This window comes from Pseudomonas sp. PA-6-3C, from assembly GCF_021605825.1.
Classification (GTDB): domain Bacteria; phylum Pseudomonadota; class Gammaproteobacteria; order Pseudomonadales; family Pseudomonadaceae; genus Aquipseudomonas; species Aquipseudomonas edaphica.
Map to the genome: position 1 here is coordinate 1 of NZ_WKDV01000044.1, position 55,609 is coordinate 55,609.

Annotated in this window: 57 protein-coding genes and 1 tRNA gene (1 of these 58 cut by a window edge); 18 read left to right on the forward strand and 40 right to left on the reverse strand. The window is 60.5% G+C overall.

What is annotated here, in order from left to right; all coding sequences use genetic code 11:
• Positions 1-102 precede the first annotated feature (102 nt).
• The 6 genes from GIW48_RS24210 to tusD form a co-directional block, all read right to left on the reverse strand.
• A complete protein-coding gene (locus GIW48_RS24210) occupies positions 103-1,098 on the reverse strand; it encodes a glutathione S-transferase family protein (RefSeq protein ID WP_170040218.1) in 996 nt (331 codons plus the stop codon).
• Positions 1,099-1,186: 88 nt separating this feature from the next.
• The gene (locus GIW48_RS24215) at positions 1,187-2,188 is read right to left on the reverse strand and encodes a glycosyl transferase family protein (protein ID WP_170040216.1); all 1,002 of its coding nucleotides are present in this window, start codon (positions 2,186-2,188) and stop codon (positions 1,187-1,189) included.
• Positions 2,185-2,520: a TusE/DsrC/DsvC family sulfur relay protein gene (locus tag GIW48_RS24220; RefSeq protein ID WP_170040214.1), complete on the reverse strand. Its 336-nt coding sequence runs from the start codon at positions 2,518-2,520 to the stop codon at positions 2,185-2,187. Before GIW48_RS24220 ends, GIW48_RS24215 begins: the two co-directional genes overlap by 4 nt.
• Positions 2,517-2,795 (reverse strand): sulfurtransferase complex subunit TusB, encoded by a 279-nt coding sequence (gene tusB / locus GIW48_RS24225; RefSeq protein ID WP_065931003.1) that lies wholly within the window; start codon positions 2,793-2,795, stop codon positions 2,517-2,519. Before tusB ends, GIW48_RS24220 begins: the two co-directional genes overlap by 4 nt.
• On the reverse strand, positions 2,795-3,145 hold the full coding sequence (gene tusC / locus GIW48_RS24230) for a sulfurtransferase complex subunit TusC (RefSeq protein ID WP_099548021.1): 351 nt from the start codon (positions 3,143-3,145) through the stop codon (positions 2,795-2,797). The genes tusB and tusC overlap by 1 nt, the downstream gene beginning before the upstream one ends.
• 1 nt (position 3,146) lies before the next feature.
• Positions 3,147-3,539 (reverse strand): sulfurtransferase complex subunit TusD, encoded by a 393-nt coding sequence (gene tusD, locus GIW48_RS24235; protein WP_138453903.1) that lies wholly within the window; start codon positions 3,537-3,539, stop codon positions 3,147-3,149.
• A 157-nt stretch (positions 3,540-3,696) separates the two neighbouring features.
• Between tusD and GIW48_RS24240 the strand changes: the two genes are divergently transcribed.
• Positions 3,697-4,872, forward strand: a complete 1,176-nt coding sequence (locus GIW48_RS24240) for a CaiB/BaiF CoA transferase family protein (protein WP_170040212.1) — start codon at positions 3,697-3,699, stop codon at positions 4,870-4,872.
• 211 nt (positions 4,873-5,083) lie between these two features.
• Here GIW48_RS24240 and GIW48_RS24245 read toward each other — a convergent pair whose 3' ends face one another.
• The gene (locus tag GIW48_RS24245) at positions 5,084-5,578 is read right to left on the reverse strand and encodes a SprT family zinc-dependent metalloprotease (protein ID WP_138450916.1); all 495 of its coding nucleotides are present in this window, start codon (positions 5,576-5,578) and stop codon (positions 5,084-5,086) included.
• A gap of 127 nt (positions 5,579-5,705) precedes the next feature.
• On the reverse strand, positions 5,706-6,308 hold the full coding sequence (locus GIW48_RS24250; protein WP_099548019.1) for a Yip1 family protein: 603 nt from the start codon (positions 6,306-6,308) through the stop codon (positions 5,706-5,708).
• Positions 6,309-6,696: 388 nt separating this feature from the next.
• On the opposite strand from GIW48_RS24250, the gene ttcA reads away from it, so the two are divergent.
• Complete coding sequence (gene ttcA, locus GIW48_RS24255; protein ID WP_017136579.1) at positions 6,697-7,521, forward strand: tRNA 2-thiocytidine(32) synthetase TtcA; 825 nt, start codon at positions 6,697-6,699, stop codon at positions 7,519-7,521.
• 67 nt (positions 7,522-7,588) lie between these two features.
• Positions 7,589-8,260, forward strand: a complete 672-nt coding sequence (locus GIW48_RS24260; protein WP_017136578.1) for a DNA-3-methyladenine glycosylase I — start codon at positions 7,589-7,591, stop codon at positions 8,258-8,260.
• A gap of 124 nt (positions 8,261-8,384) precedes the next feature.
• Here GIW48_RS24260 and GIW48_RS24265 read toward each other — a convergent pair whose 3' ends face one another.
• Genes GIW48_RS24265 through arsC form a run of 3 tightly spaced genes read right to left on the reverse strand, consistent with a single transcriptional unit; the run spans position 8,385 to position 9,740 of the window.
• A complete protein-coding gene (locus GIW48_RS24265) occupies positions 8,385-8,792 on the reverse strand; it encodes a DUF2069 domain-containing protein (RefSeq protein ID WP_099548016.1) in 408 nt (135 codons plus the stop codon).
• The gene (gene wrbA, locus GIW48_RS24270) at positions 8,776-9,390 is read right to left on the reverse strand and encodes an NAD(P)H:quinone oxidoreductase (protein WP_017136576.1); all 615 of its coding nucleotides are present in this window, start codon (positions 9,388-9,390) and stop codon (positions 8,776-8,778) included. Before wrbA ends, GIW48_RS24265 begins: the two co-directional genes overlap by 17 nt.
• Complete coding sequence (gene arsC / locus GIW48_RS24275; protein ID WP_017136575.1) at positions 9,387-9,740, reverse strand: arsenate reductase (glutaredoxin); 354 nt, start codon at positions 9,738-9,740, stop codon at positions 9,387-9,389. Before arsC ends, wrbA begins: the two co-directional genes overlap by 4 nt.
• Positions 9,741-9,856: 116 nt before the next feature.
• Between arsC and GIW48_RS24280 the strand changes: the two genes are divergently transcribed.
• On the forward strand, positions 9,857-10,318 hold the full coding sequence (locus tag GIW48_RS24280) for a TlpA family protein disulfide reductase (protein WP_017136574.1): 462 nt from the start codon (positions 9,857-9,859) through the stop codon (positions 10,316-10,318).
• A 115-nt stretch (positions 10,319-10,433) separates the two neighbouring features.
• On the opposite strand, the gene GIW48_RS24285 is transcribed toward GIW48_RS24280, so the two are convergent.
• From GIW48_RS24285 to GIW48_RS24300, 4 genes are all read right to left on the reverse strand, one after another.
• The gene (locus GIW48_RS24285) at positions 10,434-10,835 is read right to left on the reverse strand and encodes an META domain-containing protein (protein WP_017136573.1); all 402 of its coding nucleotides are present in this window, start codon (positions 10,833-10,835) and stop codon (positions 10,434-10,436) included.
• Positions 10,832-11,272 carry a hypothetical protein gene (locus tag GIW48_RS24290; RefSeq protein WP_017136572.1) on the reverse strand — a complete coding sequence of 147 codons (441 nt, stop codon included), beginning with the start codon at positions 11,270-11,272 and terminating at the stop codon, positions 10,832-10,834. The genes GIW48_RS24285 and GIW48_RS24290 overlap by 4 nt, the downstream gene beginning before the upstream one ends.
• Before the next feature lie 71 nt (positions 11,273-11,343).
• Complete coding sequence (locus GIW48_RS24295) at positions 11,344-12,333, reverse strand: 2-hydroxyacid dehydrogenase (protein WP_236460983.1); 990 nt, start codon at positions 12,331-12,333, stop codon at positions 11,344-11,346.
• 225 nt (positions 12,334-12,558) lie between these two features.
• On the reverse strand, positions 12,559-15,312 hold the full coding sequence (locus GIW48_RS24300) for a response regulator (RefSeq protein ID WP_236460986.1): 2,754 nt from the start codon (positions 15,310-15,312) through the stop codon (positions 12,559-12,561).
• A 231-nt stretch (positions 15,313-15,543) separates the two neighbouring features.
• Here GIW48_RS24300 and GIW48_RS24305 point away from each other — a divergent pair, with 231 nt between their 5' ends.
• Both GIW48_RS24305 and GIW48_RS24310 read left to right on the forward strand, forming a co-directional pair.
• The gene (locus GIW48_RS24305; protein WP_236460988.1) at positions 15,544-16,269 is read left to right on the forward strand and encodes a response regulator transcription factor; all 726 of its coding nucleotides are present in this window, start codon (positions 15,544-15,546) and stop codon (positions 16,267-16,269) included.
• Entirely contained in the window at positions 16,256-17,614 is a 1,359-nt protein-coding gene (locus GIW48_RS24310) for a sensor histidine kinase (RefSeq protein ID WP_236460997.1), read from the forward strand. The genes GIW48_RS24305 and GIW48_RS24310 overlap by 14 nt, the downstream gene beginning before the upstream one ends.
• Before the next feature lie 3 nt (positions 17,615-17,617).
• Here the strand turns inward: GIW48_RS24310 and GIW48_RS24315 are convergent, their stop codons facing one another.
• Entirely contained in the window at positions 17,618-18,133 is a 516-nt protein-coding gene (locus GIW48_RS24315) for a DUF2062 domain-containing protein (protein ID WP_017136567.1), read from the reverse strand.
• Between the two features lie 134 nt (positions 18,134-18,267).
• Here GIW48_RS24315 and GIW48_RS24320 point away from each other — a divergent pair, with 134 nt between their 5' ends.
• From GIW48_RS24320 to murB, 8 genes are all read left to right on the forward strand, one after another.
• On the forward strand, positions 18,268-20,493 hold the full coding sequence (locus GIW48_RS24320; protein WP_236460989.1) for a DNA internalization-related competence protein ComEC/Rec2: 2,226 nt from the start codon (positions 18,268-18,270) through the stop codon (positions 20,491-20,493).
• Positions 20,494-20,602: 109 nt separating this feature from the next.
• Positions 20,603-21,238 (forward strand): MotA/TolQ/ExbB proton channel family protein, encoded by a 636-nt coding sequence (locus tag GIW48_RS24325; protein ID WP_016969293.1) that lies wholly within the window; start codon positions 20,603-20,605, stop codon positions 21,236-21,238.
• Positions 21,235-21,663 carry an ExbD/TolR family protein gene (locus tag GIW48_RS24330; RefSeq protein ID WP_017136564.1) on the forward strand — a complete coding sequence of 143 codons (429 nt, stop codon included), beginning with the start codon at positions 21,235-21,237 and terminating at the stop codon, positions 21,661-21,663. The genes GIW48_RS24325 and GIW48_RS24330 overlap by 4 nt, the downstream gene beginning before the upstream one ends.
• Entirely contained in the window at positions 21,663-22,673 is a 1,011-nt protein-coding gene (gene lpxK / locus GIW48_RS24335) for a tetraacyldisaccharide 4'-kinase (RefSeq protein WP_099548010.1), read from the forward strand. The genes GIW48_RS24330 and lpxK overlap by 1 nt, the downstream gene beginning before the upstream one ends.
• Before the next feature lie 23 nt (positions 22,674-22,696).
• Complete coding sequence (locus GIW48_RS24340) at positions 22,697-22,882, forward strand: Trm112 family protein (protein WP_003174668.1); 186 nt, start codon at positions 22,697-22,699, stop codon at positions 22,880-22,882.
• Positions 22,879-23,643 (forward strand): 3-deoxy-manno-octulosonate cytidylyltransferase, encoded by a 765-nt coding sequence (gene kdsB / locus GIW48_RS24345; RefSeq protein ID WP_017136562.1) that lies wholly within the window; start codon positions 22,879-22,881, stop codon positions 23,641-23,643. The genes GIW48_RS24340 and kdsB overlap by 4 nt, the downstream gene beginning before the upstream one ends.
• A complete protein-coding gene (locus GIW48_RS24350; protein WP_017136561.1) occupies positions 23,643-24,107 on the forward strand; it encodes a low molecular weight protein-tyrosine-phosphatase in 465 nt (154 codons plus the stop codon). The genes kdsB and GIW48_RS24350 overlap by 1 nt, the downstream gene beginning before the upstream one ends.
• Positions 24,104-25,123: a UDP-N-acetylmuramate dehydrogenase gene (murB, locus tag GIW48_RS24355; protein ID WP_017136560.1), complete on the forward strand. Its 1,020-nt coding sequence runs from the start codon at positions 24,104-24,106 to the stop codon at positions 25,121-25,123. Before GIW48_RS24350 ends, murB begins: the two co-directional genes overlap by 4 nt.
• Positions 25,124-25,195: 72 nt before the next feature.
• On the opposite strand, the gene GIW48_RS24360 is transcribed toward murB, so the two are convergent.
• Positions 25,196-25,867 (reverse strand): Bax inhibitor-1/YccA family protein, encoded by a 672-nt coding sequence (locus GIW48_RS24360; protein ID WP_058419884.1) that lies wholly within the window; start codon positions 25,865-25,867, stop codon positions 25,196-25,198.
• Positions 25,868-26,019: 152 nt separating this feature from the next.
• Here GIW48_RS24360 and GIW48_RS24365 point away from each other — a divergent pair.
• Positions 26,020-26,110, forward strand: a tRNA-Ser gene (locus GIW48_RS24365).
• Between the two features lie 437 nt (positions 26,111-26,547).
• Here the strand turns inward: GIW48_RS24365 and GIW48_RS24375 are convergent.
• From GIW48_RS24375 to GIW48_RS24390, 4 genes are all read right to left on the reverse strand, one after another.
• The gene (locus tag GIW48_RS24375; RefSeq protein ID WP_017136558.1) at positions 26,548-27,108 is read right to left on the reverse strand and encodes a fasciclin domain-containing protein; all 561 of its coding nucleotides are present in this window, start codon (positions 27,106-27,108) and stop codon (positions 26,548-26,550) included.
• A gap of 991 nt (positions 27,109-28,099) precedes the next feature.
• The gene (locus tag GIW48_RS24380) at positions 28,100-28,510 is read right to left on the reverse strand and encodes a VOC family protein (protein ID WP_099547932.1); all 411 of its coding nucleotides are present in this window, start codon (positions 28,508-28,510) and stop codon (positions 28,100-28,102) included.
• A 217-nt stretch (positions 28,511-28,727) separates the two neighbouring features.
• Complete coding sequence (locus GIW48_RS24385) at positions 28,728-29,054, reverse strand: DUF2388 domain-containing protein (protein ID WP_169988288.1); 327 nt, start codon at positions 29,052-29,054, stop codon at positions 28,728-28,730.
• A gap of 110 nt (positions 29,055-29,164) precedes the next feature.
• Complete coding sequence (locus GIW48_RS24390) at positions 29,165-29,596, reverse strand: hypothetical protein (RefSeq protein WP_099547930.1); 432 nt, start codon at positions 29,594-29,596, stop codon at positions 29,165-29,167.
• Between the two features lie 228 nt (positions 29,597-29,824).
• On the opposite strand from GIW48_RS24390, the gene GIW48_RS24395 reads away from it, so the two are divergent.
• A complete protein-coding gene (locus GIW48_RS24395) occupies positions 29,825-30,247 on the forward strand; it encodes an RDD family protein (RefSeq protein WP_017136552.1) in 423 nt (140 codons plus the stop codon).
• A 678-nt stretch (positions 30,248-30,925) separates the two neighbouring features.
• Here GIW48_RS24395 and GIW48_RS24400 read toward each other — a convergent pair.
• From GIW48_RS24400 to GIW48_RS24410, 3 genes are all read right to left on the reverse strand, one after another.
• Complete coding sequence (locus tag GIW48_RS24400) at positions 30,926-32,371, reverse strand: serralysin family metalloprotease (protein ID WP_170040196.1); 1,446 nt, start codon at positions 32,369-32,371, stop codon at positions 30,926-30,928.
• A gap of 248 nt (positions 32,372-32,619) precedes the next feature.
• The gene (locus GIW48_RS24405; protein WP_017136551.1) at positions 32,620-32,985 is read right to left on the reverse strand and encodes a hypothetical protein; all 366 of its coding nucleotides are present in this window, start codon (positions 32,983-32,985) and stop codon (positions 32,620-32,622) included.
• Between the two features lie 178 nt (positions 32,986-33,163).
• Positions 33,164-33,544 carry a DUF1090 family protein gene (locus tag GIW48_RS24410; RefSeq protein WP_169988296.1) on the reverse strand — a complete coding sequence of 127 codons (381 nt, stop codon included), beginning with the start codon at positions 33,542-33,544 and terminating at the stop codon, positions 33,164-33,166.
• A 403-nt stretch (positions 33,545-33,947) separates the two neighbouring features.
• Between GIW48_RS24410 and GIW48_RS24415 the strand changes: the two genes are divergently transcribed.
• Complete coding sequence (locus GIW48_RS24415) at positions 33,948-34,244, forward strand: putative quinol monooxygenase (protein ID WP_026013657.1); 297 nt, start codon at positions 33,948-33,950, stop codon at positions 34,242-34,244.
• Positions 34,245-34,504: 260 nt separating this feature from the next.
• Here GIW48_RS24415 and GIW48_RS24420 read toward each other — a convergent pair whose 3' ends face one another.
• From GIW48_RS24420 to GIW48_RS24485, 14 genes are all read right to left on the reverse strand, one after another.
• A complete protein-coding gene (locus GIW48_RS24420) occupies positions 34,505-35,554 on the reverse strand; it encodes a hypothetical protein (RefSeq protein WP_026013656.1) in 1,050 nt (349 codons plus the stop codon).
• An 11-nt stretch (positions 35,555-35,565) separates the two neighbouring features.
• On the reverse strand, positions 35,566-37,374 hold the full coding sequence (locus GIW48_RS24425; protein WP_177035052.1) for a hypothetical protein: 1,809 nt from the start codon (positions 37,372-37,374) through the stop codon (positions 35,566-35,568).
• 3 nt (positions 37,375-37,377) lie between these two features.
• On the reverse strand, positions 37,378-38,664 hold the full coding sequence (locus GIW48_RS24430) for a hypothetical protein (RefSeq protein WP_236460990.1): 1,287 nt from the start codon (positions 38,662-38,664) through the stop codon (positions 37,378-37,380).
• Between the two features lie 11 nt (positions 38,665-38,675).
• The gene (locus tag GIW48_RS24435) at positions 38,676-39,599 is read right to left on the reverse strand and encodes a hypothetical protein (protein ID WP_236460991.1); all 924 of its coding nucleotides are present in this window, start codon (positions 39,597-39,599) and stop codon (positions 38,676-38,678) included.
• Positions 39,600-39,658: 59 nt separating this feature from the next.
• Positions 39,659-42,022, reverse strand: a complete 2,364-nt coding sequence (locus GIW48_RS24440) for a hypothetical protein (RefSeq protein ID WP_099547922.1) — start codon at positions 42,020-42,022, stop codon at positions 39,659-39,661.
• A gap of 10 nt (positions 42,023-42,032) precedes the next feature.
• Positions 42,033-43,172 carry a hypothetical protein gene (locus GIW48_RS24445; protein ID WP_236447810.1) on the reverse strand — a complete coding sequence of 380 codons (1,140 nt, stop codon included), beginning with the start codon at positions 43,170-43,172 and terminating at the stop codon, positions 42,033-42,035.
• Positions 43,151-44,587 (reverse strand): alkaline phosphatase family protein, encoded by a 1,437-nt coding sequence (locus GIW48_RS24450; protein WP_236460999.1) that lies wholly within the window; start codon positions 44,585-44,587, stop codon positions 43,151-43,153. The genes GIW48_RS24445 and GIW48_RS24450 overlap by 22 nt, the downstream gene beginning before the upstream one ends.
• Positions 44,577-45,797, reverse strand: a complete 1,221-nt coding sequence (eboE, locus tag GIW48_RS24455; RefSeq protein WP_236460992.1) for a metabolite traffic protein EboE — start codon at positions 45,795-45,797, stop codon at positions 44,577-44,579. Before eboE ends, GIW48_RS24450 begins: the two co-directional genes overlap by 11 nt.
• Entirely contained in the window at positions 45,794-46,678 is an 885-nt protein-coding gene (locus tag GIW48_RS24460; RefSeq protein WP_170040186.1) for a TatD family hydrolase, read from the reverse strand. Before GIW48_RS24460 ends, eboE begins: the two co-directional genes overlap by 4 nt.
• A gap of 32 nt (positions 46,679-46,710) precedes the next feature.
• Entirely contained in the window at positions 46,711-47,394 is a 684-nt protein-coding gene (locus GIW48_RS24465) for an EboA domain-containing protein (protein ID WP_236460993.1), read from the reverse strand.
• Positions 47,391-48,260: a UbiA family prenyltransferase gene (locus tag GIW48_RS24470; RefSeq protein WP_169988391.1), complete on the reverse strand. Its 870-nt coding sequence runs from the start codon at positions 48,258-48,260 to the stop codon at positions 47,391-47,393. Before GIW48_RS24470 ends, GIW48_RS24465 begins: the two co-directional genes overlap by 4 nt.
• A gap of 5 nt (positions 48,261-48,265) precedes the next feature.
• Entirely contained in the window at positions 48,266-50,131 is a 1,866-nt protein-coding gene (locus tag GIW48_RS24475; protein WP_236460994.1) for a 3-dehydroquinate synthase, read from the reverse strand.
• 526 nt (positions 50,132-50,657) lie between these two features.
• Positions 50,658-50,966 (reverse strand): DUF6124 family protein, encoded by a 309-nt coding sequence (locus GIW48_RS24480; RefSeq protein WP_056861838.1) that lies wholly within the window; start codon positions 50,964-50,966, stop codon positions 50,658-50,660.
• Positions 50,967-51,470: 504 nt separating this feature from the next.
• Complete coding sequence (locus GIW48_RS24485; RefSeq protein ID WP_017136534.1) at positions 51,471-52,409, reverse strand: LysR family transcriptional regulator; 939 nt, start codon at positions 52,407-52,409, stop codon at positions 51,471-51,473.
• A 109-nt stretch (positions 52,410-52,518) separates the two neighbouring features.
• On the opposite strand from GIW48_RS24485, the gene GIW48_RS24490 reads away from it, so the two are divergent.
• Positions 52,519-54,018, forward strand: coding sequence for a CoA-acylating methylmalonate-semialdehyde dehydrogenase (locus GIW48_RS24490; protein WP_017136533.1), 1,500 nt, complete (start codon positions 52,519-52,521; stop codon positions 54,016-54,018).
• Between the two features lie 64 nt (positions 54,019-54,082).
• On the opposite strand, the gene GIW48_RS24495 is transcribed toward GIW48_RS24490, so the two are convergent.
• Both GIW48_RS24495 and xylG read right to left on the reverse strand, forming a co-directional pair.
• A complete protein-coding gene (locus tag GIW48_RS24495; protein ID WP_236460995.1) occupies positions 54,083-55,219 on the reverse strand; it encodes a sugar ABC transporter permease in 1,137 nt (378 codons plus the stop codon).
• Positions 55,220-55,609 carry the final stretch of a D-xylose ABC transporter ATP-binding protein gene (gene xylG / locus GIW48_RS24500; protein ID WP_177034490.1) on the reverse strand. 1,155 nt of this gene lie beyond the right edge of the window, so the window shows 390 of its 1,545 coding nt (coding positions 1,156-1,545); its start codon lies beyond the right edge, outside the window — the gene reads right to left on this strand; it ends in the stop codon at positions 55,220-55,222.

Below are 55,609 nucleotides of genomic sequence, written 5' to 3' on the forward strand. Positions count from 1 at the left end.
GCCCTAAAACCAAACACCGCGTTTTGCCTGGCAGAACGCGGTGTTTTTATTGGGGCCGCTTCGCAGCCCAACGGGAGCAAGCTCCCTCGCCACAAGGTGTTTTCAGTTCCAGACACCTTTACCGCTCAACCGCACCCGATCATGCTCGGCATCAAACCTCTGCAACGGCCCCTTCGGCACAATCCCGGTCGGGTTGATGGTCCGATGGCTCGCATAGTAATGCCCCTTGATATGCGCAAAATCCACCGTCTCGGCCACGCCTGGCCATTGATACAGCTCCCTTAGCCAGTTCGACAAGTTCGGATAATCGGCAATCCGCCGCAGGTTGCATTTGAAGTGGCTGTAATACACCGCATCAAAGCGAATCAGCGTGGTGAACAGCCGCACATCGGCTTCGGTCAGGTATTCACCGGCCAGGTAGCGCTGCTCAGCCAAGTGCTGTTCCAGGCAGTCCAGCTCGGTAAACACATCATCAAATGCGCTTTCATACGCCTGCTGCGAGGTGGCAAACCCTGCGCGGTATACGCCATTGTTCACCGCGGGGTAGATGCGCTCGTTCAACGTATCGATCGTCGAACGCAGGGCTTCGGGGTAGAAATCCAGAGTATTGCCGGTCAGTCCGTTAAACGCGCTGTTGAACATGCGGATGATCTCCGCTGATTCATTGCTGACGATGCGCTTGAGCTTCTTGTCCCACAGCACTGGCACGGTGACACGCCCGGTGTAATCGGCGGTGTCTGCGGTGTAGCGCTGGTGCATGAAGTCGAAGCCGTCGAGCTTATCGCCCGTCGAGCCGTGAGCCTTGTCGAAGGTCCAGCCATTTTCCAGCATCAGCCAACTGACCACAGACACGTCGATCAAGCTTTCCAAACCCTTGAGTTGGCGCAGGATCAGCGTGCGATGGGCCCACGGGCAGGCCAGTGAAACATACAGGTGATAGCGATCAGCCTCGGCTTTGAAACCACCGTCGCCGCTGGGGCCGGGCTCGCCATCGGCTGTCACCCAATTGCGCCGTTGCGCTTGCTCGCGCTGGAACGCGCCGTCTGCGCTACTTTCGTACCACTGGTCTTTCCAGTGTCCTTCGATCAGCAAACCCATGACTGGCTCCTTGGCTAATAAGCGTTGGAGCCCAGTCTAAAGGGATGAGTTCGAACTAAAAGCGCAAAGACCGGGCGGGAATCATCGATTAAATCGATTTGTCCCGCGCATCCCAGTATTGCTGGGCCAATTCGAACGCCTGTTCCCGAGCGTGGCCGAGGCCGCGCAGGGCCAGGGCCATGGTTGCGATCAGCGCGAGTTGCGGGTAACTGTCCTCGACATCACCGCGCCACAAGGCTTTTAAATGCTCGGGTTCCAGGCTGGCCGGTTTGACGTGCCGCTGGGCGGAGAGGGCGGGCCACTCTTCGTCCCAGCTCTGGCCACCGGTGGTGCCATACAAATGGCTGAGGGTGTCCGGGTTGATCTCGACTTCGCCGCCATCTCCCTTCACCACAATCACATTATCGCCCAGCAGGCCGCTGGCATCGCGGTGTACGCCCTGGTAACCGGGGTGGAAAATACTTTGCAGGCCGCAACGTGCATTCAGCGGGTTGAGCAGGCGCGCCAGGGAATGAATCGGTGAGCGCAGGCCCAAGGTGTTACGCAAATCGATCATGCGTTGCAGTTGTGGCGCCCAGTCACCCAGCGGGATAAACGCCAGGTTGCCTTGCTCGAACGCCGTCTCGACCTGTTGCCAATTGCGACACAGCGGGATTTGCAGGCCTTGCAACAATTGCTCGGTGTACAAGCGGCCCGCCGTATGGGCACCACCGCCGTGCATCAGAATGCGCACCCCGTTTTGCGCCAGGCACTTGGCCGCCAACAGATACCACGGCAGATGACGTTTTTTACCGGCGTAGGTCGGCCAATCGACATCCACATTCAGCGCCGGCGCCTTCAGGCGCTCGCGCACGGCTTCGGTGAAACCGGCGAGCTCTTCCGGGCTTTCTTCCTTATGGCGCAGCAGCATCAGGAAGGCGCCGAGCTGGGCGTCTTCGACTTTTTCGTCGAGCAACATGCCCATGGCTTCGCGGGCTTCCTCACGGGTGAGGTTGCGCGCGCCGCGCTTGCCTTTGCCCAGGATGCGCACGAACTGCGCAAACGGGTGCTCGGCGGGGGTTTCAAGGGTCAGCGGGGCAAAGTCGGTCATAAGCAATTCGTCGGCCTGGGCAGGCCCGCCAGCTTGGCGGCAAGTTTGGCGGGGGTGCCATTGAAGAGTTTGTTGAGGTGCAGGCTGTTGCCCTTGTCCGTGCCGAGCTTTAAAGCGGTGTACTTGATCAGCGGGCGTGTGGCCGGGGACAGCTGAAATTCTGCGTAAAACCCGCGCAGCAGTTCGAAGATTTCCCAATGTTCGGCGGTCAATTCCAGGGGTTCAGCGGCGGCCAGGGCATTGGCCACGTCGATGGACCAGTCATCCAGGTTGACGAGGTAGCCGTCCTTGTCCAGTTCCAGCGTGCGTTCGCCTACGGTCAGGGTGTTCATAACCAGGTGTTGACCTTGTCGTAGTCGATCGACAGCTGCACAAAACCTGGGTAGTCGACGCTGTCGGCCCAGTCCGGCAGGGGCAGGTTGCGTGCCTGCATGTCTTCGGCCAGGACAAAGACCTTCACGCCCCGGGTTTGCAGGGCTGCGTTGTGCAGGCCGTAAGCGCCATCGCCACACAGCAGGATGGCGTCCTCGGCGCCGCACACGCGCAGGCAACTGGCCAGGCGGCTATCGGTAAACGGGGAGTGAGATACCACATGCAAAGTCGACATCAGAGGGTCATCACCTGGTCATAACGGTCAATCAATTCGGCGATCGCGGCGCTGTCCAGCGCCTGCGCGCTGGCAGGTGTTGCGAGGCTGCGTTCGGCAAGGCTGTGGCTGCAAGCAAACACCTCATCAATGCCGAACAGGCCCAACGCCTGCAGGTTGGCGCTGAGGTCTTTTTGCTGCACGGCCTTGGCATCCTGATGGGTTGCCAGCTGGAACACGCCATCGTCCATAAACAGCAGGCCGATCGGCAGGTCAAAAGCGCCACCGGCCAATACGATATCCAGCGCCTCGCGCGCACTTGGCCCGGACCACGGTGCCTGGCGGCTGATCACCAATAAAGACTTGGCCATCTCACGGCCCTCCAAAACAGATCAGGCGGTCGGCAGCCTGGATGGCGTCATGCAACTGCCCCAGGCCCGACAACGCCCACGGCGCGTCGAGGTTCACCGCGCTGCGTTGATAACGCGTGGCTTCCTCAGTATTGAGTACGCCACGGCGCAAGGCGGCGGCGATGCACACCACGCCGTCGAGCTGATGCAGGCTGACAAACTCACGCCACTTGCGGGCAATGTCCTGCTCATCCTGGGGCGCAACGATGTTATTGGCAGCGCTGTACACGCCGTCCTGATAAAAAAACAGCCGCACAATCTCATGCCCACCGGCAAGCGCTGCCTGGGCGAACAGCAAGGCGCGGCGCGAGGAGGGCGCATGGGCGGCGGAAAATACTGCAATCGCAAACTTCATGGAACACTCTGCAAGCAAACCTGAGCCAATGATAAAGCCGCCGCCGCGAAAAAGCCCGCCGTGATCAAAACGGTCACTGTCGCTGATCGTTCTGACGATTGCCGCCAGGCGCAAGGCTGCCTAGGCTGTGGGCAGTCGCTACCCAAATGGAGTCTTTATGTCAGGTCCCTTGGCGTCCCTCAAAGTGCTGGATTTTTCCACCTTGCTGCCTGGCCCGTTCGCGTCCTTGTTGCTGGCGGACATGGGTGCCGAGGTGCTGCGTATTGAATCGCCCACGCGTATGGACCTGTTACGCGTGCTGCCGCCCCATGACCAGGGCACCTCGGCGAGCCACGCATACCTCAATCGCAACAAGCGCAGCCTGGCACTGGACCTCAAGCAGGCCGAGGCGCTGCAGATCGTGCGTGAGCTGGTCAAGGACTATGACATTGTCCTTGAGCAATTCCGGCCTGGGGTAATGGAGCGTCTGGGCCTGGGTTATGAGGCGCTGAAGGCGCTCAACCCCCGGCTGATTTATGTGTCGATCACCGGCTACGGTCAAACCGGGCCTTATAAAGACCGCGCCGGGCACGATATCAACTACCTCGCGTTGGCTGGCGTGGCCAGTTACACCGGCCGCCAGGACAGCGGGCCGTTGCCGCTGGGCGTGCAATTGGCGGATGTCGGCGGTGGTTCGTTGCACGCTGTGGTGGGGTTGCTCGCCGCCGTTATTGCCCGCCAGCACAGTGGCGTCGGCCAATACCTGGATGTGAGCATGACCGACTGCTCGTTCAGCCTGAATGCCATGGCCGGTGCGGGCTACCTGGCCTGTGGGGTCGAGCCGGATTGGGAGAGCCATGTGCTCAACGGCGGCAGCTTCTACGATTACTACCGCACGCGTGATGGGCGCTGGATGTCGGTGGGTAGCCTGGAGCCGGCGTTTATGCGGCGATTGTGCGAAACGTTGGGAAGGCCGGAGCTGGCCATGCAAAGCTTGAAACCCGAGCAGCAAAAAGCCCTGAAGCTGGCGTTACAGGTCGAGTTTGAGAAGCGCAGCTTTGACGAGCTGTGTGAGTTGTTCGCCGGGGTGGATGCGTGTGTCGAACCGGTGCTGAGCCTGAGTGAAGCGCTGGCACATCCCCAGTTGCAGACGCGGGAGTTGGTCAGCCAAGTGCCACGGGGTGATGGCTCGACCCAGGCGCAACTGGCTTGCCCGTTGAAGTTTTCCGAGGGGTTGCCGCAGCCTCGGCATATTGGCGTGGCGGTGGGGGCGCACAGTGATGAAGTGCTGGCTGGGTTGGGGTTTAGTGCTCAGCGGATAGACGAGTTGCGGCGGGCCAAGGTTGTTGGGTGACTGATCGGGCCTCATCGCAGTATAGGTATCTACACAACCAATTAGAAGTCTGTCGCAAGTGGGCTGTTGTGGCAAGCCTGCTCGCCACACGAGAAATTGGATGCCTTTAAAAGTTGTGTAGATACCTATGCTCATCGCAGGCAAGCCAGCTCCCACATTTGACTGTGTTCACGAATCAAAAGTGGGAGCTGGCTTGCCTGCGATGAGGCCCTTACTCCACCCGAGTTTCCCCGGTGAATACCAAGGTGTGCCGACACCGCCTGCACAAATACCGCCGCCCCTGATTCACCAGCCCATGCCGCTGGGCCGAAAACGGGAAATCGCTGTCGGCACACGGGCAACGGTAGATATACCGGGTCACTTGGCGGCGCTTGATCGCATAAGTGTGGCAACGATCCGGCGGCAGTTCGTAAACCCCGCGCATGATCAGTTGCCATTCCTCGCCATGGGGCTGGATGCGCTCGCCAAACAATTGGTGGGCGATCAGATGCGCCACCTCATGGGCCACGGTCTGTTTGAGGAAGTGCTGGCTGTTTTCGCGGTACAACTGTGGGTTGAAGCGCAGCAGGTTCTCGTGCAAATGCGCGACACCGGCCTTCTGGCCCCGCAGCTTGAGGCTGACCTGGGGGCGTTTGAAGCTTCGTTTAAAAAAGGATTCGGCTTGTAGGAAACAATCTTCGACGCGGGTATTGAGTTGCTCGGGCATGCTGACCATATCTCCAGAGACGTCCAGTATGCCGCAAAAGCAGGTGTTTCCGAATCTGTCAGGCGCCGAATGGTCATGCATGACGCACAAAGCCACCTTGCGGTGGCTTTGCCTGCGGTTGATCCGCTTAGTTGGTGTAGATCGGGCCTACGCCCAGCCCCCAGACGATCACGGTAAACGCCATGATTGCCACCAGTACCACCAGGCCCACGGCCAAAACCGAGCTGGAAAACAGAAAGCCCTCGTCCGGGTCGATGTTCATAAACGTCGGCAGCCCCACATACAGCAAGTACACCGTGTAGCAGATAGCCGCCGTGCCCACGACCATGCCCAGCCACATATGCGGATAGAGCGCCGCCAGCCCGCCGATAAACAGCGGGGTCGCGGTGTAGGTGGCAAACGCTACGCAGCGCGCCATGCTGGGGCTGGCGTCGTAGGTGCGGGCCATCCAATGGATGAATGCGCCCATCACCGCCACGCCGCCGAGCATCGCCGCGTAGGACATGAGGGTCATCCACAACGCACTTTCCTGGGTCAACATGACCGGGGCGCGGCTGCCGATCACCCAGCCGACCCGGGTGGTGCCGATAAAGGCCGATACGGCGGGGATCGCCGCGAGAATCAAAGTGTGAGTGAGGTACATGTGGCCGATACTTTCTTCCTTATCGCCACGAATTTCCCGCCATTCCTGGTCGGGATGGGTAAACAGCCCCACGACGTGATGGATCATGCCAGTCACTCCTGTCGTTATTACCATCGCCCCCCATCGGAGCGCCCACGGGCCAAATGGCCACATAAGGTCCTGGATAGTTGTGCGACCTTACGTCGCAGTATAGGAAGTGATGACCGGAAAAACTGTAGGGCTTTAGAGCAAATTGCGCTGTAAACATGGGCGCTAATCGCGGTGAGGTCTGTCAGTGACCACTGGGGCTACTGTGGGAGCTGGCTTGTCGGGTCGCCGCATCGCTGCGATAGCGGTGGATCAGTGATGTATTAGTTGCTGACACACCGCCATCGCAGGCAAGTCAGCTCCCACATTGGATCGGCGTCGCCCATTGAAGTATTTTTGCGTAAAATGCTGCGCTTTTCGTCACACACCTCTAGCGGATCCAAGCGCCATGGGCACTCTTACGGTCAACCAGAACAAACTGCAAAAACGCCTGCGTCGCCTGGCCGGGGAAGCGGTCGCCGATTTCAACATGATCGAGGACGGCGACAAGGTCATGGTCTGCCTCTCCGGCGGCAAAGACAGCTACACCCTGCTCGACGTGCTGCTGCACCTGCAAAAGGTCGCGCCGATCCAGTTCGAGATCGTCGCCGTCAACATGGACCAGAAACAACCGGGCTTCCCCGAACACGTGCTGCCGGCCTACTTGAAAGACCTGGGCGTCGAGTACCACATTGTCGAAAAAGACACCTACTCGGTGGTCAAGGAGCTGATCCCAGAGGGCAAAACTACCTGCTCGCTGTGCTCACGCCTGCGCCGTGGCACGCTCTACACCTTTGCCGATGAGATCGGCGCGACCAAGATGGCCCTGGGGCATCACCGTGATGACATCGTTGAGACCTTCTTCCTCAATATGTTCTTCAACGGCTCGCTCAAGGCCATGCCGCCCAAGCTGCGTGCCGATGACGGGCGCAACGTGGTGATCCGCCCGCTGGCGTATTGCAACGAGAAAGACATCCAGGCCTACTCCGACTTCAAGCAATTCCCGATCATCCCGTGCAACCTGTGCGGCTCTCAGGAAAACCTGCAGCGCCAGGTGGTCAAGGAGATGCTGGTGGACTGGGAGCGCAAAACCCCAGGCCGCACCGAAAGCATCTTCCGCAGCTTGCAGAATGTGCAGCCGTCGCAACTGGCCGACCGCAACCTGTTCGATTTCACCAGCCTTAAAATTGACGAGACCGCCGCTTCGCGCTTCGTCAATGTGGTGAACCTCTAAGACGTTTCAATGCTCTGAAAGACGGCGCTCACGGGCGCCGTTTTCAATTCAACTGCCAGGAGAGGGCATGCGCGATTACAAGTGGCTGCACGAATATTGTCTGAACCGCTTTGGTTCAGCGGCCGAGCTGGAAGCCCACCTGCCGGTACCCAAGACCCCGGCGCAATTGCGCAAGATCAGTGATGATCGCTACCTGTCGACCCTGGCGCTGCGCGTATTTCGCGCGGGTTTGAAGCACAGTGTGGTGGATGCCAAATGGCCGGCGTTCGAGCAGGTGTTCTTCGGCTTCGATCCGGAAAAAGTCGTGCTGATGGGCGCTGAGCACCTGGAGCGCCTGATGCAGGACGCGCGCATCATCCGTCACCTGGGCAAGCTCAAGAGCGTGCCGCGCAATGCGCAGATGATGCTGGATATCGAGCAGGAAAAAGGCAGCTTCGGCGCGTTTATCGCCGACTGGCCGGTGACCGATATTGTCAGCTTGTGGAAGTACCTGAGCAAGCACGGCCACCAGTTGGGCGGGCTGTCGGCGCCGCGCTTTTTGCGCATGGTCGGCAAGGACACGTTTGTGCCGAGTGATGACGTGGTGGCGGCCTTGAATGCACAGAAGATCGTCGACAAGGCGCCGACCAGCCTGCGGGATTTGGCGACGGTGCAGGGTGCGTTTAACCAATGGCACGCCGAGAGTGGGCGGCCGATGTGCCAGCTGTCGATGATGCTGGCCTACACGGTGAATCATTGAGACTGAGTTGATCCGATCGCAGGCAAGCCAGCTCCCACATTTATCCGCGTACATACTTTGGAATGCGGTCGAATGTGGGAGCGGGCTTGCTCGCGAAGACTGACTGTCTGGCGCCAAATTCCTATCAGACTTGCGCCAACCGCCGATTCAACTGATGCCGCCACCGCACATACAACAGCGCGGAACAAAACACCGCCAGACTCGCCAGCATCTCCAGCACCCCGAACCACTGCCGGTTCGGGTCATATGCCGCCAGTGCGCCCTTGATGAAATACAGGTTCACCACAAAACACATCCACGAATGCCCGCGCGCGCTGCCCAGCAGCATCCCCGGCGCCAGCACCAGCAGCGGCACCAGCTCGATCAGCAGGATCACCCATGGGCGCGCACCGTGCAGGTCGGCGATGAACAGGTAATACACGCACAGCAAGCCCACCAGCCCTAAAAAAGCCACCAGGCTCAGTACGCGTGCCACCTTGACCCGTGGTTCCAGCCACGCCTGGGGCGGCAGGACCTTAGGCTTTCTGGCCACGGCCGTTCTCCAGCAGCGTGGCGGTGGTGGCAAGACGCAGGCCGAGTGCCCGGCACAGGGTGATTTCGTGCTGATCGAGCATGCGTTTGCCGTCCGGCCCGGAATGGTGGCTGGCGCCATATGGCGTGCCGCCGCCCTGGGTGTCGAGCAAGGCTTGTTCGCTGTAGGGCAGGCCGGTGATCAGCATGCCGTGGTGCAGCAGCGGCAGCAGCATCGACATCAGTGTGGTTTCCTGGCCGCCGTGCAGGCTGGCGGTGGAGGTGAACACGCCGGCTGGCTTGCCGACGAGTGCGCCGGTGAGCCACAGGTTGCTGGTGCCATCGAGGAAGTACTTGAGCGGCGCGGCCATGTTGCCAAAGCGCGTCGGGCTGCCCAGGGCCAGGCCCGAGCAATTCTTCAGGTCATCCAGGCTTGCATACAACGCGCCTTCGTCCGGGATGCTCGGCGCCACGGCTTCGCACTCGGTGGAAATCGCCGGTACGGTGCGCAGGCGGGCTTCGAGGCCGCCTTGCTCGATGCCCCGGGCAATCTGCCGAGCCATTTCGCTGACCGAGCCATTGCGGCTGTAATACAGCACCAGCACATAGGGCGCGGTCACGGCAGCAACTCCAGCACGTTTTCCGGTGGGCGGCCGATGATGGCTTTTTCGGCGGTTGCCAGGATCGGGCGTTCCATCAGCTTCGGGTGCTCGGCAATCGCGGCAATCAACTGCGCCTCGCTGAGGCTGGCGTCGGCCAGGTTGAGGGTTTTGTATTCGTCTTCGCCGGTGCGCAGCAGTTGGCGTGCGCTGATCCCCAGTTTTCTGAGCAAGGCCTTGAGTTGCGCGGCGTCCAGCGGCGTTTCGAGGTAGCGCACAACGGTCGGGGTCAGGCCGCGGGCTTCCAGCAGTTCAAGCGCACCGCGCGATTTCGAGCAGCGCGGGTTGTGATAAAGCGTCAGATCGGTCATGTGCGGGTCGCATCTTGCGTAAGGTGGCGGGTATTCTACCTGCGCGGCGACCCGTCATTAAACCGTAAGAGGCGATAGGTCGCAGCCAACGTTCATTTTTTGCGAAGGATTTCCCCATGACTAGGCGACTGATCGGTGCATTGGCGATCATCACAACCCTGCTGCTCAGCGGCTGCGGTAACGATTACGGCGTTGACCAATATGGCAAGAAAGTGGCGGCCGAACGCCTGGACAAACAATGGGTGGTGGTCAATTACTGGGCCGAATGGTGTGGCCCGTGCCGCACGGAAATTCCGGAACTGAATACCTTGGCCGAACAGTTGAAAGGCCAGAACGTGGGCGTGTTCGGGGTCAATTTCGACAACGTGCAGGGTGAAGAACTCAAGGCCGCCAGCGAGAAGCTGGGGATCAAGTTCACGGTGCTGGCGCAGAACCCGGAAGAGATTTTCGATATTCCACGCAGCGAGGCGCTGCCGGTGACTTACATCATTGATGACAAAGGCAAGGTGCGTGAACAGCTGATGGGTGAGCAGACGGCAGAAGGCGTGTTGGCCAAGCTCAAAGCCCTGCGTGGTTAAATCTGTGGGAGCTGGCTTGCCTGCGATGCGGTTGGCGCGGTGTATCAGGTACACCGCGGTGATGCTATCGCAGGCAAGCCAGCTCCCACAGAAAGCCAGATCACAAGGAAGTCGATCAGCCTTCTTCCAGCCACAGTCGAATCGGCTTGCCTTCAGCCGGCCAGAACCGGGTTTGCTCGATCGGTGAGATATCCCAGCGCTGCACACCTTGCAGGGCCTGGAAGAAGCGGTGCTCCTGCTCCATCAAGGCTTCGGCGCAGAGTTTGCGGGTGCTGCCGATCTTGCCGAAACTGAGCGTCCGGCCTTCGACGGTGTACGGCGCAAACCAGTGGTTGCAGCCGCCATTGCCGTAGGCGCGGCCATCGGCGCCGAGGGTGACGGTCAGGTGCGCGTAATCCATCAACGGCCGTTCGCCAATCCACTCCACCACGTAGCTGTGGTCTTGCTGCAGCTTTACCGCGTCACCGGCACAGCCCGTCAGGGCCACACCGAGGGCGGCGAGCAGCACGCCTTTCATTGCGCAGCCTGCTGGCATTTCGGGCAGCGGTGCTTGTCGCCTTCGCTGGCCCAGCCCAGTTCCTTGATGCGCGCATTGGCGGCCGGTTGCAGCGGCTCTTTGGCCAGCTTGGTTTCCACGGCGAATTCAAACTCCAGCAGGCTGTCGCAGCTGTCGCAGTTGACCTTCCAGGTGTGAATTTCCAGCTCGCCGAATTTCGGCCCCTGGGCCATGGCGACCCACTGGCCCGCCGGGCGAATGGAATAGCGCGCGTCACCTTCGACGGTCAGGCGCATCGACAGGGTTTTACTGCCGCGCAGGGTGACGATCAAGACGTCGCCATGCTTGATCGAACCACCGTTGCCGGTGACCTGGTAACGGCCCGGCACCAGGGCGCGGCATTCGATCAGGGTGTGTTGCGGGCTCAGCAAGCTGAAGCGGAAATCGTGTTCGGCCATGGATCCTCCAAATAGGCGCGGCATCCTATCACGGGTGCCGGCCTATCATGAGCCTGGTATATGACCGCTGATCAACCTTGCACAAGGTTCTGCGGCTGGCCATCGGCCCACGCGGCAATGTTGGCCAGCGTGGTGGCTGCGATTGCCACCAGGGCTTCACGGGTCAGGAATGCCTGGTGGGCAGTGATGATCACGTTGGGAAAGGTCAGCAGGCGTGCGAGTACGTCGTCCTGCAGCGGCAGGTCGGAGCGATCCTCGAAAAACAACTGGGCCTCTTCCTCATACACATCCAGGCCCAGGTAGCCGAGTTGGCCGTTCTTGAGGGCCTCGATCAAGGCTGGCGTGTCCACCAGGCCACCGCGTCCGGTGTTGATCAGCATGGCGCCAGGCTGCATCTGTGCCAGGGAACGTGCGTTGATCAGGTGTTTGCTGTCGGCGGTCAGTGGGCAGTGCAGGCTGATGATCTGTGCCTGGGCCAATAGCTCTGGCAGGTTTACATAGCGGGCGCCAAGGGCCTGGACCTGCGGATTGGGGAATGGGTCGTAGGCGAGTAACTGGCAGCCGAACCCGGCCATGATCTTGGCAAAGGTGGCGCCGATCTGCCCGGTGCCGACCACGCCGACGGTTTTGCCGACCAAATCGAACCCGGTGAGCCCGTGCAGGCTGAAATCGCCATCGCGGGTGCGGTTATAGGCGCGGTGCAAGCGGCGGTTGAGGGCCAGGATCAGCGCAACCGCATGCTCTGCCACCGCGTGGGGCGAGTAGGCCGGTACGCGCACGATACTCAGGCCCAGGCGCTGGGCGGCGGCCAGGTCGACATGGTTGTAACCGGCCGAGCGCAGGGCAATCAGGCGCGTGCCGCCGGCGGCCAGGTGTTCCAGCACCGGTGCGCTGAGGTCATCGTTGATAAAGGCGCAGACCACTTCGTGGTGTTCGGCCAGGGCCACGGTGTCGAGGTTCAGGCGGGCCGGTTGGAATTGCAGCTCTACACCTGCCGGCAGCGGCTCGCCGAGAAAGCTGTCGCGGTCGTAGGTCTGGCTGCTGAAAAGAATGACGCGCATTAAAAATGCTCCCTGCAGTCACTGAGTTTTAGGTAGGCCGATGTGGGCACCGGGCTTTTTGTGGGAGCTGGCTTGCCTGCGATGCAGGCAACTCGGTACATCAGGTACACCCAGTTGATGCCATCGCAGGCAAGCCAGCTCCCACACAAGCCAGCTCCCACACAAGCCAGCTCCCACACAAGCCAGCTCCCACACAAGCCAGCTCAACACAGGCCTGGAGAAGCCTCAGGCGCTGACCCGTGCCTCACTGGCCAACCGCGCAATCGCCATGTCCAGTTCATCCAGCGCGGCGATGGCCTTGGCGTCGTCTTGCTTGAGCAAGGTTTCCGCGCGCTGGCAGGCGGCGCGCAATTGAGGCACGCCGCAGTAGCGGGTGGCGCCATGCAGGCGATGCACGCGTTCGATCAGCGCATTGTTGTCTTTGGCTTCACGGGCGGCGGTGATCGCCAGGCGATCGGCTTCCAGCGAGGCCAGCAGCATGGCGAGCATGTCGGCGGCCAGGTCGGCCTTGTTGGCCGCCAGGCGCAGGCCTTCCTCATGATCCAGTACCAGCAGTTGCACGCCGGGTGCCAAGCCGTCAGTCGCGCGCTCCGGCCCTTGATTGCGCAGGGCCAGGCCGGTCCACTTCAACACTACTTGGGCCAACTGCCGCTCGCTGATGGGTTTGGTCAGGTAATCGTCCATACCGCTTTGCAGCAGCGCGCGTTTTTCGTTGGCCATGGCGTGGGCGGTGAGGGCGACCACCGGCAGCGGCGTACCGTGGCGTTCGCTTTCCCATTGGCGGATCGCCTCGGTGCTTTGGCGCCCGTCCATGCCGGGCATTTGTACGTCCATCAGCACCAGGTCGAAGGTTTCCTGCTTCACCGCGTCAATGGCCGCATAACCGCTTTCGACCGCGTGCACCTTGGCGCCCATGTCTTCGAGCAACGTTTGCACCAGCAACAGGTTGGCCGGGTTGTCGTCCACGCAGAGTACGCGCGGCGCTCGGCTGGAGAGCGGTTCGCCGGGTTCGCTGCGCAATGGGCGCGGGCTGATCAAATCGGCCAGTGCACGGCGCAGTTTGCGCGTACACGCAGGTTTGGCCTGCAACTGGCTGTTGGGGTTGGGCACTGACTGGTTGAACAACATCTGTTCGGTGGTCGGGCACAGCACCAGCACCTTGCAGCCCAGGTGTTCCAGGTCCCATAGATGCTGGTTGAGGCGTTCGGGCGGAATGTCATTGGCGGTGACACCGAGCACTGCCAGGTCGATTGCCTGTTCAGTTTGGTGTGCGCTGGTGATGCCGTTGGTCAGGCTTTCCAGGGTATTGAACGGTGTGACTTGCAGGCCGCAATCTTCCAGTTGGTGCTGCAACGCCTGGCGCGCGAGCTCGTGGTTTTCCAGCACGGCCACACGACGGCCGAGCAGCGGCGGGGAGGGCAGGTCTTCGGCGTCGTCGCGGGTTTTGGGCAGGCTCAGGCTGATCCAGAACTCCGAGCCTTCGCCCGGTGTGCTGTCGACGCCGATCTCACCGCCCATTTGCTCGATCAGCCGCTTGGAAATCACCAGGCCCAGGCCGGTGCCGCCGGGTTGGCGCGACAGCGAGTTGTCGGCCTGGCTGAAGGCCTGGAACAACGCACGCACGTCCTGGTTCGACAGGCCGATGCCGGTGTCTTGCACACTGATGCGCAGTTGCACGCTGTCTTCCTGTTCGTCTTCGACCATCGCGCGGGCAACGATAGTGCCTTCGCGGGTGAACTTGATCGCGTTGCTGATCAGGTTGGTGAGGATCTGCTTGAGGCGCAACGGGTCGCCCACCAGCGCCAGCGGCGTGTCGCGGTACACCAGGCTGACCAGCTCAAGCTGTTTGGCATGGGCGGCGGGGGCAAGGATGGTGAGGGTGTCTTGCAGCAAGTCGCGCAGGTTGAAGGGCACACTGTCGAGCACCAGCTTGCCGGCTTCGATTTTCGAGAAGTCGAGGATCTCGTTGATGATACCCAGCAGGTTGTCGGCGGATTTTTCGATGGTGCCCAGGTAATCCAGCTGACGCGGCGACAGCTCGCTTTTTTGCAGCAGATGAGTGAAACCCAGGATGCCGTTGAGCGGCGTGCGGATTTCATGGCTCATGTTGGCGAGGAACTCCGACTTGATCCGGCTGGCCTCCAGGGCCTCCTTGCGCGCCAGGTCCAGCTCGATGTTCTGGATCTCGATGGTTTCCAGGTTCTGACGCACATCTTCGGTGGCCTGATCGATACTGTGTTGCAGTTCTTCCTGGGCATTTTGCAGGGTTTCGGCCATGCGGTTGATGCCCGAGGCCAACTGGTCCAATTCCTGGCTGCCCAACGGCGGCAGGCGGGTTTCGAGGTTGCCGTCCTTGAGTTGGGCCACAGCTTGCTTGATCTGGCCGATGGGCGAGTTGATCGTGCGGCTGATGCGCAATGCCAGGGCGGCCGTGCAGATCAGGCCGATGGCGATCAGCAGCAGGCTGGCAAACAGGCTGCGATAACCGCGCAGCAACATGCCATTGTGCGACAGCTCCACTTCGACCCAACCCAGCAGGCGATCGGCTTCATCGGGGATCAATTCGCCCGCGAGGTTGCGATGGCGACCGAACACCGGCAGCAGGTAGCGCGTGGCGTCATTGCCACTGCGCTGCAGCAGGTGCGAACTGTTGCCGACCGGCGCGAGGTTAAGCATGGTCGGGCCGGCGTGGGCCAGGGGCGAGCGATCCGGTGCCAGGAACGACACCGCGCGCACGTCCGGTTGCTCCAGCGACTGGGTGGCGATGCGTTCAAGCAGGTCGGTGTTCTTGCTGCTCAACGCCGGGGCCACCAGCGGCGCCAATTGCTCGGCGATCATTTCGCCGCGTTGCAGCAATTGGGTCTGCAACTCCGACAGCTGCATCCAGGTGAAATAGCCCCCCAACAACAGGGCCATCAGGCTGGTCGGTAATAAGGTCAGCAACAGTACGCGGCCTTTTATCCCCATTCTTCTAAGCACGCCACTCTCCTGCTACCACACTGTTTTCGTTTATCTGCGCGGGCATCCGGCCCACGCCACCTGCGCAGTGTAGCCATTTGCGCGGTGTGGAACCTCGCAAATTAATGATCGACGTCAATCTCCGACGTCGATCGCCGAGCGCAATCTTCGAACCATCGGCAGCCGGGTGGCGATTGCCTGTCACCGTTTAATCTTGAATAATCAGCGATTGAGAATGACTTGCAGACGCTAATGAATCCCGCAGTTGGCCTACCCAGTATCCTGGCAATCGAAGACGACCCTGTATTGGGCGCCTATGTGCATGAGCAACTGGGCCGCTGTGGCTTCCAGGTCACCTGGTGCCAGAACGGCCAACAGGGCCTGCAGATGGCACGTGACCAGGCGTTCGACGTGGTGTTGATGGACATCCTGCTGCCGGGCATGGACGGTTTGTCGATTCTTACCCATTTGCGCCAGCACCATGCGACGCCGGTGATCCTCATGTCTGCGCTGGGCGCCGAGGCCGATCGCATCAGCGGTTTTCGCCTGGGTGCGGACGACTACCTGCCCAAGCCGTTCAGCATGGTTGAACTGCGCGTACGCATCGAAGCCATCCTGCGCCGCGTGGCCCTGGATCGGCGGCCGTTGCCGCTGCGTTTACCGGCGTATGACGATGCACGCAGCCTGCGATTTGACGATGGGCTGTACGACGTGTTCTTTCAAGAACACTGGGCCGGGCTGACGCGCAGCGAGTATCGCTTGCTCGAGACCTTGCACCGTAGCGCCGATGAAGTGCTCAGCAAAGCCTTCCTTTACCAGCATGTGTTGCAGCGCGGTTACGCGCCTCACGATCGCAGCCTGGACATGCATATCAGCCAGATTCGCCGCAAGCTCAAGGCCATCGGCTACAGCGAGCGCGAAGTGCGCACGGTGTGGGGCAAGGGTTATGTACTGAGCGGCCATGATGAAGGGCTTTGAGCGGCTGCCCGGCCGGCACTCGTTATTCTGGAAGCTCGCCTGCCTGCTGATCGCCTTCTGTTTGCTGATGATCTGGCTCAGTTGGTCCTGGGGCCGCTATATGGAAGAGCAGAACGCCTATGTGGCCGAGGAGTCCCGCGAGATTTTGCGCGGCTATGCCGCAGGCGCGGAATTGGCCTGGAGTACCCAGGGCAGTGCTGGCGTGGACGCCTGGTTGCAGCTGATGGCCACGCGCGAATCGACCTGGATCGGGGTGATCGGCCACGACTTGCAGTCGCTGAGCAGCCTGCCGCTGAGCGACAAGGAAAGCCAGCGCCTGACTTTTCTGCGCGGGCTGGAGTGGCCGGTCAGCCGACACGTCAAAGGCCTGCCCTGGGTGAAAATCCCATTCCCGGTCAACCCTGGCGCCGGCTCGCTGGTAATCGAATTACCCAAGCGCTTTATGCCGGGGCGCTATCAGGTGTTCTGGCGCGTGGTGACCAACGGCGTGATTCCCGGCTTGTTTACCTTGCTGCTGTGTGTGGGGCTTTATCGGCTGCTGATCATGCCGCTGAACCAGTTGCGCGAGCAGGCCAACGCCTGGCGCGCCGATCAATTGAATACGCGCATGTCCCGCGAGGCCACCAGCCGCCAGGATGAATTGGGTGAGTTGGGCCGCGCCTTTGACCACATGTCCGAGCGTTTGCAGGGCACGGTGGAGTTGCAGCAACAGTTATTGCGGGACATGTCCCATGAGCTGCGCACGCCGTTGAGCCGTTTGCGCGTGGCCTGTGACAGTGAGCAGGATCTGGCGCAGTTGCGCGAGCGCCTGGGCCGGGAGATTGACGCCATGCAGCGCCTGGTGGAAGACAGCCTGCAACTGGCCTGGCTGGACAGCGAGCGAACGCGGTTACCCGAGGAAGCCATCCAGCTTCCGGCCTTGTGGGACATGCTGCGGGAAAACGCTTGTTATGAAAGTGACTGGCCAGCAGCGCGTTTGCCGTGTCTGTTGCCCGTCGACTGCTGGGTGCTCGGCAACCTGAATGCGCTGGCCCAGGCCCTGGAAAATATCCTGCGCAATGCCATCCGACATTCCCCCGCTCAGGGGCAGGTGACGCTGGGCGGCTGTCGCGAGGGCGATGATTGGCATATTTGGCTGCAAGACCAGGGCGGCGGTATTGATGAGCAGGACTTGGAACGTATCTTTGCGCCGTTCACCCGCCTCGAAGGCTCACGGCCGGGTGATGGCGGTTTTGGTCTGGGCTTGAGCATCGCCCGCAATGCGGTACAGCGCCAGGGTGGGACGTTGTGGGCGCAGAACAGCGCGCAAGGTTTGTGCGTGCACCTGCGGCTGCCAGCGCGCTAGCTGTCAGGTGCGTCGTTGTTTGCGCTTCTTCCACTGGTGCGCGACCCACCAGCGCCAGTAACCCATCGTCAGGCAGTAGGCCAGCGCGGCCAGCACCAGCCCGCACACCACGGAACCCAACAGGAACGGCTGCCACAGTGTGCCCAGTTGGCTGCTGATCCACTCCCAGGTCAGGTTGTCGGGCAGGCTGCGCGGCGGCGTGTTCATCAGCCAGGCGCCGGTCAGGTAGGTGCAGAAGAACACCACCGGCATGGTGATCGGGTTGGTCAGCCACACAAGGCTCACGGCAATCGGCATATTCCCGCGCACAGCGATCGCTAGCACCGCCGCCAATAACATCTGCAACGGAATCGGGATAAACGCCGCGAACAGGCCCACTGCCATGGCGCGGGCGACGGAATGGCGGTTCAGGTGCCAGAGGTTGGGGTCATGCAACAACGTGCCGAGAAATCGTAAGGACTTGTGTTCCCGGATACTCGTGGGGTCGGGCATGTACCGTTTGAATAAGCGCCGGGGCATAAGGGGTCCAGGTCAGTTCGAGGGGCAAGTATGCCCGCATTCTATAAACAGAAAATTCAGACTTTGTGACAAAACATCAGAGGCCGCGCGGGGTATCCGACTAAGACTAGTGGATCACTGGAAAAGGATGATTCATGAGAACAGGGATGTTCGCGTTCGGAATGGGCTTGTTGTCGCTGCGATTTTTACCCGCACTGCCGGCCACCACATGGCTGCTGGCCATGTTGGTAGTGGCCCTGATGTTGCTGCCGTTTCGTACCTACCCGCTGGCGTTTTTGCTGTTGGGCGTGAGCTGGGCGTGCATGAGCGCGCAATGGGCGTTGGACGACCGATTAAGGCCGGCTCTGGACGGTCAGACTCGCTGGGTTGAGGGGCGCGTCATCGGGTTGCCGCAAACCACCAGCACCGGCGTGCGCTTCGAACTGGCCGACAGCCGGTCACGCAAGGCCCGGCTGCCCAAGCGTATCCGGCTGTCCTGGCATGGCGGCCCGCAGGTTAACAGCGGCGAGCGCTGGCGTCTGGCGGTTACGCTCAAGCGGCCGGCGGGCCTGCTCAATTTCCAGGGGTTTGACTACGAGGCCTGGCTGCTGGCCCAGCGCATCGGCGCCACCGGCTCGGTGAAAGATGGCCAACGCCTGGCGCCGGCTCGCCATGCCTGGCGTGACAGCGTCCGCCAGCGCCTGCTGGCGGTGGATGCTCAGGGCCGCGAGGCGGGGCTGGCAGCCTTGGTGCTGGGCGACGGCTCGGGGTTGGCAACCGAGGATTGGCGGGTGTTGCAGGACACCGGCACGGTGCACCTGCTGGTGATTTCCGGCCAGCACATTGGCTTGCTGGCCGGTTTGATCTACGCGCTGGTGGCCGGGCTGGCGCGCTACGGTTGCTGGCCCCGCGCCTTGCCCTGGCTGCCGTGGGCCTGCGGCCTGGCATTTGCTGCCGCGCTGGGGTATGGCCTGCTGGCGGGGTTCGGTGTGCCCGTGCAGCGGGCCTGCGTGATGGTCGGGTTGGTGCTGCTGTGGCGTTTGCGGTTTCGCCACTTGGGTGTGTGGTGGCCGTTATTACTAGCGTTCAATGCGGTGCTGGTGCTGGAGCCGCTGGCCAGCTTGCAGCCAGGGTTCTGGTTGTCGTTTGCCGCCGTGGCCGTGCTGGTGCTGGCATTCAGCGGGCGTTTGGGCGCGTGGAGCGTCTGGCAGGCGTGGACCCGGCCCCAATGGCTGATCGCCATTGGTTTGTTTCCGGTGCTGCTGGTGCTGGGGTTGCCCATCAGCCTCAGTGCGCCGGTGGCCAATCTGTTTGCCGTGCCGTGGATCAGCCTGGTGGTGCTGCCGTTGGCACTGCTGGGCACTGTACTGTTGGCGGTACCGTGGGTGGGAGAGGGCTTGTTGTGGCTGGCCGGTGGCGCGTTGGATGGCCTGTTCACAGGCTTGGCGCTGCTGGCCGGGCTGCGCGCAGCGTGGGTGCCCGCCGACGTGCCGTTGGGTTATTGGTTGATCAGCGTCACGGGCGCGGTGCTCTTGCTCTTGCCCAAAGGCGTGCCATTGCGGCTGCTGGGCTGGCCGATGCTGCTGTTGGCCGTCTTTGCCCCTAAACCATTGGTGCCGTACGGGCAGGTGGAGGTGGTGCAATTGGATGTCGGCCAGGGGCAGGCGGTGATCCTGCGCACGCGCCATCACGCCATGCTCTACGACGCAGGCCCGCGCTCGGGGGTGGTTGACCTGGGCGCGCGCGTGGTGCTGCCATCCCTGCAAAAGGGTGGGGTGGCGGCGTTGGACGCGATGGTGATCAGCCACGCTCACGCTGACCATGCCGGCGGTGCCGCAGCGGTTGCCCGTGTGCTGCCCGTCGGAAGGGTTATCGGCGGAGAGACCGAAGGGCTGCCGGCTTTTCTCGCCGCCCAGCCCTGTAACAATGGCGAGCGCTGGGAGTGGGATGGCGTGTCATTCGAGTTGTGGCGATGGCCTGGCGCCACCAGCAGCAATCCGAAATCCTGCGTCTTGCAGGTACAGGCCCGTGGCGAGCGGTTGCTACTGACGGGTGATATTGATGAGGCGGCTGAAACAGCCTTTCTCGCTTCGCCCTTGGCGGTGCCGACCGATTGGCTGCAAGCGCCGCACCATGGCAGTCGCAGTTCCTCGTCCTGGGCGTTTTTACAGCGGCTTGCGCCCAAGTCGGTGCTGATTTCCCGCGGCCGTGGCAACGCATTCGGGCATCCCCATCCGCAGGTGATGGCGCGTTACCAGGCGCTGGGCAGCCGGGTCTACGACAGCGCCGAGCAAGGTGCCGTGCGTGTGCAACTGGGCAGTTTTAGAGCACCGGTTGTTGCGCGCAGTCAACGGCGATTCTGGCGCGAAGCGTTACCGTAATACAGGCTTACCAAACACCTGGGCCTGCGACAGGCGGGCCTGGCGCCTGCGAACCACGCCGGTGAACCTATATGGTAAAGTGGCGCACTTTTTCGAGGGGACATTCACTGTGTGGGAATTGGTCAAATCCGGCGGCTGGATGATGTTGCCGATTATCTTGAGCTCCATCGCCGCACTCGGCATCGTTGCCGAACGTTTGTGGACCCTGCGCGCCAGTCGCATAACCCCCGAGCATCTGCTGGGGCAGGTGTGGGGCTGGATCAAGAACAAACAGCTGGATAAAGAAAAACTCAAGGAGTTACGCGCCAACTCGCCGTTGGGTGAAATCCTCGCAGCGGGCCTCGCCAATTCCAAACATGGTCGCGAGATCATGAAAGAATGCATCGAAGAGGCCGCTGCCCGCGTCATCCACGAAATGGAGCGCTATATCAATGCGCTTGGCACCATCGCAGCCATGGCGCCGTTGCTTGGTTTGCTGGGCACGGTGCTGGGCATGATCGACATTTTCAGCTCGTTTATGGGTTCAGGCATGACCACCAACGCTGCCGTCTTGGCCGGTGGTATTTCCAAGGCCTTGATCACCACGGCAGCCGGCCTGATGGTCGGTATTCCGTCGGTGTTTTTCCACCGCTTCCTGCAGCGTCGCATCGATGAACTGGTGGTCGGCATGGAGCAGGAAGCCATCAAGCTGGTGGAAGTGGTGCAGGGCGATCGTGATGTCGATTTCGTTGAGGGTCGAGCGTGAAATTTCGCCGCAAGCAACGGGAGAATGTTGATATCAACCTGGCGTCGCTGATCGACGTGGTCTTTATCCTGCTGCTGTTTTTTGTCGTGACTACCACCTTCACCCGCGAAACCCAGCTGCGCGTTGATTTACCCGAAGCAGTGAGTGGCTCACCGGCCGAAGACCAGGAAATTAAGCAGCTGGACATTGCCATCAGCGCCGACGGGGTGTTTTCGGTAAATAACCAATTGCTCGAAAAAAATGACCTTGCCAGCCTGATGGATGCTCTGCAGAAAGAGTCCGGTGGCGATACCAACATGCCGCTTTCCATCAGCGCTGACGGCAAAACCCAGCACCAAGCCGTGATCACCGCCATGGACGCCGCCGGCAAGCTGGGCTTCAGCCACCTGCGCATGACCACCGTCGAGGCGGCGAGCCCGCCCTGATGGCTATGTCCGATCGTTTGCTCAAGGCGTGGTACGAGGGCCATCCGGCACTCGTACTGTTGCGGCCGCTGGAATCTATGTACCGTCACGTTGTACAGCGCAAACGCGCGCGCTTCCTGGCGGGCGAGGGTGAGATTTACCAACCGCCGGTGCCTGTGGTGGTGGTGGGCAATATCACCGTCGGCGGCACCGGCAAGACGCCGTTGATCCTGTGGCTGATCGAACACTGCCGGCGCAGCGGCCTGCGGGTCGGCGTGGTCAGCCGCGGCTATGGTGCCAAGCCGCCGCAGTTGCCGTGGCGGGTCGAGGCCAGCCATAGCGCCGAAGTAGCGGGCGATGAGCCGTTGCTGATCGTTCAGCGCTGCGGCGTACCCCTGATGATCGATCCAGACCGCAGCCGAGCCGTCAAAGCCTTGCTGGCCAGTGAACCCCTTGACCTGATCCTCTCCGACGATGGCCTGCAGCATTACCGCCTGGCCCGCGACCTGGAACTGGTGCTGATCGACGCCGCCCGTGGCCTGGGCAACCGCCGTTGCCTGCCGGCCGGGCCTTTGCGCGAACCGGTGGAGCGCCTGCATAGCGTGGATGCGCTGTTGTACAACGGCGCCGGAGCCGATCGCGAGGATGGGTTTGCCTTTCGCCTGCAACCCACGGCGCTGATCAACTTGAAAACCGGTGAGCGCCAATCGGTGGAGCACTTTGCCGCCGGCCAGCGGGTCCATGCCGTCGCGGGTATCGGTAACCCGCAACGTTTCTTCAATACCCTCGAAACGCTACACTGGCAGCCGATTCCCCATGCATTTGCCGACCATGCGCCGTACAGCGCAGAGGTGTTGAATTTCACACCGTCATTGCCGTTGGTGATGACCGAAAAAGACGCGGTGAAGTGCCGCGCCTTTGCCCAGCCCGACTGGTGGTACCTTGCAGTGGATGCATTGCCGTCACCGGCGTTTGTGGCCTGGTTCGACACGCAATTGATGCGCCTGCTGCCCGCCCGACTTTTGCCTTAAACCGCTTTTTCCAGGAAATACTCATGGACACCAAACTGCTCGACATCCTCGCTTGCCCGATCTGCAAAGGCCCGCTCAAGCTCAGCGCCGATAAAACCGAGTTGATCAGCAAGGGCGCCGGCCTGGCTTATCCGATCCGTGATGGCATTCCGGTAATGCTGGAAAGCGAAGCCCGTACCCTGACCACCGATGAGCGCCTGGATAAATGACCACCGCCTTTACCGTTGTCATTCCTTCGCGCTACGCCTCCACGCGCCTGCCGGGCAAGCCGCTGCAATTGATCGGCAACAAGCCGATGATCCAGCTGGTGTGGGAACAGGCCTGCAAAAGCAGCGCCGAACGCGTGGTGGTTGCCACCGATGACCCGCGCATTATCGAAGCCTGCAAAGGTTTCGGTGCTGAAGCGGTGCTGACCCGTGAAGACCACAATTCCGGCACCGACCGCCTGGCCGAAGTCGCCACGCAGTTGGGGTTGGCGCCCGACGCGATCGTGGTCAATGTGCAGGGTGACGAACCCTTGATCCCGCCGTGCGTGATCGATCAGGTCGCCGCCAACCTGGCCGCGCACGGCGAGGCGCGTATGGCGACCCTGGCTGAACCGATCGAAGACATCGACACCCTGTTCAACCCGAACGTGGTCAAAGTGGTCAGCGATATCAATGGCCTTGCGCTGACCTTCAGTCGCTCGACCCTGCCTTGGGCGCGGGATGCGTTTGCCAAACAGCCCGACGTATTGCCCCAGGGCGTACCGTACCGTCGCCATATTGGCATTTATGCCTACCGCGCCGGTTTCCTGCATGACTTCGTCAGCTGGGGGCCGTGCTGGCTGGAAAACACCGAGTCCCTGGAACAGCTGCGTGCCCTGTGGCACGGTGTGCGCATCCACGTGGGCGATGCGCTGGAAGCGCCGCCAGCCGGTGTCGACACCCAGGAAGACCTTGAGCGCGTCCGTCGCCTGCTGGGGGCCTGATGGAGGTTCTGTTCGTCTGCCTGGGTAATATCTGCCGCTCGCCCACCGCCGAAGGTGTGCTGCGCCATAAATTGCGCGAAGCGGGGTTGGCCGGCCAGGTTGAAGTGGCGTCTGCCGGCACGGGTGAATGGCACATCGGCAACCCGCCGGACCAGCGCAGCCAGCGCGCGGCGCTGGTGCGCGGTTACGACTTGTCGGCCCAGCGTGCCCAGCAGGTTTCCCGTGCAGACTTTGCTCGATATGACCTGATCCTGGCCATGGATCACAGCAATCTGCGCAACCTCAAGGCGTTGCATCCTGGCCAAGGTAAAGCCGAGCTGGACTTGTTCCTGCGTCGCTATGACGCCGAGGTGGACGAAGTGCCAGACCCTTACTACGAAGGCGAGCAAGGCTTCGAACGGGTTCTGGACCTGATCGAGCGGGCCTGTGATTTATTGGTGATCGAATTGAAGGGGCGGTTATGACCTTGCAAGTGCTTGCGCAGGTATCGCTCAAGCCATTCAACAGCTTTGGCATCGACGTGCGCGCCCAGTGGTTTGCCGAGGCCCGCAGCGACGCCGATGTGCGTGAAGCCCTGGCCTATGCAACGGCGCAGTCATTACCACTGTTGGTGATCGGCGGTGGCAGCAACCTGCTGTTGACCCAGGATATCCAGGCGTTGGTGTTGCGCATGGCCACCCAGGGCGTTCGGGTGCTGCAGGACGACGGTGTAAACGTGGTGGTCGAAGCCGAAGCGGGCGAAGCCTGGCACCCGTTTGTAGTGTGGACCTTGGAACACGGCTTCTGCGGCCTCGAGAACCTCAGCCTCATCCCAGGCACCGTCGGTGCTGCGCCGATGCAGAACATCGGCGCCTACGGTGTGGAGATCAAGGACGTGTTTGCTGGCCTCACCGCACTGGATCGCCACACCGGCGAACTGCGCGACTTCAGCCTGCAAGAATGCAACTTCGCCTACCGTGACAGCCTGTTCAAGCACGAAACCGGGCGCTGGCTGATCCTGCGGGTGCGTTTCGCCCTGAGCCGCGCCAGGCACCTCAAGCTCGACTACGGCCCGGTGCAGCAGCGCCTGGCCGGGCAGGGCATCACTGAGGCGACGCCGAGTGATGTCAGCCGTGCCATTTGCAGCATCCGCCGTGAAAAACTGCCCGACCCGGCAGAACTGGGCAATGCCGGCAGTTTCTTCAAAAACCCACTGGTGTCCCATGTGTTGGCGGCTGAGCTGAAGGCGCAGTATCCGGATCTGGTGGCATACCCGCAGGCCGATGGGCAGATGAAGCTCGCCGCTGGCTGGTTGATCGATAAAGCCGGCTGGAAAGGCTTTCGCGACGGCGATGCCGGCGTGCATAAACTGCAGGCGCTGGTGCTGGTCAACTATGGCGCGGCCACTGGGCATGATATTGCCAACCTGGCACTGCGCATCCAGCGTGATATTGCTGAGCGTTTCAAGGTCGATCTGGAAATGGAACCTAACCAGTACTGAGCGTTTGCAATCCCGTGAAAACAAAAATGCCCCGTATCTTTCGATACGGGGCATTTTTTATTGCGCTAGCAATCAGTCATCGCGGCTCATGATGCCGAAGATCTGCAGCAGGCTAATGAACAGGTTGTAGATCGACACATACAGGCTGATGGTCGCCATGATGTAGTTACGCTCACCGCCGTGGATGATGGCGCTGGTCTGGAACAGGATGCACACGGAGGAGAACAGCACAAAACCCGCGCTGATCGCCAGCTGCAAGCCGCTGATCTGGAAGAACATGCCGGCAACCACTGCCGCCAGCAACACGAAGAAGCCTGCGGTAATGAAGCCACCCAGGAAGCTCATGTCCTTACGGCTGATCAGCACGTAGGCCGACAGGCCACCAAACACCAGGGCCGTCATGGCAAATGCCGAGCTGACCACTTCCGCGCCGCCGGCCATGCCGAGGTAACGGTTGAGGATCGGGCCAAGGATAAAGCCCATGAAACCGGTCAGTGCAAACGCCGACACCAGGCCCCAGGCCGAGTCACGCAGTTTGTTGGTCAGGAAGAACAGACCGTAGAAACCAATCAGCACGACAAAGATATTCGGGTAGCCGACGCGCATCTGCTGCGCCACATACGCCATTACGCCGCTGAACGCGAGGGTAAGGGCGAGCAAGCCGTAGGTGTTGCGCAACACGCGGCTGACTTCAAGCTGCTCAGCCTGCGCGTTACCATTCAGTGCGTAATTCTGTTCGCGCATGGCGACACTCCTTCAGTTTTGAAACATTCAGTCGCAAGGATCATAACAGACGCTCTGTAACAAGCCATGGCAAGAGTTTGACAGTGTGTTTCATTCGGGTATTATGGCGCCCGCTGACACGGGATGGGCTATCATAATCCTGTGAAGCAAAAGGGAAATTGGCAGAGTGGTTGAATGCACCGGTCTTGAAAACCGGCGGACGTTAATAGCGTCTCCAGGGTTCGAATCCCTGGTTTCCCGCCAAGATTTACACGAAAGCCCCGCGATTGCGGGGCTTTTGCGTTTCTGGGGTTTGGTCGTGGCGGGTTTGTATTTGTTCCGCGTTCCATAGCTATTATGGAAGTGTTCCAGAACTTTTCTATTTTGACGGCTTCGCAGTGGCGCCAAGCCTTCTGTAAACGCGCTTTGCGATTTCCTGATTGCTATGCCCCAGCAACAGGCTTGCATCGCCAATATCCACGATTTCTGACCCCGCTTTGGGTCGAATATTCCTGAACTGATACCCGCCGATCTTTGCGGCAAGCGCCGGATCTCCCTGCCCAATTCAGTCACTACGATCGCCTCGTTAGCATCTGTGTAAAACAGTAGCGATGACATAGCTCTTCCTTGAATTGACAGTAACTGCCTATATGCGCGCCTCAACACCCGGCAAACTGCACGCCTGCCGGGTTCAAGAGCGTTTAAGGCATCAAGACCGAGTCGATAACGTGGATTACGCCGTTGGACTGCATAACGTCTGCGATGCTGATACTCGCCTTACCGCCTTTGGCATCGACAACCCAAAGCTTGCCGTCGTGCAGCTTAATATTCAGCGACTCCCCCTGAACTGTTTTCAACACAACGGTGCCGCCATTCTTCTTGGCGTCGGCCATCAGCTGTGCTGATGTATGTGTGCCAGCAACTACATGGTAGGTCAGAATTTTAGTCAGGTCGGCTTTGTGCTCAGGCTTGACCAGAGTTTCGACGGTGCCTGCTGGCAGCTTGGCAAAGGCTTCGTTTGTCGGAGCGAATACGGTAAAAGGACCTTTGCTGTTGAGTGTATCAACCAGGCCGGCAGCTTTGACTGCCGCTACCAGTGTGGTGTGGTCCTTTGAATTGACTGCGTTCTCCACGATGGTTTTGCTTGGGTACATCGCTGCGCCTCCGACCATCACAGTGTCGGCAGCAAAGCTGAGTGTTGCAGTAACGGAGAGAAACGCGAAGCAGGCTGCAGCAGCAATTTTTTTGTAAAAGGCGTGCATGATGAATCTCCTTGGCTCTTGTGCCCTCCGAGTGAGGGTATTGAATCTACGAGCCAACGATCAAAGTGGATGCACCTTTTCAGAAAATAACTTTTTAAGCGCAACGCCTGCCGGTTCAAACCTGTCGGTCGCTGTTCCTGACATTCCATCCACACTGAATGCCTGGGCAGGGGCGCAATTGTGATTTGTCCGTTCTTGGTCAAAAATGGTCATTCCACCTGCCTGCCAAATCAGCGACGATTCAGTATGAGTAGTTTAAAAAGCCCGAGATTCAAAAAAATCAGGTCTGTAATTGCGACAGTGTTGGTCGTCGTGATAGCAGGGTTTGTGCTGAGATACTACGAGGCAAAGGATGAGGCGAATATTGCGTTTCAGGAGTATTTACGTTCAAACCAACAGGTGACTACTCAGATAGGTAATGTTGCTTCCTTAACCTTGTTGAAACGGTTTGTATACGATGAAAGTGACACTGGGCCAGGTTTTCATCTTTACCTTTACTTGGTCAAAGGCGAGCATGGGAGCATGACTGTAGAAGTCAAAAGGATCGAGGGGAGCTCGCAGATTGTGATCAGTGATATACAGCAGTAGCTGAATCGCCCCGAATTTCGTAGGCACTCCTGGTGGTCGGCCATTTGCCGATATCCCTGACTCGATATCCTTTCGGCAGGTCGCCAGGCTATTCGACTTTCTTGCCTGGCAGACGGATGACAACGGATCAACGATGACTCGCACCGCTGAGCGCTGGCTCGTCGAAGGCACAGATCTGCGCAAGATTCAGATCGCTCTCAACCTCGAGGTTTACCCGTTTGCGGACGAGCATGAGATGTACCGCGTGTTGTCTGATGTGGCTGTATCCCTCCCGCAGATGGCGGGTAGATGCCAGTTGCTGATTAGCGCTCGGAAAGTCGGTAGATAGCACCTGGTCACACAGTCAATTCAGCACATTCAGCCCGCGCAATGGCGGGCTTCAAGCCAATACCGTGAGCGGCGCCTATCCCGCCACATGCAAATCTCCACGATGAGCGATGTGCACCTTGTTGCCATCTGGATCACGCAGGTACGCACCGTAGTAACCGTCACCATAGTGAGGGCGTTGGCCAGGTTCACCCTCATCAGATCCACCTGCAAGAAGCCCGGCTGCATAGGCGCTATCTACCGCATTTGGAGAGGGTGCAGTGAAAGCCACCATGCTGCCATTCCCTGCTTCGGCCTCATTGCGGTCATAAGGGCTGTACACATAGAAGCGAGGGAGAGCGTTATCTGGCTTGATCCAGCATGCCGAAGGTGGCCCGCCATCAGGGGTTACAGGCCGTCGACAGAGCCCCAAGGGGATCAGCACCGCGTCATAGAAGCTAGACGCCTTATCAAGATCGTTTGTCCCAACGGTTACGTGACTGAACATCCTGTATTCCTGCTTACGAAGGCAAGGCGTTATCGTGTCATTTTGAAGGTGGGCGTGTATAGCGGTCGTCGGGTAAGACGTCGAGGGCACGTCTCGGCTCTCCAAATCGCAGACAAAGAAAAGCCCGCGATGGGGATTAGCGGGCTTAAAGGGATGTTCTCTAGGAGCTGGGGTAACCCTAAGCGCCCGAGTGTGAAAGGGATGTGAAAGGTTGCGCTCAGTAGGACGCCGCGATCGCCTTGGCGAGTTGCATATCGGACATGAGCGGTGACCTGTGGCTCAATCGATAGTGTCGGGAGGCTTGCTCAAACTGTGCTCCGCGAATCTCGCCGTCCGAACCTATGAACGCCAGTGCATCAGTCTTGGCTGACTTGAATATCTTTGGCGGCTCGGTGGTGAGGGATGTGGTTGCCCCAATTAAAATGGTGGGCAAGGAAATGGTGATAAATATTCCTGCAGCGACAGGGTTGACGTTGTCACCTGATACGGCCTGTGTGCTGACCGATGCCAGTAAGGCGATTGCCAGAGTCTTCCATGAATTCATGCTTCGATGCTTCCACTGCGATCAGAGCGGGCCACGATAGCAGAGCGGGGCGCCTGCCAGAAACAAGAAGCCCGGCGCTGGGCCGGGCTTCGATCTAACAGCGTCAGAAACTAACGATGCTTGTTCTTGTGTTTGTGCTTGTTGTTGCCTTTGTGCTTTCTGCCATCGGATCGATGATTGCTCTCATCGTCTGCCAGGTTGTTTCCCAGCGCGCCACCCGCCGCGCCGCCGAGACCTGCACCGATCGTCGAGCCGGTTGTACCGCCGAGGCGATTACCAATCAATGAGCCACCCGCGCCGCCAATTCCTCCACCTAATGCAGCTTCCGCTCTATTGCCTTTTTGAGCACCGACAGCACTGCCGGCAGCACCACCTACGCCTGCGCCTACCGCCGCGCCCGTTGAGCCGCCGAGCTGTTGACCTACGATGTTGCCAAGTGCACCACCAACGCCGCCTCCAAGGGCGGCTGTGCCATCTCCGGCAGCCATCGCTCCTTGCGAAATGAGGACGCCCAAAAATAGGGCGGGCAGTGTCATTTTCATTTTGTGAACCTCTATGGGTTGTCAGCAGGCGCTCACGGTTTAAAGCACGCCTGGCATTAGGACTAGGACAAAAGTTTGAAGTTCTTTGCGGGTGGTGCCTGCGGGCGAATGGTTGTAACAAGATATGCCATAATGGAATCGGCTGCGGAGGACGGGCTTAAGCATATCCGCGCTGAGCTTTGTGCATATTGAGATATTTCAAATCGAACATTATTGGAGCGTCAACGCATGGAAGTGAGCACCCCTCAAAGCGAGTACCGAAAGCCAGACAACTTGGCTGGATTGGGGCGGCGGTTGGGAGGTCAGTGGATTGACTCCTTAATCACCTTTTTTGTTTTATTCGCCGTGGGAAGAACGGCTGAATTTGTGGGTGTATCTCCAGACGCGGTCGGGATTCTGGCTATTGGATCCGCTGCGGCGTATTACCTGTTTTCGGACGCAATGCCAAACGGTCAAAGCGTGGGTAAAAAATTGCTGGGGATGTCAGTCATTGACGAGCGTAGCCATCTTAATTGCAATCTATATCAGTCGTTTATGCGCAACATCACTACGCCTGTTTTGAGCATTTTGGACTGGATTTTTATTTTCTTTGGCTCACGCAAACGCTTAGGCGACATGCTCGCATCCACGATAGTGGTCCGGTTGAAATAGCGGTGACCGTTGCTGCAAAACCCTAAGGTTCTTAATATTCACGAAAAAAGAGCCCAGCCCACGCTGGGCTTTCGCATCCAAAAGAACGGTAGCGTTGGGCACAGCGTATGACCGAGCCAGAATAGCTGACCAGGCCTGCGAGAAGAATTACGCAGGGCTCACATACCGAGAGTCGGCATGATTACCCGCCCGCACTCTATGAGTTGGCCGGCCGTTACTTGAAGTTCGCGGGTGGGTTTCGCTGCGTACCCGGCAAGGAAGCCGGCGGCGACAAGCGCAATGCACAGTAAGGTGTTTCTCAATATCATGCTGGGCGCTCGCTAACTGATTGATGTAAAGCAAGCAGCACAGATTCCAGATTATGCAAAAGGTTCCTGATGGTAGCCCTCATTGAGCTATGGTAATCACTGACGCTGGCGACCAAGGACTGATCATCAGGCACGTGATATTGCACACTGAGAACACTCAACTACTCTGATTGGATGCGTTCGTATTGCGGCCATCCGGTTTTTGATAGGGCACCATGGATAAGCGGCTCGCAGGTCTATCATTTTTGCTTACCCTAGGATGGGTTGCCACCGTGATAGCTGTAATGTGGTACTTCTACGACAATTAGTCTAAAGGCCAGAATCCACTTCTGGCTCCTCAGAACGCGGCGCCGAAGCACCGCGCTTTAGATCACGCCACGATGTCGCTGATGGCCGCCTGGCCCACGGTGGTGACGAGGAAATCGGCCACGCCGTGCCCGGAGAAGTCCACCGCCAAGGTGCCCAGGTTGGTACCCGAGGCATAGCTCAGCACAGCATCGCCGGCATGCCCGGTGAATGCATTGACGAAGCTCAAGCCTGCACCTTTGGTAATGCCCGACAGGTCGATCTTGTCGGAGCCCGAGGTGAAGTCAAAAATCCTGTCTGCAGCCCCTGGCCTGGAGTCGGAACTGGCACCATACACAAACGTGTCGTTGCCGGCGCCGCCCCATAGTTGGTCCGCACCGCCACCGCCGTAGATGATGTCGTCGCCGGCACCGCCTTTGATGATGTTGGCTGTGTTGTTGCCAATAATCAGGTCGTTGCCTGCGCCACCAAAAGCGTTCTCGAGGGTAACGCCCTTGGCGATGGACACGTTACCCACCAGGCCGCCGACGTCGGAGAACGCGCCTTCAGTGAGGTTGATCTTCTGGTTCTGGGTGAAGCCGGAGAAGTCCAGGGTGTCGTTGCCGCCACCGTCCCATACCGAGAACACCAGCTTGTCGGTATTGGAGGCGGCACTGTAGAAATCCCGCCCGGTATTGGAGTTGAACCCGTAGGTGGTGTCGCCGGCGCGGGTGGCGTAGTTGGCGCCGTAGAGCTTCTGGATCGCAGCGATGTCGTCGATCAGCGGGCCGGCTGCATAGGCTTCGCCCCCGCCTTTACTGAAGTTTTGATGGGTGTTGCTCTCGTTCCAGTAACTCATCACGGAGTAGCCGTGTGTATCTTCGGCATATTTCGCATCCGAATAGGACGGCCGTCCCACGCTGGCATCGTACGCGCCTGGGTGTTGCAGGCCAAGCGTGTGACCAATTTCATGGGTTAAAGTTTGACGGCCGTAATTCCCGTTCGCGGGCGTTAAGTTTTCTTGGTAACTTTTATTGGTATAAAATAATGCGTCACTGTTTCCACTGTTGTTTGGGTAGAACGCGAAAGCCGACCGGGCACCGCCATGCTGCAGATCATTGCTGTAGTTGCCCAAGGATATATGGGCGTCGCCTCCGCTGTTAGATTCACGGAATGAGATATTGGCGACGTCTGACCAGGATTGAAACGAAAGGGCTGCCTGGGACTTTTGTTGTGCGTTGAAAGCGGTGAAGCCGGAAACTTTCTCGGCGGCGTAAGATTTACTTTCTGAAGTCAGAAAGCTGTAGGTGAAATTGTATTTGCCGTTATGGTCATTGTCGCCCCAATAGTAACCGCCTCGGGTTATTTCATCCGCTGCCTGCGTAATGGTGTAAGACGGCTTTCCATTTAAATTAAATCCTCCTCGATCATAAGCGTGTGAAAAATTCAGGAGGCTTTGGTAATCTTCACTCGTCTGGATTCCTGCCGAAGAGGCAGTTGGATTAACAAGATTTTTCGTTGAGACAGTCATAAGTTTACATTCCTTCGTGTCCATTGAGCGTGGAGTGCTATAGGCTTATCACGTGTTCGCTGTTTTCTTGTTGTGTTGATCTTTATAAAGGAGTTATGCGTTTAGTGTTATTTGAAAATTAAATATAATATATAACGTATTGAAATATCCTTAAATATTTTGAGAGCCTCAGTTTGGTGAGAGGTCGCTGACCATGGAGTGGGCGCTCCGTTAGATAAATATGAGCGGGTGGCAATAACTTCCAGCGCTTACTTGTAAGCCTCAGGAAACCAGCGTTGTGCCAGCTTCACCTTGATCGCCAGGTCCTCTTTCGACTTCTGGCATTCGAGTGCTCGCTGCTCAACGCTCGGGATGGCCGGCCAATTGCGCTCACCCCGGGAGACGACTTGCTCGTAGCCTTCATCGTATTCCGCGCTTGGCCCTGCAATCAGCTTGGATGCCTTTACGTAATCGGCGACGAGATCGGCGGGCAGCGCCCCGCAGGTGAATTGCGCCCGGGAGTACATCAGGCCATCGCTTGCCCCGAGTACCTTCCCGTCGGCAGGTTGGGTGGCTGCAACGGATAGCGTGGGGTGGGCAAGCAACATAACGACCAGCAAGGTGCGTCCGTTCATTTGAAATATCCTTAACACTCCGAGCACTGGAGATATTTTCTCATCGGGCAATTCCCTTTGCAGGGTGATAGGCGTGCATTAAAGCATGTCTACCTCCTCGGGCTGCACACGGCAGATAGCCAAGTACCGGCCGTAAAAAAGCCCGCAACCGCGGGCTCTTCTCACATCACTTTTCGACTTACTTGAACAAACCACCGATGGCATTAATCGCATCCGCAGCCTTGTTCACGTTTTGCTGGTGTTGTGGGTTGGTATCCACCTGCGCCTGGGTGTTGTAGCGCGCGTTACTGCAGCTTTTATTGGTTTGCGTCAGGGCCGCCTGAAAGGCTGTCGCGCGCAAGGTATCGCCTTTGGCGTTGGCTGCATTGATGTTGGCCTGCAGATCGCGGATCTGCTGCTGGCAGGAGGCGTTGTTGGTATTAGTGTTGACGGTGTTGTTGCTGCTGCCACCCAGGGCGGAGGACAGCGCGCCCGTCAGGGCTGTCAGGTCGGCGGCGTGGGCGGGCAGGGTAAACAGGCTGAACAGGGCGGCGGCGGGTGCGAGTTGGGTAAGACGCATGGCAAACCTCGATGTTTGATTGCCTGCACACGTGTCAGCGCCCGAGCTGGCGCAGAGCAATATCCGTATAAAGTTGGGCGCTCGGGTGGAGGGAAATACTATTGGGGCAATTTTTGTGCTTCAACACTGGCGTTGCGGAAGTGTGAATGCCTTCACGTTGTTGGCGGGGCATGGCCTGGGCTGTCTACACCTCTAACCGCTCGGCACGCAGGTAAAACCAGACAAAGAAAAGCCCACGATGGGGGCGCGGGCTTAAAAGGTGTTCACTTAGGAGCTGAGTTCAGGCTAGGCGCGCCACTGTGAAAACCGCGTGAAATCTGCATGTGAATTATGTTTTTTGCACCCAGGCATCACGCTCAAGTACTGTGCTGCTTCTTTATCCAGCCTAAGTGATGGTGTGTTCATGCCAAATGAAGTGCGGCTTGTCGTGATGATCAATACCCAGCCCGGCAAGGGCTTGCAGCAGTTGGCAGCGTTTCAGGCGCTGGCACCTAAGGTGCGGGCCGAGCACGGGTGCCTGAACTATGATTTGCATCCCGTGGCGGGCAACCCCGACAGCTTTGTCCTCATCGAAAAATGGGCTTCAAAGGCTGCATTGGACGCCCACCATGTCGCCCCTCATATGGTGGAAGCGGCCCAACACAATCCGTCGTTTCGTGCGGGGCCTGCGACCGTCTTGCTGCTGGAGGACGCGGTATAAGGCCGTTTTCAGAGCCAGCGCTTTCAAGGTCTTTGAATAACCCGCGATACCCTTTAATCAAGGACGAACACTGTCACTGTGGCGAGCAGGCTTGCCCTGCGTTGGGTGGCGAAGCCGCCCCAAATCAGGCGGCTCGGTGAGCCAGTTACAGCGGGCTGGGGCTGCTGCGCAGCCCAACGCAGGGCAAGCCTGCTCGCCACGGGTTGCTTTTCTTCAGCTCGATTTCTGATTCGACTTGCTTGACTGCGTAGGGCATGGTTTCAAAGCGGCACCCGCCTTATCTTGCCGCTCAATGGCACCACTGTGTTGTAGGGCGTGGGGATTGGCCGCCCGGCCAGGCCCATGCCTTCGCTGATCAGCACGGCGTCCTGTACCACACATAAGTTGGACGGCGTATCCAGGCCGCGCACCAGCACTTCGACTTCCCGGGTGTGCAGGTTGCAACGCAGCAAACGCCCACTGAATCGGGTAAAACCGCCGTGCAGCGGCTCGCCGCTCCAGTCCGGCAGCAGCGGTTGTTGCAGGTGGCTGCACAGTTCCAGCACCAGCAGCCTGCCGCGCGGGCACAACGCAAGGCCCGTGGGCAATTGCAGGCCGCGTATCACCACTTCCATCTGCCCGGTGGCCGGGTGCACGCGGATCACTTGGCCGGCAAAGTCGGCAAAGTCGATGCCCTTGCGCGCCGGGTCGCCGTGCAGCTCGCCAGAGAACAGGCTGATCAACACTGCATCCGTCTGCGGTTCGTACACCAGGGTCACGGGCACGGCTTCCTGGCCCTGATCGAGTTCCGGCAGTTGCGCAAGCACCCGTTCGTCCCTGCCTTGTGTGAACTCCACCAGTTGATTGGTATCAGGTTTTACCGCCAGCCAGCTGCGGCGCGTGGGGTGGTAGCACAGCGCATTCAAATTGCCCCGGCTGTGGAACACCGGCTCAGGCGGGTTGTATTGCAGGTCGAGCAGTTGCGAGCCGCCGACATAATCGGTCAGGCTGGCCAGGCAACGCCCATCAACACAGGCGATGTCCGACACGCCCATGATTTCATCGCGCAGCATGCGCGCCTGCATGTTCATGCTGCGAAAGCCTTGGGCGATGACTTTGCCGGGCAAGTATTCACCAGGCCGCGCAGGGTCGGGTTGAAGTTGGCTGATGCGGCCGCTGAAGGGCTGGTCCGCCAGGCCGGAGCCGGCTTCGGCCAACAGCAGGCTGCCATCGTCTTGCAGGCACAGGCCGCGTGGGTTGAGCAGGCCGTCGGCGATCAGTGTAATGGGGTGCAGTGCCTCAATGGGCTGCGCCGGAATATGCAAGGTCATGGGGTGTGCTCCTATTGCGGCGGCTGCCATGGGCTGCCGGTGAGGTAGGCGCGCAGCAACGCACGCTGGGCCGGCGACATCGAGCGCACGACCGGCATGAACAGCGTGGTGCCTTTGTAGGCGTCCGAGGTGCGCGCCAAAATCGCGTTTTTGGCGCCCATGATCGCGTCGGGCTGGTTGAGCGGTACGTAGCGCGACATGGCGGGGAAGGCCAGGTAGTGAAAGCGCAACACGTTCGGGTAAACCTGTGCCCAGGTGATGGTGCTGCCCTTGGCTATGCCGAAATCAGTCTGGGCGTATTTGCGCAAGTTGGTGAAGAAGGCGCCATCGTCCACGCCGTTGGCCGTGCAGGTCAGCGCGACAAAACCGGCCTGGCCGGCACTGCCGCTTTTGAGCGTGACCGGGAAGCTCACCGTCTGTTGCCCGGCATTCACGGTCAGAGACGTGGGGAAGTTAAGGAAGTCAAAATACTGCTTTTGATCGTAAGCCCCCGGCGCGCTGGCTGCGAGGCTCACCTTGGTGGCGTTGGGCACTGGTCCGCCCAGGTAGCTGACGCGCAAGGTGATGGTCAAACCAGTGGGGTAGTCCTCCAGGTACACATTGCGCTGGTCGGCATACACCCGGTACGTCGCTTCGGTGGCGTTGAGTTTTTTACCGTTCACTGCATTGGGGGCGGTGATGTTCAGCGCCGTGGTCCTCACGGCTTGCTGTTGGCTGGTATTCAGGGGCAGGTCAACGATACCGCCATACACGTAGTAATTGACCAGCGGGCTGGCGGTGGGATTGAGTGTCGTCAGCGGCGCGGCACCGGCGGCAATGGTCACCGGCCCGTAATTGGCATTCGGCCCGATGGGGCTGGTGATGTCATCGCGCACGGCGCGGAAGGTTTGCTTGGGGATGACGTTGACCATATCGAGGCTCAGCAAACCGTTGTTGCCCAGCGCCGCATAGGCGGCGTTGCCCGTGGCCTGGTTGACTATCTGGCGGCCCGGCTGGCAGCCCGGCAGTTCGCCGGCAAACGCCGGGGCCAGGGTGCCGATCACCCGGCCGATGCTCGGGTTAGGCGTATATTTACCGGCGGCGTAATCGGCGTCCAACTGCGCCGTGGTCATCTGCGGGCACATCTCGAACATCACAAAACGCAAGACAATGCCCGTCGCCCCCGGCGCCTGGATGATCGCCTTGAGGCCTGCGCTGTTCTGGTTCCAACTGACGATACTGCTCAGCGGGAAGGTCAACTGGAACGTGCCACTGGCATGGAACGAGCCCGGTGCGTCCATTTTTGCCGGGTCGAGCACGCGGCCGGTCACGTCGTAACTGCTGCACACCGCATTGTTGCGGATCAGCAACTGGATATTGTCGTTGCCACCAATTTGCAGGCCACCGACAAATATCTGCGTGGTGGTCGAGGCGCTGGGGTCCAGGTCCACCATCATCGGGCCGGAGACCGGGCCTTGGCCGGTCACGGGGTCTACCGAGCCGAGCAGATACACCGGCTGGCCAATCAGGTCGCCGGTGGTGCTGATGTTGCCCGGCACACCTTGGGAACTGATCAAGGCGTTCTGCATGTCCACCACATGCTGGCCATAGTGGTTCCAGCCGCCGGCGGTGTAGTAGTTGCCGGCCGGCGCGTTGATCATGTTGTTCAGTTGGTCATCGGTATAAGACTGCGCACCCGGCGCCAGGGTCGAGGTGGTCAGGTCGAACAGCGGCCAGTTCGGGTTGCCATTGAACGGGATGGTCGGCGAGTTGTTCGGCAAGCTCACGTCGGTGCGGATGCCGCCCCAGAAATTCAGTCGTGGTCCATTGAGGATGCTCATGGTCTATTCCTTGTCCGTGGCGCGTGGGGTGACGGGCGGGTTGGCAAATTTGAACAGGTACGAGAAGTCAGACTTGAATGGACTCTTCACCGGCGTCGCCATGGAGTGGCAGTTCATGCAGCTGCTGTTGGGCTGGATATAACTCTCCATGGTCACGTTGGCCGACAGCGCCGGTGTCGGCTGGCCCAGTGGGTTGCTCGGGTTGTTGGGCATCAGCGGGCGCTGGGTGGTGATCAGCTGGTAGTACTTCAAGACGCTGCGTTGCAGGCCGGGGTTGGCTTGGTAATTGGCATTCACCCAGCCTGTGGCGTCGGCAATCGGCGTTACGCGGTTAAGCGGGTTCGGCGTCTTGAACGTGGTGCCGGGCTTGGGCACACAGACCAGTTGCGTGCCCTGGGTCTGCCAGTTGCACGGCGACTGGTTGAGCGTGGCGGCCGGGGCCAACGGGGTGTAGTAGGAATACGCCGTACCGGACACCGGCTGATCGACCCACTGGCCATTGACCTTGGCCTTGGGCGGCACGTTTTCGATCTGCTCGAAGGTCGACCAGATCCACTGCGGGTAGCCATTGACCTTGGTAATGATATGCAGGCCCACCAGCCCCAGATACGCCTCGGTCACCCCGGTGCGTTGGCCCTGGCTGTTGAAGGTGGCCACGCGCGCAATCTGCGTCAGGTAATGGCTGGCGTTGTCCCTGGGCGTGAGGATACGCCAGCTCGATTTGATCTCGATCACCCCATTGGGGAAGCTGATGTTATTGGCTTTGGACACCACATTCGCGTTGTAGAAGCGGTTGCCGACAATGTAGTTATAGGACGCCTGGTTGGCCGAGATATCGTAGTAGGTCGGGTTGCCCGCCTGGTCGATCAGCCAGCCACCGACCGCCTGGTCGATGGAGTTGACCAGCGAACTGTTCTTCAACGCAGCGATATTAATGATGCCCAGGCTGCGGGCCGTCAGCGGGCTGTTCCACGGCCCAGGGTTGGCGGCGCCCGGCAGGAAGATCTCACTGACGGTCTTGTAGGTCTGCCACACGGTGTAGCCAGAATCCCCAGGCTGTTTGTTGCAGTTGGGCGTGCCACGCTGCCCGTCCTGGGCCGGCCAGTTCAGGGCGACGAACATCTGCCAGCTGTATTGATCGAACTGGTCCTGCGGCGCATTGGCGGCGGGGGCGCTGGTGGGTGGCTGGCAGTTGAGCTGCGTGGCCAGCGTCGACGGCTGCGGTGCTTCGCGCGCCAGGGCCGGCAGGCTGACCAGCCCCAGCAGCATCACACTCAGTAGTGTTTTCATGATGATCTTCCTCAAGGCTTACGCTGCATCAACTGGTTCCATTGCGCCTTATGACCGTTGCTCTGGGAGGTCGGCGGCTCGAACAACTGGCAAGGCGGCGGGTTGGACGGGCACATCGCAGCCACTTGGTCCCAGGTCTGCCTGGGGTCGGGTTTGGCGATACGGAAGTTGGTGTAGTTCTGGCTCACGATCGGCGCATTGGCCACGCTGGTGTCCCCGGAAAAGAAGAACGACTGCGGCGAACGGTAGGGTGGTGCGCCGGTCTGGCGCTTGTTGAAGGCATAACCAAACAGGATCGGCCCCGACGGTGATTGCAGGTCCAGGGCATAGGCCTGCACGCTGGCGTTGAGGTTTTTGCTGCGCTCGGCGCTGTAGGGCAGGTGCTCGATAAAGTCCTGGCGCGGTGGGTGGTTCATCGGCGAAAACATGCAGCAGGCCGGCATGTCTTTCGGGCGGTCCTGCGGGTAAGTCAAAAAGTACGCCTTGTTGCCCAGGGACACGAACGAGCAGGTGTAGTTGTTGTTCTTGATCGGGAAGATCGGCAGGCAGTACTTCTCGTAGTGCTCCATCATCGCGCCGAAGCCGTCGCCATCCGGCGGGATATACGTGGTGTCGTAGTAGCTCGTCCCGCGCGAGACCGTGTAGTCGGCAGGTGTGAGGGTCGAGGGTGGATTGCTATAGGGCGGCGGGTTTTTCGCGTAGTTGTTCATGACCCGGTACATCGTCCAGTCGCTGATCCATTGCGCCGGAAAAAACGGATCGGACGGCTCGCCTGGCGCGCGTTTGGCGATGCAGTTGCCGTTCTGCTCGTTGCACCCTTCGCTGTTGTGTACACCATTGGTGAAGTACACGGCGCCGCTGTCCTCGGCGGCAAACGCGGCGGGGCTGAGCAGCACAAGCAGCAGCAACAGTCGGCTCAAAAGGCTGGTGTTCATAGGACACTCCTGTGAGGTGCCGGGCAGCCGTCAGGCCACCCGGCGCTCCTGCGTGTGGCTTAGTGGTAGTCGCTCATGCTCAATTGCACGGGCGGGTAGTTGCGTTTCACCAAGGCTTGCGCCCACAACTCCAGTACGGCTCGACGGCTTTGCGGCATGTCTCGCGTAATGGGCATCGCCAGGGTGCTTTCTTCCTGATAGGGCTTGCTGATCAACACAATCAGTTGGTCCACCGCGCCCTCAATGCGCGACAAGGAGTTGAGCGGCATGAACTTGCTCATGATCGGGTACAGGTAATAAAACGGCTGCAGGATGAAGGGGTAGATGAAGGTCTCCCAGATCAGCTGGCCGGCGTTTTCGCGCTGATAAATCAGGTTCCAGGCGTTGACGAAGTTCTGCTGCAACTGCGGTTCCAGCGGCAGCACCCGCAGCGGCGCAAGGAAGTCGGTGAAGGCCGTGGGCAGCGGGAAGCTGAACGGGATCGCCGGTGCCTGCTGACCTTCCTGCACAAAGAAACGCAAGGTCGGAAAACCCGGCGCCTGGGCGGTGACGGTCAGGTTGGCGATGCCGTTGGCGTCGGTCTGGATCTTCGCCAGGCTGTATTGCACCGTATTGTTGAGCGGGTCTTGCAAGGTGCCTTGCATGGCGATCGGGTTGGCGAACGTGAGCGTCGGGCTTAAGGCCACTGCCGCAGGTGTCGGTAAAAATTCCTGGTAGGTCACCGGCGTCATTTGATCGGCTGACACCGCCAGCCGCGTGGCCATCAATTGGCGACCGGTGCCCTCGGTTACGTGGCTGCGCAGCGTGGTTGCGCCTTGAAATTGCGGCCAATTGGCGCTGTTATTCGCCGGGTTGGCCGGGTCGTTGTTGAACAGCGTGAAGTTCGCCGCGTTGCTGAAGGCCAGGTAGTAGTCGGTGGTACACAGCATGTAGGCATTGCCGTATTCGGCCACCCACAACGTGGTGCCGGCAGGCGCGGGCAGGCCGTCGTATTGCACCATAACCTGCAGGGTTTTGGTGTCGCCCACGTCGATAAAGCTCGCGCTCTCGACGACTTCGGCGGTCCACATCTGCTGGGTCGCGGCGATCACGGGCGTGGTGCCGGGCTGTTGCAGTTCCAGGGTGCCGGTTTGCAGGAGTGCCTGGGCGTCCACGCCCAGCGGCAGGTCGAGGATGCCCGAGCGTTTGTCGAAGGCCGCCTGTTGATAATCGTCATAACCAAAACTGGCCAGCGGGCTGAATTGCGTGCCCTGGCGGATGCCGATCTGGTAATTGCCGGCCTGGAATTTGGCCGCGACCGGGATGTCGGCCGTCTTGTCGATCGGGTAGAACGGGAAGGCATTGCCCAGGTCCAGCGACAGGGTGTTGTCGTGGGCCTGCGCCGAGATCACCCCGAGCTGCGCCTGGGTGGCCGTGCCCGGCGAGGTCTTGTAGATGGGCACTGCACCGGCCGGTACCAGGCGCCGGCCGGCGGGGGCGGTGGGGAACTCATCGTCGAGCCACAGGCCCAGGGTGCCGACCGTGCGGCTATAGGCCGGGTTGAAGAAGATATCGCCGACGTTATCCAGCCCCTGTTGGTACATGGCCTGCACCTGGGCCTGGGCCGCCGCGCTGGAGGAGTGGGTGTCGATCGGCGGGTAGTTGTTGAGGATGCCGTTCTTGTCGTAGCACGTCAGGTAGGTCGAAAAACGGAACATCAAGCCCTTGGCATTTTGCTGCGCCATCTGGGTCTGCAGGTTTTGCAGCAAGGCGGAATTGCCGATCACCCATTCCAGGTTCTCTTTGGGGAAACAGGTTTGCCAGGTGGTGGTCACGTAGGCCAGGCCACCGAGGTTGGCCCAGTTGAAGTTGAGGAAACGGTCGAGCATGCGGAACTGGCGATTGAGCGTCAGGCCGCACTCGGCGTTGCCCAGCACCAGCTTGTCGAAGTACAGCGCGGTAAAAGTGTTCTGCCAGGGGCTCACGTCGACAAAGCGCGCCGGCGAGCTGGGCGCACCGCCGAAGGGGTTGCCGAGCAACTGGAAGCTCTGGTTGATCAGCGGGTCCTGGTCCACATAGCCACCGCCGGGTAACTCGCCGCCGGTGATCACCGACTGGGTCTGGTTGTAGCTCACGGTGCCGCAGGCATTGTCGCCGAACAGGTTCCACTCGCCAGGGATCATCGGCGTGGTCAACTGCCCGGCATTGCCTGGCACCTGCATCACGTAGTCGGGCACGCTGGCGGGCGGCAGCGGGGCGATGGTCCAGGGCAGCAAGGTGCTGGCGGCATTCAGTGGCGTGATGTCGAAGGCCTTCAAGAACGGCCAGTTCATCTGCATTTTTACCGCATCGTACAGCGGGTACATGTCGTTGTTGTTGGCCGTCGGCGGGTTCCAGAACATATGGCCGCCCAGGTAGATACGCGGGAAATTCAAGACGCTCATGTGAGGCTCCTTAACGTTGCCACTGGGCGCGTTTGAGCGACCAGACAAAGTCCAGTTTGTGGTAGCCGACAAAGTCGGAGGCGGGCAACGGCGCGGTGGGGTAGACGATGCCGCCGTCTTTGTTCAAGGCGAAATTGAAGTAGCCCTGCTTGGGCGAATAGGCCGCGGTGCCATGGCAGGCAAAGCAGGAAGATTCACTTTGGAACGCCGATTCCAGCTGGGAGTTGGCCAGTAACGTTGGCGTGGTGTTGGATTGCACGCCGATCAGCTCGTACTGCGCCAACGCCGGGTATTGAGCCTGGAAGGTGGCGTTCACCGGCTGCGCCGCCGCTGTTGGCCCGGTGCTGTTGGTCATCGGCGCAGCGGGTGCGGCGTTGGTCACCGTGTACTGGCTGTTGTTACGGTTTTCGAAGGTGGTCCACACCCAATCGGGGTTCAGCTTGTTGATCACATGCAAGCCGCTCAGCGCCGCATAGCCAACCTGATACTGCTTGCCCTGCTGGTAGTAGGCCTGGGCAATGTAGTAACCCTGGCTGGCCAGTTGTTGCTGGTAGGCCGTGTCGTTACCGATCCACAGCCACGCGGCTTTCAGCTCCCAGGCGGTGGAGGGGAAGTTCAGGTCGCTGGTGAGTGCGGCCTGGCCGTTCACGTTGTAGACCTTCTGCTGCACGATGTATTCAAACGTGTCCTGGCCCATCAGCAGTTGGAAGCGCACCGGCTGGCCTTTCTCGGCTGCCGGCACCTGGCCGCCCATTTGCAGGATCAGCCCGTCCACCTGTTGCGTGGCGTTGAGGTTATGCAAGATTCGGTTGGGGTTCATGCCCATCGCCTGGGCCTGGCTCAGCACGGCGGCGGGTGGCGGCACGCTTTGGCCATACGGCAGCGGTTGGGCGCCGTTAGGCAGGTAGACCTGGTCTGACGGTTTGAGGGTTTCCCAGACCCGGTCAGGGCTTTGTGGGCCGGCAGGCTGGTTCAGGCAGGCAAACCAGTTCCAGGCGAGGGTGTCGGGGCCTTGGGTGAAGGCGGCCCGGGTGGCGTCGAGATTGCCTCCAAACTGCAGAAAGTTGCTGCAATCGAAGGGGTTGGTGTCCTGTGCCTGGGCCAATCCGGCCAGTGCGCTCAGGACCGTTATAGATAAGGCTCGCCGCATGAAAGCTCCTTGGCATTCGCCAGTTCGAGGTGAGGGCGCCCCAGGAAGTGCTCCAGGAGCAGTTGCTTGACTGCCGTCGCCGCCAGTTGCTGCGGCAACGCCAGGTCGCAATTGGTGATCAGCAGCGGGCCGGTCTGCGCACTGCTGGGCAGACGACCATGGCTGCCACGGACTAACCCTGTGTCCAGTGGGATCAGGTCCATGTAGTAGCGAAAACCGAGCTTTTTTTGCAGCAGGCGGCGCGCCACTTTGAGCTTGGGCAAGCGAATGGCCGGGTCGATAAACAACTCGACCGGGTCGTAGCCGGGCTTGCGGTGAATGTCCACGGTGCGCGCAAAATCCGGCGCTTTGCGTTCGTCCAGCCAGTAGTAGTAATCGAACCAGAACCCGGCGGCGGCCACGGCCACCAGCTCGCCGCTGCGTGGATGGTCGAGCTGCCAAACGCGTTGTTCGGCTTTGTCCAGCACCTGCTCGATGCCGGGCTGGCGCTGCAACAGGGCTTTGACCCGCGGGATGTCTTGCGCGTGCTTTACGTAGACATGCGCGACCTGATGGTCCGCCACCGCAAACGCCGCGCTGGCGCCGGGGTCGAGCAGTTCCCAGCTCAAGGATTGGCGCACCTGCAACAGGCCTTCGGCGCGCAGCACGCGGTTGATCGACACCGACTGCGCGACGGCTTCGATGCCGTACTCAGACAGCAGCATCACCGCCGCACCCTGGGCCTCGGCGAAGGCCAGCAAACGCCCGACTTCGTGGTCGATGGCGCGCACTTCATCAGCAATCGACGGGTGCTCAGGCCCCACGCGCTGCAAGCTGTAATCAAGGTGCGGCAGGTAGATCAATTGCAGGTGCGGCCGGCTGATCTGGAACTCGGCCATGGCGCACTCGACAATCCAGCGGCTCGACGCGATGCCCGCCGCCGGCCCCCAAAAACCATGGAACGGGAACTCGCCAATCTGCGCCTCGATCTGCTCATGCAAACCGGGCGGCGACGAATACAGGCCAAATTGCTTGCGCCCATCGGCCGGGTAATGCGGGCGCGGTGTGATGGAGGCGTCCACATCGGCGTACATGTTGTACCACCAGAACAACTGGCTGCAGCGAAAGCCCGGCATTTCACGCTTGAGGGTGTGCCAGACCTTTTCGCCCTGGATCAGCGCATTGGGTTGCAGCCAGAAACGCACTTCGGCCTGGTCGCGAAAGTACCAGCCATTGCCGACGATCCCATGCTGCGACGGCGGCGCGCCGGTGAGGATCGAGGCCTGCACCGTGGACGTCACGGCAGGGAACACCGGTTGCAGGCTGGCCATCTTGGCGGTCTTGAGCAGCGCGTTGATCTGCGGCGTCGCCTCGCCCAGCAGCGACGGCGTCAGCCCGACCACATTGATCAGCAGCAGCGGTTGCTCAGAGCGCATCGGCATACGCCTCCTGCATCAGGGTTTGCAGCAGGTTGCGCTGGCGCAATTGGCTCTCGACCCAACGCAGCTCGGCGGCGATGCCTTCCAGCTGCGCCTGTTGCGTGGTGGGCCGCAGTTGCGCGGGCAACACGCCCCAGCTGTAGGTTTCCACCTCCAGCACCGGGCGGAACTCCGTGTGGGCGGCCAGGTAGTCGAAGGTCTGGGCCAGGGCCGCCTGGCTGCCGCGCAGTTCGGGCAACAGCAAGTGTTCGCTGAACAGCGGGATATGGAAGTGAATGCGCAGTTCGTTGAACCCGGTGCAACCTTGCAATGCCGCCGGCAGATCGGCCCATGCCACGCGACGGCCCTGTGCATCGAGTGCCTTGACCTGGTGCAGGTAGGTGGCTTCGGCAAAGCTTGCGAGGGTGTCGAGCACGGCTTCGCGCCGAACGGCATCGTCGGGCGGCAAGTGGCAGATCATCGCATTGGACAGCTGGACCTTGCCCACCGGCACGCCGGCGGCACGCAGCCGTTCCAGGGATTGATAACAATCCTCGAACATCACCGCTTGGTGGCACACATCAAAACACAGCGCCAGGTAGGCATGGTTCGGGTCCATGGCCTGCCGGTGCTGGAAGAATGCGAGGGTCTGCTCGGTATTTTCCAGCACACAGTCGGGCTCCATCTCCAGGCAGAACACAATTTTCTTGCCGGTTTTGTGGTGCAGCCTGGCAAGTGCGGCTGTGAGTTGGCTGAGGTGTTCATCGGCGCGCAGTTGCCGCGCTTTGCTCCAGGTTGCGGCATAGCCCAGCGGCACCGTGGAAATCACCCCTTGGCGGCAATCGTCGGGCAGGGCGTGGGCAAGGATGCGCGCCAGGTCCAGGCTGTAAGCCAGCCGTTGCGGGTCGGCCCAACTGGGCAAATACACCTCGGCCTTCACCGCGCCCTGGTGGAAGTCGCCATAGGGAAAACCGTTCAGTGAGGTCAGGCGCACGCCGCTTTGCTTGAGTAACTGCACAAACTGCGTGCGCGCCGGGGCGTGCTGTAATTGCGCCGCCGCCTGGGCGCAGATCCACAGGCCGCTGTCTTGTTGGGCCAGCCCGCGCAAGGTGCGCACGCCCTGAAAATGCTCGGTGATGGAGGCGCGCAGCCCGGCCAGGTCGCGTGCCGGGTGTACATTGCTGCAATAGCCGATCTGGCTGGCCGCCCAGCCCTTGGCGGCGCTCATTTGACCACCGGGTCCTGGCCACGCAGGGCCGAGTTTTCTTGCCATTGCTTGCGTTGGTCGATGGGCAGCGGCGTGCTCACCAGGGCCTTGTCGAGTTGGCCGCTCTGGGCAAAAAAGTCCACCGGGTTATGGAACAGCACCTGTTCCACCTGGGCTGCACTGAACCCGGCCGCGAGCATCGCCTGGCCGGTCTTGGGCACCTTGAGCGGGTCGCTGATGCCCCAGTCCGCCGCGCTGTTGACCACCATTTTTTCGGTGCCGTATTCCTGCAGCAACGCGACCATGCGCTGCTCCGACATCTTGGTGTTGGGGTAGATCGAATGGCCGCGCCAGCACTCGCTGTCGAGCACCAGCGGCAAGGTCAGTTCGTTGAGGTGGTCGATGATCACCAGGTGTTCGGCAATCCCCACTTCGCGGATGACGGCGAGGGTGCGTTTGGTGCCGCCGATCTTGTCACGGTGCGGCGTGTGCACCAGCACCGGCAGGTTGAATTGCTTGGCCAGTTCCAGTTGCGCGGCGAGGAAGCGGTCCTCTTCGGGAGTGATGTCGTCGTAGCCGATTTCACCCACCGCCACCACGCCATCCTTGACCAGGTAACGCGGCAGAATCTCCAGCACTTCATTGGCAATCGACAGGTCATTGGCCTCCTTGGGGTTCAGGCCGATGGTGCAGAAGTGGTGGATGCCGAACATGCTCGCGCGAAAGCGTTCCCAACCCAGCAGCGTGTCGAAATAGTCGACGAAACTGCCCAGGCTGGTGCGCGCCTGGCCTTGCCAGAATGCCGGTTCAATCACCCCGGTGATGCCGGCGGCGGCCATGTTCTGGTAGTCGTCGGTGGTGCGGCTGACCATATGGATATGCGGATCGAAGTACTTGAGCATGGTGAATCCTCGTCAAGGGAAGGCGATGTGCATCAGTTCAGGTAGGCGTGCCATTCGGGCGGCAGGCGCAGGCCGCGCAAGCGCTGTAGTTGCGCTGGGCTGAGCAGGTCAAAGGCGATCGCTTTGGGTAAGCCTGGGGATACGGTGCGCGAGGCCGCGAGCTGTTCGTCGAGCAGGTCGAGGGCGAGCTGGTTGAGGGTCACGCTGTGGTGTTGCGCCAGGTTCACCAGGCGCCCGATGTCGAGGCCCATACCGAGCGCCTTGAGCACCAACTGGTGAAAGGCGCGTTCCGGGTAATGACGTGACGGGTAAGCGGTGTCGAGGGCGAGGGCAGCAAATACCTGGGGGTTACTGGTGCGCCCGGCCTGCAACGCGAGTTCCAGGCACATCCCGTCGCGGTCGAGCCAGTCGAAGGCGCTGAGCAGGGCGATTTTTTCCTGGTCATCGCCCCACAGGAACAGTTGGCGCAGCAGCGGCAGGTGATCGTCTGCCGGCGTGTGTTCCAGCGCCTTGGCCACCACCAGTGCCCGGGCTGGCGCGACAACGGCGGCAGGCAACTGGCGTTTGCACTGGCCGCACAGCAGCGCCGCCGTGGAAGCATGCGGTTGTTCTTCAAGCTGTGCATGTGCCTGCAACCACCAATGCAGCTGCGTGGCATCCAGCCGTTGGATGAGGCTCAAGCGAAGGTCGTCGAGGTTATCCGGGCGCATGTTCATGTCGGCTTGATCCAACGCTGAAAGTGGGGAAGCAGGAAAAACACCAGCACACACACCAGGCTGCCCAATGGCTGATTGGCCACCGCCAGCACCAGTGCATCGAACAACGGCAGCGCGGCCAAACCTGCGCCGATAAACGCGCGCACCTGGCGCTGTTGCGGGTGGGCCAGGTGTTTCCAGTAATGCCAGCCCAACCAGCCCAGCCACAGCAGCAATACCGGCCAGAACCACAGGTTGTTGGAGTAGAGCGCCAGGGCCAGCGGGCTGAGCATCAACAGCAGCGGCAGGCGGCTGATCAGTTGGTTGCGGTGCTCCTGGCGGGCCAGGTAGGTCAGGCCGCTGATGTACACGCCAAGCAGAATCGCGCAGAGCCAGATCGGCTCCGGCGGCACCGCCAGGCTGGCGGCGGCGGTGAGGTACAGCGCCGAGCGGCAGGCGCCCATCAGCCACACGCTGTGCGCATATTTTTTGTGCAGCAGGTTGTAGCCGAAGATGCAGCCCACCAGCAACACCACGCCGCCGAGCAACCAATGCGGCGTGTCGATCAAGCGGCTCAGGCCCAGCACCGCCGCTGCCGCGAGTACCAGCAGCAAGGTTGTGGCCAGGCCGACTTGTTGACGGCTGGCAAGTCCCAGGGTAATGGGGCGCGGGTTGTGGTGTTGTTCGTCCCAGTCGGCATCCAGCAGGTCATTCAAGAACATGCCGGCCAGGTACAGCAGCGACAAGGTGGTCAACAGCAGCACCCACACCAGCGAGGAGGGCGGCGCCAAGGCCCCGGCACTGCTGGCGAGCAGGGCGGCGGCCAGGGTGTTGGTCCACACCGTCGGCAGGTTGGACACGCGGCCGAGGGTCATCCAGGTTTTCATCGGGCTCATCGCGCGTAGCCCTCGGTGGCCGCCAGTGCCGGGCTGCTGTGGGCCGCCAGCCGTTGCAGCGCCGTTTGCATTTTTGCGCTGTCGATTGCATGCAGGTCCACCGATTGGCCGATGCAGGTGAGCATGGGGATCGACAGTTGCCCGCCCAAGTGCTGGCGAAATTCCTCCAGGCCGAGCAACAGCGGTGAGCGGCCCTGTGCGTCGGTCACACTCAGTTCCGGCGGGCACAGGTTGAAGCCCAGCGTGTGCAGCAGGCTCATCACCCGCTCAGTTTCGGAATCGCTCAACAGGCCCAGTGCGTTTGCGTAGAGCCCATCCAGGGCCATGCCCACTGCGACGGCTTCACCATGGCGCAGCCGGTGGTGGCTAAGGTTTTCCAGTTTGTGCGCGGCCCAATGCCCATAATCCAGCGGGCGGCCGTTACCGCGCTCGAACGGGTCACCGGCGCCGGTGATATGCCCCAGGTGCAGCTCGGCGCAACGGCGAATCGCGTAGCGGCTGGCCGCGTGGTCGAAGTGGGCGAGGGCGCTGGCATTGGCTTCCATCCACTCGAAGAACGCGGCGTCCTTGATCAGCGCCACTTTCACCGCTTCGGCCAGCCCGGCGATCTGGTCGCGGCGGGTGAGGCTGGTGAGCAGCTGGAAGTCGTTGATCACCGCGTTGGCGGGGTAGAACGCGCCGAGCAGGTTCTTCTGGCCAAAGGCATTGATGCCGTTTTTGACGCCGATACCGGCATCGTTCTGGGCCAGCACTGTGCTGGGGATGCGGATCAGCCGGATGCCCCGGTGGAAGGTCGCGCAGGCGTAACCCACCGAATCCAGCACCGCGCCGCCGCCCAGGGCCAGCACGTAGCAATGCCGGTCCAGGCCGTGTTGCAGCATGTCGCTGTAGAGCTGCTGCAACACCTCTGAGGTTTTACTCAATTCACCGGCCGGTACGGCGATGGGCGCGGCGAGCAACTGCAGATCGGCATGGGCCGCGAAGTAGGCGTCGATCTGGTCGCGCAACGCGGGCGCGCTGTGCAGCAGTTGCTCGTCGGCGAACACCATCACTGTCACCGGGCCGCTGTGCGCTGCGGTGAGTTGCTGGTGCAAGCATGGGTTGTGCGGGTCGAACAGGTGGTCGGTGAAGATCACCGGGTAGTCATAAGCGACCGTGAACCGCCCACGCAGAGGCTGATCCCCACTTGGCTTGCGTTTGAGCAGGCTGTAAATCGCCACAAACCCCAGCGGCAACACCATGCTGGCCAGCACCGTGACCAGCAATGAATTCTGCTCGATCAGGAAGGTGCCGATGGCCGTGTAGGCCAGCGCCAGGCCGGCATTGGCCAAAGTGGTGATCAGCAAAAAGGCCCGCAGCGGGTAGCGCTGCATCCCGGCGGCGACCACCGAGGTTTCCGCCAGCACCGGTACACCGCGCAGGCAAATCAACGACAGCGTGCCCAAGCGGTACGCCAACTGCCCGGGCGAGCGCTGATGCAAGCCAAGGCGGCCGGACAGCAAACGAAAATAACCGGCGCCCAACGCATACCCCAAGCCTGCACCCAGGCACAGACCGATAAAAATCACCAGGTAACCGCCAATGCTGCCGAGCATGGCCACCGCCAGCAACGCCACCATGCTCGACGGCACCGGCAACACCACGTCCAGCGCGAGCAGGGCGACCAGCAGCAGTGCCAGGTTGAACGCCTGGGCAGGCGAGGACGGTTGGTACAGGTTGAGGTGAATCAGGAAGTCTTGGATCTGTTGTTCAAACAACAGAAAGCTGGCAATCACCAGCGCAGAAAAGCACACCAATGACAGCCAAAAATGTTCGGCTGGCGCCTTTTTCGAGCATGCACGATACCACCGGCTGCGCTTCATCAAAGCATCCCTTTTGAGTATTGAGACTTAAGTTCCGTGTCTGTGCTTGCGCCGTTTTTAGAGCAATAAAACCCCTCACCTGGCTGGCAGGTTTTGTGCGTAATGGCTGATGGCTTTCACGGTATTCATGAACTTAGCCGGTTGTGGTTGTTTTGCAAGTTTGTGCGGGCGGGAGTTTGAAAAGGGCGCTTGAGTGGAGCAGGAGTGGCGATGATTATTCAATGTTTACAATTAGTTGTATGGCTTTTTTGTCGATGTCAAGAAGCTGTTGGTGAGGGGCTTTGAAAGTAACAAGTTGATTACATAACGGTGGGGTTTGTTTGGTTAATTATTGCGGCTGGCTATAACAAGTTTATGCGCGCGTAGTTGTCGAGAACTATTCCGTTTAGTGGGTGCGACGATGGTCAATTGTGGGAGCTGGCTTGCCTGCGATAGCGGTGTATAAGTTAGAAAATCAGGTACAGATATACCGCCATCGCAGCGATGCGGCGACCCGACAAGCCAGCTCCCACATTTTTGACCGTGTTTAAGCCATTGCTTTTGCAGGCTTCAGGCACTCGATAGAGCGATCCACCGTGGTGCGGGCCAGCTCAAGCAAATGCCACACCGCCAGAATCTTCGCCCGTTCGGGGCTGGCGAGCATTTCACTGCAATTGAGTGTGGTGGCCGAAGCGCTGTCGAGCAGGCTGGCGGTGTAGAGCAACGCGTCTTCAAAGCTCAGGTCTTCGATCACGCTGTGAACGCCGGGGGTGGGCAGGTAATGGTCGAGGGCGCGGTTGAAGGCGGCGCGGTCTTTGGCGCAATTGCGGGGTGGGTCGGGAACAATTTTCTTCATCGTTTAGTACCTGTCTGGTCAAGGAGCCGACACGCTTCGCGACTAAACGAGGGTGGCGGCTGTACGCAGGTTAGTCGACCGGTCAGAACAGGAACCCGGCGCGCCCGAAGGCGCCCTGCGCACAGCCACCATAAACTTCGGAGGACGATGCGCCTGTTCTGAAACCGGGCGACTAAACCCGATCACTGATGAGCAGTGACGGATCGCAGACTAGCCATCGATTCCAACAGGCACAAGGCGGCAGGGATTGTCTAGGAAACGTCCTGCAATTAAAAGGGACGCGCCTTGCTGGCCCTTTACAAACCATGTCGAAAGGCCACCGACTGATCAGCCACCTGGAGCAGCAGCCACAGATCTAATGTGGGAGCTGGCTTGCCTGCGATAGCGGTATATCTGCACCTAATTTTCTGTCTGATACACCGCTATCGCAGGCAAGCCAGCTCCCACATTTTCTTGACCGCGTTCAAACCATTGCCTCTAAGGGCGCACCTCGCTGGCGCTGCCTCATCCCACAAACCGAAACCCACCCGACAGTTTCTCCTTCAGGTACCCCACCAACGCACTCACCGACTTCGGCACATGGGGCGAATACGGGCGGATCAAGTAAATCTCATCGGCAAACGCGCCCTTGAGTGTCCAGCCCTTGAGCACTTGCACCAACGTGCCGCTGGCCAGCGCCGCCTGTGCGCTGAAGTCCGGGAGCAGGGCGATGCCCAGGTGGTTGAGCGCCGAGTCGCGCAGGGCTTCGCTGTTGTTGGTGGAAAAACTGCCGGCGATGGGCACGGTGACGCGTTCGACTTTTTTGCCGCCGCGCTCGAATGTCCAGGCCGGCTGGTCGGCGCCGCGTGGGTAGTAGAGGCAGTTGTGGGCGCTGAGGTCGTTGGGCTCGCGGGGTTCGCCGTGGCGCTGCAGGTAGTCCTGGGTGGCGACCAGCACCGAGCCGGTGTCGCACAACTTCCAGGCCACGTGGGTTTCTGGCACCTGAAAGCCGTGGCGCACCGCCAGGTCGTAACCTTCGGCTGTCAGTGAACTCAGGGCATCCGACACGTCCAGTTGAATACGCACTTGCGGGTATTGCTGCAGGAATTCCGACAGATGCGGCACCAACTGCTGCCGGGCAAACGCCACCGGCGCGGTGAGGCGCACCAGCCCGCGAATCTCTCCGGCCGAGTCGCGCACCGACGAGAAACTGCGGGCGATATGTTCGTAGGCGCTGCGCACTTCGCGGGTCAACGACAGCCCCGCATCGGTAAGCCGCACACTGCGCGTGGTGCGGGTGACCAGGCGGGTGCCGGTGGCCTTTTCCAGGTCCGAGATGCGCTGGCTGACGGCCGACTTGCTCACCCCCAGACGCGCTGCGGCGGCGGTGTAGGTGCCTTGCTCTTCGAGCACCGACAACCAGTGAATATGGGTCCACAGCCCTTCGATCTCGGATTTTTCCATGGTTCTATTGTTCGCTCACAAGGACAATAAGTTCAGGATTCTGCTCTGGTTTGGAACAAACTGAAAGCCTATCGTGTGCCTCAACGCTACCCACCTGGGATCACCTGCCATGACCAGTACGATCGAGCACTACATCAACGACCAACGCGTGAGCCGCGATGATCGCTATCAGGACGTCTACAACCCAGCCACCGGCGAAATCACCGGCCGCGTGGCGCTGGCCAGCCGCCAGACCGTCGGTGAAGCCGTCGCCGCTGCCCAGGCCGCGTTTGCCAGTTGGGCCGACACGCCGCCGATCCGCCGCGCTCGCGTTTTGTTCGAGTACCTGCACCTGCTGCGTGAACGCAAGGACGACCTGGCGCGCATCATCGTCGCCGAGCACGGCAAAGTCTTTACCGATGCCCAGGGTGAAGTTGACCGTGGCATCGATATTCTGGAATTCGCCTGCGGCATTCCCAACCTGCTCAAGGGCGAGCATTCCGACCAGGTTTCCCGTGGTATGGACAACTGGACGATGCGCCAGCCGCTGGGCGTGGTTGCCGGCGTCACGCCGTTCAACTTCCCGGTGATGGTGCCGATGTGGATGTACCCGATCGCCATTGCGGCCGGCAACACCTTTATCCTCAAGCCAAGCCCGACCGACCCGAGCGCCTCGCTGTTCATGGCCGAACTGCTGCGTGAAGCCGGCCTGCCCAAAGGCGTGTTCAACGTGGTGCAGGGCGACAAGGAATCGGTGGATGCACTGCTCGAACACCCGGACGTCAAGGCCATGAGCTTTGTCGGCTCCACGCCGATTGCGCAATACATCTACGAAACCGGCGCGCGCAACGGCAAGCGCGTACAAGGCCTGGGCGGCGCGAAAAACCACATGGTGGTGATGCCCGACGCCGATATAGAAAAAACCGTGGATGCGCTGATGGGCGCCGCCTACGGCAGTGCCGGCGAGCGCTGCATGGCGATTTCCGTCGCCGTGTTGGTAGGCGATGTGGGTGACAAAGTCATCGCGTCCTTGACCGAGCGTGCCAAGCAATTGCGCATCACCGACGGCCGCGATTTGAAGGCTGAAATGGGTCCGATCGTGTCGCGTGCTGCGCTGGAGCGTATCAGTGGCTACATCGAACAAGGCGTGCAAGCCGGCGCGCAATTGCTGCTCGACGGGCGTGATTACGTGCCAACCGAGGCAGGCTTGGAAAACGGCTTCTGGCTCGGCGCGACCTTGTTCGACCACGTGACCCAAGACATGAGCATCTACCGCGAGGAAATCTTCGGCCCGGTGCTGGCCTGCGTGCGCGTGAATGACTTTGCCGAGGCGATCAAGCTGGTCAACGACCACGAGTTCGGCAACGGCGTCAGCTGCTTCACCCGCGACGGCAACATCGCCCGCGAATTCGCCCGGCGCATCGAAGTGGGCATGGTCGGCATCAACGTGCCGATTCCGGTGCCGATGGCCTGGCACGGCTTTGGTGGCTGGAAGAAGAGTCTGTTTGGCGACATGCATGCCTACGGCACGGAAGGTGTGCGTTTTTACACCAAGCAGAAGTCGATCATGCAGCGCTGGTCGGAGAGCATTGAGCAGGGCGCGGAGTTTGCGATGCCGGTGTCGAAATAACTTAAATACACTGCAGGTCAATGGTGGGAGCTGGCAAGCCAGCTCCCACATTGGCGCGACCCTGTCAGCGGCGCCCCGCCCGCGTACTCACATCCACCCACACCGCCAGCACCAGAATGCTGCCCTTCACAATCATCTGCCAGTAGCTGTCCACGTCCAGCATCGACATGCCGTTATCCAGGCTGGTAATCACCAGCGCGCCGAGCAACGCGCCATACACCGTGCCCGAGCCGCCGCGCATGGAGGTGCCGCCGATAAAACACGCGGCAATCGCATCCAGTTCGCCCATATTGCCCGCCGACGGCGAACCCGCAGCCAGGCGCGCGGTGTTGACCAGGCCGGCGAGGGCGCACATCACGCCCATGATGCCGAAGATCCGCAGTTTTACCGCCTGCACGTTGATGCCCGACAGGCGTGTGGCTTCCATATTGCTGCCCACCGCGTAAACGCGACGGCCGAACACGGTCTGGCTGGTGACGTAGCTGAACACGCCGAGCAGCACCAGCAACAGCAACACCGGCACGGGGATGCCGTCGTAACTGTTGAGGGTGGTGACGAACCCGGCCAGCACTGCGCCGATCACAGCCACGCGCAACAGGTCACGCACCAACGAATGCGCCGCCAGGCCATGCAGCGCGCGATTGCGCCGTTGCTTCCAGGTCAGGAACAGGGTCAAGGCAAATAGCAGCACGCCCAGCCCCACGCCCACTGAATGCGGCAAATACCCCTGGCCCACATACACCAGCGATGGCGACACCGGCGCAATGGTGGTGCCGCCGGTAATGCCGAGCAAAATCCCGCGAAACGCCAACATGCCGCCCAGGCCGACAATGAACGAGGGGATGCGCAGGTAGGCGGTCATGTAGCCGTTGGCCAGGCCGATCATCAAACCGCACAGCGCCACCAGGCTCAGGTTGGCGAGCAGCGGAATGTGGTAGACCACGTCCAGAATCGCCGCCAGCCCGCCCAGTAACCCCAGCAGTGAACCCACCGACAAATCGATCTCGCCGCTGATGATCACCAGCACCATGCCGCACGCCAGGATCCCGGTGATCGACATCTGCCGCAGCAGGTTGGACAGGTTGCGCGGCGTGAGAAAGCCGCCTTCGGTCTGCCAACTGAAAAACACCCAGATGATCGCCACTGCGATCACCAGGGCGAGCATTTTGTAGCGGGTAAAAAGGTGTTTGACCTGGTTCATCTACGCGGTTTTCCCATTCTTATTGTGTTGGCTGAGCGCAGCGGCGAGCACCTGTTCCTGGGTGAGCCCCTGGTTGATGAAGTCTCCACGCAACTGGCCGTCGCCAATCACCAGCACGCGGTTGGAAACCCCCAGCACTTCGGCCAGTTCCGAGGAGACCATGATGATCGATACACCCTCGGCGGCCAGCGCGCCCATCAGTTTGTAGATCTCATACTTGGCGCCCACATCCACGCCGCGCGTGGGCTCGTCGAGGATCAGCACGCGGGGCTTGGCCATGAGCATTTTCGCCAGCACGGCCTTTTGCTGGTTGCCACCGGACAGGCTGGTGATCGGCAAAAACGGGCTGGCGGTCTTGAGGTGCAGGCGCGCGATTTGCTGGTCGATGCT

Coding starts and splice junctions, on each gene's coding strand:
- GIW48_RS24210 (WP_170040218.1), bottom strand. CDS start 1,098: ATGGGTTTGCTGATCGAAGGACACTGGAAAGACCAGTGGTACGAAAGT.
- GIW48_RS24215 (WP_170040216.1), bottom strand. CDS start 2,188: ATGACCGACTTTGCCCCGCTGACCCTTGAAACCCCCGCCGAGCACCCG.
- GIW48_RS24220 (WP_170040214.1), bottom strand. CDS start 2,520: ATGAACACCCTGACCGTAGGCGAACGCACGCTGGAACTGGACAAGGAC.
- tusB (WP_065931003.1), bottom strand. CDS start 2,795: ATGTCGACTTTGCATGTGGTATCTCACTCCCCGTTTACCGATAGCCGC.
- tusC (WP_099548021.1), bottom strand. CDS start 3,145: ATGGCCAAGTCTTTATTGGTGATCAGCCGCCAGGCACCGTGGTCCGGG.
- tusD (WP_138453903.1), bottom strand. CDS start 3,539: ATGAAGTTTGCGATTGCAGTATTTTCCGCCGCCCATGCGCCCTCCTCG.
- GIW48_RS24240 (WP_170040212.1), top strand. CDS start 3,697: ATGTCAGGTCCCTTGGCGTCCCTCAAAGTGCTGGATTTTTCCACCTTG.
- GIW48_RS24245 (WP_138450916.1), bottom strand. CDS start 5,578: ATGCCCGAGCAACTCAATACCCGCGTCGAAGATTGTTTCCTACAAGCC.
- GIW48_RS24250 (WP_099548019.1), bottom strand. CDS start 6,308: ATGATCCATCACGTCGTGGGGCTGTTTACCCATCCCGACCAGGAATGG.
- ttcA (WP_017136579.1), top strand. CDS start 6,697: ATGGGCACTCTTACGGTCAACCAGAACAAACTGCAAAAACGCCTGCGT.
- GIW48_RS24260 (WP_017136578.1), top strand. CDS start 7,589: ATGCGCGATTACAAGTGGCTGCACGAATATTGTCTGAACCGCTTTGGT.
- arsC (WP_017136575.1), bottom strand. CDS start 9,740: ATGACCGATCTGACGCTTTATCACAACCCGCGCTGCTCGAAATCGCGC.
- GIW48_RS24280 (WP_017136574.1), top strand. CDS start 9,857: ATGACTAGGCGACTGATCGGTGCATTGGCGATCATCACAACCCTGCTG.
- GIW48_RS24285 (WP_017136573.1), bottom strand. CDS start 10,835: ATGAAAGGCGTGCTGCTCGCCGCCCTCGGTGTGGCCCTGACGGGCTGT.
- GIW48_RS24290 (WP_017136572.1), bottom strand. CDS start 11,272: ATGGCCGAACACGATTTCCGCTTCAGCTTGCTGAGCCCGCAACACACC.
- GIW48_RS24295 (WP_236460983.1), bottom strand. CDS start 12,333: ATGCGCGTCATTCTTTTCAGCAGCCAGACCTACGACCGCGACAGCTTT.
- GIW48_RS24305 (WP_236460988.1), top strand. CDS start 15,544: ATGAATCCCGCAGTTGGCCTACCCAGTATCCTGGCAATCGAAGACGAC.
- GIW48_RS24310 (WP_236460997.1), top strand. CDS start 16,256: ATGAAGGGCTTTGAGCGGCTGCCCGGCCGGCACTCGTTATTCTGGAAG.
- GIW48_RS24315 (WP_017136567.1), bottom strand. CDS start 18,133: ATGCCCCGGCGCTTATTCAAACGGTACATGCCCGACCCCACGAGTATC.
- GIW48_RS24320 (WP_236460989.1), top strand. CDS start 18,268: ATGAGAACAGGGATGTTCGCGTTCGGAATGGGCTTGTTGTCGCTGCGA.
- lpxK (WP_099548010.1), top strand. CDS start 21,663: ATGGCTATGTCCGATCGTTTGCTCAAGGCGTGGTACGAGGGCCATCCG.
- GIW48_RS24340 (WP_003174668.1), top strand. CDS start 22,697: ATGGACACCAAACTGCTCGACATCCTCGCTTGCCCGATCTGCAAAGGC.
- kdsB (WP_017136562.1), top strand. CDS start 22,879: ATGACCACCGCCTTTACCGTTGTCATTCCTTCGCGCTACGCCTCCACG.
- GIW48_RS24350 (WP_017136561.1), top strand. CDS start 23,643: ATGGAGGTTCTGTTCGTCTGCCTGGGTAATATCTGCCGCTCGCCCACC.
- murB (WP_017136560.1), top strand. CDS start 24,104: ATGACCTTGCAAGTGCTTGCGCAGGTATCGCTCAAGCCATTCAACAGC.
- GIW48_RS24360 (WP_058419884.1), bottom strand. CDS start 25,867: ATGCGCGAACAGAATTACGCACTGAATGGTAACGCGCAGGCTGAGCAG.
- GIW48_RS24375 (WP_017136558.1), bottom strand. CDS start 27,108: ATGCACGCCTTTTACAAAAAAATTGCTGCTGCAGCCTGCTTCGCGTTT.
- GIW48_RS24380 (WP_099547932.1), bottom strand. CDS start 28,510: ATGTTCAGTCACGTAACCGTTGGGACAAACGATCTTGATAAGGCGTCT.
- GIW48_RS24385 (WP_169988288.1), bottom strand. CDS start 29,054: ATGAATTCATGGAAGACTCTGGCAATCGCCTTACTGGCATCGGTCAGC.
- GIW48_RS24390 (WP_099547930.1), bottom strand. CDS start 29,596: ATGAAAATGACACTGCCCGCCCTATTTTTGGGCGTCCTCATTTCGCAA.
- GIW48_RS24395 (WP_017136552.1), top strand. CDS start 29,825: ATGGAAGTGAGCACCCCTCAAAGCGAGTACCGAAAGCCAGACAACTTG.
- GIW48_RS24400 (WP_170040196.1), bottom strand. CDS start 32,371: ATGACTGTCTCAACGAAAAATCTTGTTAATCCAACTGCCTCTTCGGCA.
- GIW48_RS24405 (WP_017136551.1), bottom strand. CDS start 32,985: ATGAACGGACGCACCTTGCTGGTCGTTATGTTGCTTGCCCACCCCACG.
- GIW48_RS24410 (WP_169988296.1), bottom strand. CDS start 33,544: ATGCGTCTTACCCAACTCGCACCCGCCGCCGCCCTGTTCAGCCTGTTT.
- GIW48_RS24415 (WP_026013657.1), top strand. CDS start 33,948: ATGCCAAATGAAGTGCGGCTTGTCGTGATGATCAATACCCAGCCCGGC.
- GIW48_RS24420 (WP_026013656.1), bottom strand. CDS start 35,554: ATGACCTTGCATATTCCGGCGCAGCCCATTGAGGCACTGCACCCCATT.
- GIW48_RS24425 (WP_177035052.1), bottom strand. CDS start 37,374: ATGAGCATCCTCAATGGACCACGACTGAATTTCTGGGGCGGCATCCGC.
- GIW48_RS24430 (WP_236460990.1), bottom strand. CDS start 38,664: ATGAAAACACTACTGAGTGTGATGCTGCTGGGGCTGGTCAGCCTGCCG.
- GIW48_RS24435 (WP_236460991.1), bottom strand. CDS start 39,599: ATGAACACCAGCCTTTTGAGCCGACTGTTGCTGCTGCTTGTGCTGCTC.
- GIW48_RS24440 (WP_099547922.1), bottom strand. CDS start 42,022: ATGAGCGTCTTGAATTTCCCGCGTATCTACCTGGGCGGCCATATGTTC.
- GIW48_RS24445 (WP_236447810.1), bottom strand. CDS start 43,172: ATGCGGCGAGCCTTATCTATAACGGTCCTGAGCGCACTGGCCGGATTG.
- GIW48_RS24450 (WP_236460999.1), bottom strand. CDS start 44,587: ATGCGCTCTGAGCAACCGCTGCTGCTGATCAATGTGGTCGGGCTGACG.
- eboE (WP_236460992.1), bottom strand. CDS start 45,797: ATGAGCGCCGCCAAGGGCTGGGCGGCCAGCCAGATCGGCTATTGCAGC.
- GIW48_RS24460 (WP_170040186.1), bottom strand. CDS start 46,678: ATGCTCAAGTACTTCGATCCGCATATCCATATGGTCAGCCGCACCACC.
- GIW48_RS24465 (WP_236460993.1), bottom strand. CDS start 47,394: ATGAACATGCGCCCGGATAACCTCGACGACCTTCGCTTGAGCCTCATC.
- GIW48_RS24470 (WP_169988391.1), bottom strand. CDS start 48,260: ATGAAAACCTGGATGACCCTCGGCCGCGTGTCCAACCTGCCGACGGTG.
- GIW48_RS24475 (WP_236460994.1), bottom strand. CDS start 50,131: ATGAAGCGCAGCCGGTGGTATCGTGCATGCTCGAAAAAGGCGCCAGCC.
- GIW48_RS24480 (WP_056861838.1), bottom strand. CDS start 50,966: ATGAAGAAAATTGTTCCCGACCCACCCCGCAATTGCGCCAAAGACCGC.
- GIW48_RS24485 (WP_017136534.1), bottom strand. CDS start 52,409: ATGGAAAAATCCGAGATCGAAGGGCTGTGGACCCATATTCACTGGTTG.
- GIW48_RS24490 (WP_017136533.1), top strand. CDS start 52,519: ATGACCAGTACGATCGAGCACTACATCAACGACCAACGCGTGAGCCGC.
- GIW48_RS24495 (WP_236460995.1), bottom strand. CDS start 55,219: ATGAACCAGGTCAAACACCTTTTTACCCGCTACAAAATGCTCGCCCTG.